At 66.9% G+C, this 56577-nt stretch carries 51 protein-coding genes (2 of these 51 running past the window's edge); 30 read left to right on the top strand and 21 right to left on the bottom strand.

The genetic code is table 11. The features are described 5' to 3' along the window. On the top strand, positions 1 to 265 hold the end of the coding sequence (locus BLU17_RS19975) for an 8-oxoguanine deaminase (protein ID WP_092000173.1). It extends 1136 nt beyond the left edge of the window; 265 of the gene's 1401 nt are visible here — the last part of the coding sequence; its start codon lies beyond the left edge, outside the window; it ends in the stop codon at positions 263 to 265. Positions 266 to 382: 117 nt separating this feature from the next. Here the strand turns inward: BLU17_RS19975 and BLU17_RS19980 are convergent, their stop codons facing one another. Next, positions 383 to 1315, bottom strand: coding sequence for a LysR substrate-binding domain-containing protein (locus tag BLU17_RS19980; protein ID WP_092000175.1), 933 nt, complete (start codon positions 1313 to 1315; stop codon positions 383 to 385). A 265-nt stretch (positions 1316 to 1580) separates the two neighbouring features. Here BLU17_RS19980 and BLU17_RS19985 point away from each other — a divergent pair, with 265 nt between their 5' ends. The 4 genes from BLU17_RS19985 to BLU17_RS20000 all read left to right on the top strand — a co-directional run bounded on the left by BLU17_RS19985 (position 1581) and on the right by BLU17_RS20000 (position 6503). Further along, a complete protein-coding gene (locus BLU17_RS19985; RefSeq protein WP_092000178.1) occupies positions 1581 to 3200 on the top strand; it encodes an ABC transporter ATP-binding protein in 1620 nt (539 codons plus the stop codon). A gap of 55 nt (positions 3201 to 3255) precedes the next feature. Beyond that, positions 3256 to 4362 (top strand): ABC transporter permease, encoded by a 1107-nt coding sequence (locus BLU17_RS19990; protein ID WP_092000373.1) that lies wholly within the window; start codon positions 3256 to 3258, stop codon positions 4360 to 4362. Between the two features lie 46 nt (positions 4363 to 4408). Then, on the top strand, positions 4409 to 5338 hold the full coding sequence (locus BLU17_RS19995) for an ABC transporter permease (protein WP_092000181.1): 930 nt from the start codon (positions 4409 to 4411) through the stop codon (positions 5336 to 5338). Between the two features lie 79 nt (positions 5339 to 5417). Further along, a complete protein-coding gene (locus tag BLU17_RS20000) occupies positions 5418 to 6503 on the top strand; it encodes a BMP family ABC transporter substrate-binding protein (protein WP_092000184.1) in 1086 nt (361 codons plus the stop codon). A gap of 127 nt (positions 6504 to 6630) precedes the next feature. On the opposite strand, the gene BLU17_RS20005 is transcribed toward BLU17_RS20000, so the two are convergent. Beyond that, positions 6631 to 6840 (bottom strand): dodecin, encoded by a 210-nt coding sequence (locus tag BLU17_RS20005; protein WP_092000187.1) that lies wholly within the window; start codon positions 6838 to 6840, stop codon positions 6631 to 6633. 4 nt (positions 6841 to 6844) lie between these two features. Here BLU17_RS20005 and BLU17_RS20010 point away from each other — a divergent pair, with 4 nt between their 5' ends. From BLU17_RS20010 to BLU17_RS20030, 5 genes are all read left to right on the top strand, one after another. Next, positions 6845 to 7954, top strand: a complete 1110-nt coding sequence (locus BLU17_RS20010; protein WP_143189303.1) for an NAD(P)-dependent oxidoreductase — start codon at positions 6845 to 6847, stop codon at positions 7952 to 7954. Positions 7955 to 8174: 220 nt separating this feature from the next. Then, on the top strand, positions 8175 to 9767 hold the full coding sequence (locus BLU17_RS20015) for an ABC-F family ATPase (protein ID WP_092000193.1): 1593 nt from the start codon (positions 8175 to 8177) through the stop codon (positions 9765 to 9767). 191 nt (positions 9768 to 9958) lie between these two features. Further along, entirely contained in the window at positions 9959 to 11392 is a 1434-nt protein-coding gene (locus BLU17_RS20020) for an aldehyde dehydrogenase family protein (RefSeq protein ID WP_092000196.1), read from the top strand. 170 nt (positions 11393 to 11562) lie between these two features. Further along, entirely contained in the window at positions 11563 to 12753 is a 1191-nt protein-coding gene (locus tag BLU17_RS20025; protein ID WP_092000376.1) for an NAD(P)H-dependent flavin oxidoreductase, read from the top strand. A gap of 83 nt (positions 12754 to 12836) precedes the next feature. Next, positions 12837 to 13478, top strand: coding sequence for an OmpW/AlkL family protein (locus BLU17_RS20030; protein WP_092000198.1), 642 nt, complete (start codon positions 12837 to 12839; stop codon positions 13476 to 13478). Between the two features lie 76 nt (positions 13479 to 13554). Here the strand turns inward: BLU17_RS20030 and BLU17_RS20035 are convergent, their stop codons facing one another. Further along, a complete protein-coding gene (locus tag BLU17_RS20035; RefSeq protein ID WP_092000201.1) occupies positions 13555 to 13758 on the bottom strand; it encodes a DUF1289 domain-containing protein in 204 nt (67 codons plus the stop codon). 573 nt (positions 13759 to 14331) lie between these two features. Between BLU17_RS20035 and BLU17_RS20040 the strand changes: the two genes are divergently transcribed. The 4 genes from BLU17_RS20040 to BLU17_RS20055 all read left to right on the top strand — a co-directional run bounded on the left by BLU17_RS20040 (position 14332) and on the right by BLU17_RS20055 (position 18451). Continuing rightward, positions 14332 to 15432, top strand: coding sequence for a polyamine ABC transporter substrate-binding protein (locus tag BLU17_RS20040; protein ID WP_092000204.1), 1101 nt, complete (start codon positions 14332 to 14334; stop codon positions 15430 to 15432). A gap of 114 nt (positions 15433 to 15546) precedes the next feature. Further along, on the top strand, positions 15547 to 16707 hold the full coding sequence (locus BLU17_RS20045) for an ABC transporter ATP-binding protein (RefSeq protein ID WP_092000207.1): 1161 nt from the start codon (positions 15547 to 15549) through the stop codon (positions 16705 to 16707). Further along, complete coding sequence (locus BLU17_RS20050; protein WP_092000210.1) at positions 16704 to 17636, top strand: ABC transporter permease subunit; 933 nt, start codon at positions 16704 to 16706, stop codon at positions 17634 to 17636. Before BLU17_RS20045 ends, BLU17_RS20050 begins: the two co-directional genes overlap by 4 nt. Beyond that, entirely contained in the window at positions 17633 to 18451 is an 819-nt protein-coding gene (locus BLU17_RS20055) for an ABC transporter permease subunit (protein WP_092000212.1), read from the top strand. Before BLU17_RS20050 ends, BLU17_RS20055 begins: the two co-directional genes overlap by 4 nt. Before the next feature lie 91 nt (positions 18452 to 18542). Here BLU17_RS20055 and BLU17_RS20060 read toward each other — a convergent pair whose 3' ends face one another. Next, positions 18543 to 19964, bottom strand: a complete 1422-nt coding sequence (locus tag BLU17_RS20060) for a methyl-accepting chemotaxis protein (RefSeq protein ID WP_092000215.1) — start codon at positions 19962 to 19964, stop codon at positions 18543 to 18545. Between the two features lie 231 nt (positions 19965 to 20195). Between BLU17_RS20060 and BLU17_RS34280 the strand changes: the two genes are divergently transcribed. Next, complete coding sequence (locus BLU17_RS34280) at positions 20196 to 20324, top strand: hypothetical protein (RefSeq protein WP_281247850.1); 129 nt, start codon at positions 20196 to 20198, stop codon at positions 20322 to 20324. A gap of 18 nt (positions 20325 to 20342) precedes the next feature. Continuing rightward, positions 20343 to 21113, top strand: coding sequence for a class I SAM-dependent methyltransferase (locus BLU17_RS20065; protein WP_092000218.1), 771 nt, complete (start codon positions 20343 to 20345; stop codon positions 21111 to 21113). A 15-nt stretch (positions 21114 to 21128) separates the two neighbouring features. Here the strand turns inward: BLU17_RS20065 and BLU17_RS20070 are convergent, their stop codons facing one another. The 4 genes from BLU17_RS20070 to BLU17_RS20085 all read right to left on the bottom strand — a co-directional run bounded on the left by BLU17_RS20070 (position 21129) and on the right by BLU17_RS20085 (position 25833). Continuing rightward, a complete protein-coding gene (locus BLU17_RS20070; RefSeq protein ID WP_092000220.1) occupies positions 21129 to 22619 on the bottom strand; it encodes a flavin-containing monooxygenase in 1491 nt (496 codons plus the stop codon). Between the two features lie 120 nt (positions 22620 to 22739). Then, positions 22740 to 23930 carry a tetratricopeptide repeat protein gene (locus tag BLU17_RS20075; RefSeq protein ID WP_092000222.1) on the bottom strand — a complete coding sequence of 397 codons (1191 nt, stop codon included), beginning with the start codon at positions 23928 to 23930 and terminating at the stop codon, positions 22740 to 22742. 130 nt (positions 23931 to 24060) lie between these two features. Further along, on the bottom strand, positions 24061 to 24741 hold the full coding sequence (locus BLU17_RS20080) for a PspA/IM30 family protein (RefSeq protein ID WP_092000224.1): 681 nt from the start codon (positions 24739 to 24741) through the stop codon (positions 24061 to 24063). Positions 24742 to 25146: 405 nt separating this feature from the next. After that, complete coding sequence (locus tag BLU17_RS20085; RefSeq protein WP_092000226.1) at positions 25147 to 25833, bottom strand: hypothetical protein; 687 nt, start codon at positions 25831 to 25833, stop codon at positions 25147 to 25149. A 606-nt stretch (positions 25834 to 26439) separates the two neighbouring features. On the opposite strand from BLU17_RS20085, the gene BLU17_RS20090 reads away from it, so the two are divergent. Continuing rightward, positions 26440 to 28986, top strand: a complete 2547-nt coding sequence (locus BLU17_RS20090; RefSeq protein ID WP_092000227.1) for a penicillin-binding protein 1A — start codon at positions 26440 to 26442, stop codon at positions 28984 to 28986. Positions 28987 to 29403: 417 nt separating this feature from the next. Here BLU17_RS20090 and BLU17_RS20095 read toward each other — a convergent pair whose 3' ends face one another. The 4 genes from BLU17_RS20095 to BLU17_RS20110 form a co-directional block, all read right to left on the bottom strand. Further along, positions 29404 to 30024, bottom strand: coding sequence for a 2-hydroxychromene-2-carboxylate isomerase (locus BLU17_RS20095; protein WP_092000229.1), 621 nt, complete (start codon positions 30022 to 30024; stop codon positions 29404 to 29406). Between the two features lie 127 nt (positions 30025 to 30151). Then, positions 30152 to 31720: an efflux transporter outer membrane subunit gene (locus tag BLU17_RS20100; protein ID WP_092000230.1), complete on the bottom strand. Its 1569-nt coding sequence runs from the start codon at positions 31718 to 31720 to the stop codon at positions 30152 to 30154. Then, positions 31717 to 34863 (bottom strand): efflux RND transporter permease subunit, encoded by a 3147-nt coding sequence (locus BLU17_RS20105; protein WP_092000232.1) that lies wholly within the window; start codon positions 34861 to 34863, stop codon positions 31717 to 31719. The genes BLU17_RS20100 and BLU17_RS20105 overlap by 4 nt, the downstream gene beginning before the upstream one ends. Further along, complete coding sequence (locus BLU17_RS20110; RefSeq protein WP_245746942.1) at positions 34860 to 35969, bottom strand: efflux RND transporter periplasmic adaptor subunit; 1110 nt, start codon at positions 35967 to 35969, stop codon at positions 34860 to 34862. Before BLU17_RS20110 ends, BLU17_RS20105 begins: the two co-directional genes overlap by 4 nt. Positions 35970 to 36262: 293 nt before the next feature. On the opposite strand from BLU17_RS20110, the gene BLU17_RS20115 reads away from it, so the two are divergent. Next, on the top strand, positions 36263 to 36880 hold the full coding sequence (locus tag BLU17_RS20115; RefSeq protein WP_092000235.1) for a TetR/AcrR family transcriptional regulator: 618 nt from the start codon (positions 36263 to 36265) through the stop codon (positions 36878 to 36880). Positions 36881 to 36905: 25 nt separating this feature from the next. On the opposite strand, the gene BLU17_RS20120 is transcribed toward BLU17_RS20115, so the two are convergent. The 6 genes from BLU17_RS20120 to BLU17_RS20145 form a co-directional block, all read right to left on the bottom strand. Then, positions 36906 to 37136, bottom strand: coding sequence for a DUF2795 domain-containing protein (locus BLU17_RS20120; protein WP_092000237.1), 231 nt, complete (start codon positions 37134 to 37136; stop codon positions 36906 to 36908). Positions 37137 to 37334: 198 nt separating this feature from the next. After that, on the bottom strand, positions 37335 to 37607 hold the full coding sequence (locus BLU17_RS20125) for a hypothetical protein (RefSeq protein WP_092000240.1): 273 nt from the start codon (positions 37605 to 37607) through the stop codon (positions 37335 to 37337). Positions 37608 to 37850: 243 nt separating this feature from the next. Continuing rightward, the gene (locus tag BLU17_RS20130; protein ID WP_092000382.1) at positions 37851 to 39200 is read right to left on the bottom strand and encodes a C45 family autoproteolytic acyltransferase/hydrolase; all 1350 of its coding nucleotides are present in this window, start codon (positions 39198 to 39200) and stop codon (positions 37851 to 37853) included. Between the two features lie 156 nt (positions 39201 to 39356). Further along, the gene (locus BLU17_RS20135) at positions 39357 to 41102 is read right to left on the bottom strand and encodes a ClcB-like voltage-gated chloride channel protein (RefSeq protein ID WP_092000242.1); all 1746 of its coding nucleotides are present in this window, start codon (positions 41100 to 41102) and stop codon (positions 39357 to 39359) included. A gap of 139 nt (positions 41103 to 41241) precedes the next feature. Continuing rightward, on the bottom strand, positions 41242 to 41976 hold the full coding sequence (locus BLU17_RS20140; protein WP_092000245.1) for a glutathione S-transferase: 735 nt from the start codon (positions 41974 to 41976) through the stop codon (positions 41242 to 41244). Between the two features lie 258 nt (positions 41977 to 42234). Then, positions 42235 to 43299, bottom strand: a complete 1065-nt coding sequence (locus BLU17_RS20145; protein ID WP_092000248.1) for a YeiH family protein — start codon at positions 43297 to 43299, stop codon at positions 42235 to 42237. A 156-nt stretch (positions 43300 to 43455) separates the two neighbouring features. On the opposite strand from BLU17_RS20145, the gene BLU17_RS20150 reads away from it, so the two are divergent. The 8 genes from BLU17_RS20150 (at position 43456) to BLU17_RS20185 (ending at position 51247) form a co-directional block, all read left to right on the top strand. Then, positions 43456 to 44403 carry a LysR family transcriptional regulator gene (locus tag BLU17_RS20150; protein WP_092000385.1) on the top strand — a complete coding sequence of 316 codons (948 nt, stop codon included), beginning with the start codon at positions 43456 to 43458 and terminating at the stop codon, positions 44401 to 44403. A 162-nt stretch (positions 44404 to 44565) separates the two neighbouring features. Beyond that, on the top strand, positions 44566 to 45354 hold the full coding sequence (locus BLU17_RS20155) for a TIM barrel protein (protein WP_092000251.1): 789 nt from the start codon (positions 44566 to 44568) through the stop codon (positions 45352 to 45354). Positions 45355 to 45413: 59 nt separating this feature from the next. Beyond that, the gene (locus tag BLU17_RS20160; RefSeq protein WP_092000254.1) at positions 45414 to 46400 is read left to right on the top strand and encodes a sugar kinase; all 987 of its coding nucleotides are present in this window, start codon (positions 45414 to 45416) and stop codon (positions 46398 to 46400) included. 132 nt (positions 46401 to 46532) lie between these two features. Beyond that, positions 46533 to 47816, top strand: coding sequence for an MFS transporter (locus tag BLU17_RS20165; protein WP_092000256.1), 1284 nt, complete (start codon positions 46533 to 46535; stop codon positions 47814 to 47816). 21 nt (positions 47817 to 47837) lie between these two features. Beyond that, positions 47838 to 48803: a 2-hydroxyacid dehydrogenase gene (locus BLU17_RS20170; protein ID WP_092000259.1), complete on the top strand. Its 966-nt coding sequence runs from the start codon at positions 47838 to 47840 to the stop codon at positions 48801 to 48803. Then, positions 48800 to 49891, top strand: coding sequence for a substrate-binding domain-containing protein (locus tag BLU17_RS20175; protein ID WP_425434114.1), 1092 nt, complete (start codon positions 48800 to 48802; stop codon positions 49889 to 49891). The genes BLU17_RS20170 and BLU17_RS20175 overlap by 4 nt, the downstream gene beginning before the upstream one ends. A gap of 146 nt (positions 49892 to 50037) precedes the next feature. Then, on the top strand, positions 50038 to 50847 hold the full coding sequence (locus BLU17_RS20180) for a YhfC family intramembrane metalloprotease (RefSeq protein WP_092000266.1): 810 nt from the start codon (positions 50038 to 50040) through the stop codon (positions 50845 to 50847). Between the two features lie 34 nt (positions 50848 to 50881). Further along, positions 50882 to 51247, top strand: a complete 366-nt coding sequence (locus tag BLU17_RS20185; protein ID WP_092000269.1) for a DUF3022 domain-containing protein — start codon at positions 50882 to 50884, stop codon at positions 51245 to 51247. A 52-nt stretch (positions 51248 to 51299) separates the two neighbouring features. Here the strand turns inward: BLU17_RS20185 and BLU17_RS20190 are convergent, their stop codons facing one another. Together BLU17_RS20190 and BLU17_RS20195 are read right to left on the bottom strand one after the other, a co-directional pair. After that, positions 51300 to 51734, bottom strand: coding sequence for a PGDYG domain-containing protein (locus tag BLU17_RS20190; protein WP_092000272.1), 435 nt, complete (start codon positions 51732 to 51734; stop codon positions 51300 to 51302). A 160-nt stretch (positions 51735 to 51894) separates the two neighbouring features. Continuing rightward, positions 51895 to 52449: a Spy/CpxP family protein refolding chaperone gene (locus tag BLU17_RS20195; RefSeq protein ID WP_092000275.1), complete on the bottom strand. Its 555-nt coding sequence runs from the start codon at positions 52447 to 52449 to the stop codon at positions 51895 to 51897. A gap of 239 nt (positions 52450 to 52688) precedes the next feature. Here BLU17_RS20195 and BLU17_RS20200 point away from each other — a divergent pair, with 239 nt between their 5' ends. Continuing rightward, positions 52689 to 53153 carry an Lrp/AsnC family transcriptional regulator gene (locus BLU17_RS20200; protein WP_092000278.1) on the top strand — a complete coding sequence of 155 codons (465 nt, stop codon included), beginning with the start codon at positions 52689 to 52691 and terminating at the stop codon, positions 53151 to 53153. Positions 53154 to 53358: 205 nt separating this feature from the next. Beyond that, on the top strand, positions 53359 to 54462 hold the full coding sequence (locus BLU17_RS20205) for a saccharopine dehydrogenase family protein (RefSeq protein ID WP_092000281.1): 1104 nt from the start codon (positions 53359 to 53361) through the stop codon (positions 54460 to 54462). Positions 54463 to 54466: 4 nt separating this feature from the next. Here BLU17_RS20205 and BLU17_RS20210 read toward each other — a convergent pair whose 3' ends face one another. Continuing rightward, positions 54467 to 55069: a P-loop nucleotide/nucleoside kinase family protein gene (locus BLU17_RS20210; RefSeq protein WP_092000284.1), complete on the bottom strand. Its 603-nt coding sequence runs from the start codon at positions 55067 to 55069 to the stop codon at positions 54467 to 54469. Positions 55070 to 55271: 202 nt separating this feature from the next. Here BLU17_RS20210 and BLU17_RS20215 point away from each other — a divergent pair, with 202 nt between their 5' ends. Together BLU17_RS20215 and corA are read left to right on the top strand one after the other, a co-directional pair. Then, positions 55272 to 55700, top strand: a complete 429-nt coding sequence (locus BLU17_RS20215) for a hypothetical protein (protein ID WP_092000287.1) — start codon at positions 55272 to 55274, stop codon at positions 55698 to 55700. Positions 55701 to 55901: 201 nt separating this feature from the next. Next, positions 55902 to 56577 carry the 5' portion of a magnesium/cobalt transporter CorA gene (gene corA, locus BLU17_RS20220; protein ID WP_092000290.1) on the top strand. Its footprint extends 302 nt past the window's final position, so 676 of the gene's 978 nt are visible here — the first part of the coding sequence; its start codon is at positions 55902 to 55904; its stop codon lies beyond the right edge, outside the window.

Here is a 56577-nt window from a genome sequence, read left to right on the forward strand (position 1 = left end):
AGTGCTGGGCCGGGACGATATCGGCGCGCTCGCGCCAGGCATGGCGGCCGACTTCGTCGCGTTCGATCTGCGCCAGCCGCTTTTCGCGGGGGCGCTGCACGATCCGGTCGCGGCGCTCGTGTTTTGCGCGCCGTCGCAGGTGGCGTTGAGCGTGATCGACGGGCGCATCGTCGTGAAAGACGGCGTGTTGCTGACGGTGGAACTCGAGCCGGTCATCGAGCGGCACAACCGGCTCGCGGCACAGCTTGCGCAGATGGCGCGCTAAAGCAGGGAGGCGGGAAGCGGCGGTGCCCGAAAGCGCGCGCCGCCTGCTCGCGGAAACGAAGGAAGGGCCGACGAGCCGCGGCGCCGCGCGGCCGCCGGTTCAAGGCGAACGGGGCGCTCAGGGCTTGTCGATCAGCGTCTTCGTCGCTTCGGCCACGAGGCCGCGCAACCAGCGGACTTCGTCCGAATAATGACAGCGCTCGTGCCACAACTGGTAGTACTGCATCGGCGGGAAATCGAGCGGCGCGGGCACGACCGTAAGCGGCAGGAAGCGCGCGTAGTGGTCGGCGAAGAGGCGCGTGGTCGTGAAGATCAGGTCCGACTTGATGAGCACGTAAGGCGCGAGATTGAAGTACGGCAGCGTGACGACCACGTGGCGCTTGAGGCGTTCGCGCGCGAGGTGTACGTCGATGGCGCCGCGCTGGCCCACGGAGTAGGGCGTGGGCGCGAGGTGCGGGGCGTTCAGGTACTGATCGAGCGTGAGGCCGCCCCGCCTCGCGAACGGGTGCGTGTTGCTCATGAGGCAGACGATCTGGTCGACGAACAGATTCGAGAGGTGCAGTTGCTCGGGCGGCTCGGGCCAGTTGCCGATGACGATGTCGAGCTTGCCTTCCTCGAGCGCGAGCTCGTAGTCGAACGCGGGGCCGAGCGAATGGAATTCGAGCGTCGCGTTGGGCGCGGCCTGCCGAAAGCGCTCGACCACGGTCGGCACGAACAGCACGTTCAGGTAATCGGGGCAGCCAATCCGGTAACAGCGGATCGACGTGGCCGGGTCGAAATTGTGCTGCTGGAAGCGGATGCGCTCGATTTCGCGCAGCGCGTTCTGTACGGGTTCGAGCAGGCGCAGGCCGTACTCGGTCGGCACCATGCCGGACTTGCCGCGCACGAGGAGCGGATCGCCGGTGATGTCGCGCAGGCGCCGCAGCGCCGCGCTGATCGCGGGCTGGGACTGATTGAGCTTGACGGCGGCGCGCGTCACGCTGCGCTCCATCAGAAGCGTGTGCAAGACGCGCAAGAGGTAGGTGTCGATCGCCTCGCGTTGCTGACTCATGAACTCTCCGAATTATATGTTCAGGCTGATCGATAGGGCTTATGGGTATATGGTTTTTAATATGGACAAAAAGGGCCGTCAAGCGAGGCTTATCCCGCACGACGTGCAGCGGGGCAACGGTGAATTTTGGCGGCTCGACGTTGGCACGTCCAACAGGTATCGTCACCCCCGCACCGCGGCGCGATTCGGCGGGGCCGCGGCGGCATGCGCCAGACGGCTTTCGGGCAGCAATAAAGCAGCAATAACGGACAACGGCGGAACCTCCATGGGCGATTCTTCTCCACGTCAGGCCAGGGGCGGGCCGGGCGGCAACGACGTGCCCCGCCTTGCCCTCGCCGGCATCACGAAGCAGTACCCGGCGGTCCGGGCCAACGACGACGTCACGCTCTCGGTCGCACGCGGCGAAATCCATGCGTTGCTCGGCGAAAACGGGGCGGGCAAGAGCACGCTCATGAAGATCGTTTATGGCGCGGTGCGTCCGGACGCCGGCGAGATCCGCTGGGAAGGCCAGGCCGTGGAAATCGCGAGCCCGGCCGCGGCGCGCAAGCTCGGCATCGGCATGGTGTTCCAGCATTTTTCGTTGTTCGAAACGCTGACGGTCGGCGAGAACATTGCGCTCTCGCTCGACGAAGCCTTCGATCTGAAAGCGCTCGGCAAACGCATTCGCGAGGTGTCGGCGCAATACGGCCTCGACGTCGATCCGCAGCGGCACGTGCACAGTCTCACGGTAGGCGAGCGCCAGCGCGTGGAGATCGTGCGCTGTCTGTTGCAGAACCCGCGTCTCCTGATCATGGACGAGCCGACTTCGGTGCTCACGCCGCAAGCGGTGCGCAAGCTGTTCGGCACGCTGCGCCGCCTGGCTTCCGAAGGCTGCAGCATTCTCTATATCAGCCACAAGCTCGACGAAATCCAGGCGCTTTGCGACACGGCCACCGTGCTGCGCGGCGGCAAGGTCACGGGCCATGTGATTCCGCGCGAGGAAACGCATGCGTCGCTCGCGCGGCTGATGGTCGGTCGCGAGCTGCCCGACTACACGCGCCGCGCGCACACGCCCGGCGACGTGCTGCTGGAAGCGAAGCATCTGTCGATGCCGAGCGACGACCCGTTCGGCGCCTCGCTCAACGACGTTTCGTTCGGCGTGCATGCGGGTGAAATTCTCGGCATCGCCGGCGTCTCCGGCAATGGTCAGGCGGAGTTGCTCGCGGCGCTCTCGGGCGAGGCGCAGGCGAGCCGTCACGGCGCTCCCGCCGATGCGATCACGATTTGCGGCAAGCCCGCGGGACGTCTTTCGGCCGGCGCGCGGCGCAAGCTCGGTTTCGCGTTCGTGCCCGAGGAGCGGCTTGGGCGCGGCGCGGTGCCGGCCATGTCGCTCGCGGAAAACGCGTTGCTCACGGCCCATCGCGAAGGCATGGTGCGCTCGGGCTGGCTGAAGACAGGCGCGATGCGCGCGTTCGCCGAGCGCTGTATCGGTGCGTTCGACGTGCGCTGCGGCGGCCCCGATGCGCTCGCGCAAAGCCTCTCGGGCGGCAATCTGCAGAAGTACATCGTGGGGCGCGAGATTCTTCAGGCGCCGAAGGTGCTCGTCGTCGCGCAGCCCACGTGGGGTGTGGACGTGGGCGCGGCTGCGTTCATCCGGCAGCAGCTGCTCGACCTTTCGGCGCGCGGCGTGGCGATACTCGTGATCTCGGAGGAACTCGAAGAGCTCTTCGACATCTGCGACCGCATTGCCGTGCTCGCGGGCGGACGTCTCTCGCCCGCGCGTTTGACGGGCGAGACGAACGCCGAGGAAATCGGCCGCTGGATGGCGGGCCTTTTCGGCGAGCGCGCCGAACACGGCGACCAGTCAAACGGCGAGCCGCCCACGCAGACTGTCGCGAATGCCTGAGCGCGCAGCCGCAACAGACGGCGCGCGCATGAAAACCCTCACCGACCTCACCGCCATGATTCTTCCGTACCGACTCGAAGCCCGCACGACGCCGTCGCGCACGGTGCGCATCGCCGTGCCGCTCATTGCGGCGCTGCTGACGCTCGCCATCGGCTTCCTGATCTTCGGCCTCGTGGGCCGCGATCCCGTGCAGGCGATGTACGCGTTCTTCGTCGAGCCGCTTTCGAGCATCAACGGCTGGTCCGAACTGTTGCTCAAGGCCTCGCCGCTGTGCCTGATCGCGCTGGGCCTCGCGGCCGGCTATCGTGCCAATGTGTGGAATATCGGCGCGGAAGGGCAGATGGTACTGGGCGGCATTGCGGCGAGCGGCGTCGCGATCTGTTTCGACCAGTCGACGGGGTGGTGGATCCTGTTTCTGATGATGCTCGCGGGCGTGCTGGGCGGCATGGCCTGGGCGGCGATTCCCGCGTGGCTCAAGAGCCGCTTCAACACCAACGAGATCCTCACGAGCCTGATGCTCACCTATGTCGCCACGCAACTGCTGATCTGGCTCGTGAGCGGCCCGTGGCGCGATCCGAACGGCATGAATTTCCCGCTCTCGGAAATGTTCAGCGGCGACGCGCTCTATCCGACCTTCGGCGGCGACTGGCGCATCCACTGGCTGCGCGGCACGCGCCTGAATGCCTCGATCTTCCTCACGCTCGCGGCCATTCCGCTCATGTGGCTCTTCATGCGCCGCAGCTTCGCGGGCTACCGCATGAGCGTGGGCGGGCTCGCGCCGCTCGCCGCGCGCTATGCGGGCTTCTCGGAGAAAAAGACGATCTGGACTTCGCTGCTGCTCTCGGGCGGCCTCGCGGGGCTCGCGGGCATGGGCGAGATCGCCGGCCCGATCGGCCAGTTGCAGGCGACGTGGTCGCCGGGCTATGGCTTCACGGCGATCATCGTCGTGTTCGTCGGGCGTTTGCATCCGGTCGGCATCGTGCTTGCGAGCCTCCTGATGGCGCTCCTTTATCTGGGCGGCGAAGCCGTGCAAACCTCGCTGCAGTTGCCGCAAGCACTTTCGGGCGTGTTCCAGGGCTTGCTGCTCTTCTGCCTGCTCGGCGCGGACCTTTTCGTGAACTATCGCGTGCGCCGCCGCCAGCCTCTCACAGCGGCGAACTGATCGACGAGACCTCCAGAAAAAACGCATCCGGAACAGGCCACATCACATGGATATCCAGCAAGCCAGTTCGCTCGCATCGAGCGCCGTCACCGCCGCCATTCCGCTCATGTTCGCGGGCGTGGGCGAACTCGTCACCGAAAAGTCGGGCGTGCTCAATCTCGGCGTGGAAGGGATGATGCTGATGGGCGCCGTGACCGGCTACGCCGTCACGGCGATCACGGGCAGTCCGTGGCTCGGCCTGGTCGCGGGCATGGCGGCGGGCGTCGCCATGTCGCTGCTGTTCGGTTTTCTCGTGCTCACGATGCTCGCCAACCAGGTCGCCACGGGACTCTCGCTCACGATCTTCGGCGTCGGGCTTTCGGCATACGTGGGCAAGCCGTATACCTCCGCCGCCACGTCGGCGACCATCGCAGCCTGGCCGATTCCGGGACTGTCGCAACTGCCCGTGGTCGGTCAGGCGTTCTTCAGCCTGACGCCTGTCGATTATCTCGCGTTCGTCATGTTCGCCGTGGTCGGCTGGTTCCTCTATCGCACGCGCGCCGGGCTCGTGTTGCGCTCGGTGGGCGAGTCGCCCCAGGTCGCGCATTCGGTGGGCTTTCCCGTGATCGGCGTGCGCTACGGCGCGACGGCCTTCGGCGGCGCGATGGCCGGCCTCGCGGGCAGCTACTACTCGGTCGTGCAACTGCATTTGTGGCAGGAGCAGATCACGGCGGGGCGCGGCTGGATCGCGCTCGCGCTGGTGGTGTTCGCGACGTGGCGTCCCGGGCGCCTGTTGATCGGCGCGCTGCTGTTCGGCGCGGTCACGGGCGCGCAGTTCTACGCGCAGGCCGTGGGCGTGCCCGTGCCCACGCAGTTCCTCGCCATGCTGCCCTACGTCGCGACGATCGTCGTGCTCGTGCTCATCTCGCGCAACCCGAACACGATACGCCTGAACGCGCCGGCTTCGCTCGGCAAAACTTTCTTTGGTGCCGCATAGGCGGGGTCAATCAGTACGGAATGCCAAACAATACGCATTGAACGCTCGCAGTCATCTCATCCACGACAGGAGATCCACGATGAAAAAAACCATCCTGACCGCCTTTGCCGTCGCCGCGACCTGCGGCACGGCGGCGCTCGCGCCCGCGGCTCAGGCCGCCGACACGCCGGGCGTCGCGTTCGTCTATCTCGGCAATCCGGGCGATGCCGGCTGGACCTTCGCACACGATCAGGGCTCGAAGGCCGCCGAGCAGAAGTTCGGCAACAAGATCAAGATCACGCGCGTGGAGAACGTGCCGGAATCGGCGGACTCGGAACGCGTGTTCCGCGATCTCGCCAGCAAGGGCAACAAGATCATTTTCGGGACGAGCTTCGGTTATCAGGACTTCCAGCTGAAGGTCGCGAAGGACTTTCCGGATGCCGTGTTCCTGCACGCGACGGGCTACAAGAAGGCGCCGAACTTCGGCACGTATGACGTGCGCATGTATCAGGGCGCGTACCTGGCCGGCGTCGCCGCGGGCTATGCGACGAAGACCAACACGCTCGGCTTCGTCGCGTCGGTGCCGATTCCCGAGGTCGTGCGCAACATCAACGCCTATACGCTCGGCGCGCGCTCGGTGAATCCGAAGGTCCACACCAAGGTCATCTGGATCAATAGCTGGTTCGATCCGGGCAAGGAAAAGCAGGCCGCCGAAACGCTGATCGGCCAGGGCGCGGACGTGCTGCTGCAAAACACCGATTCGAGCGCCACGCTCGCCACCGCCGAGGAGAAAAAGGTCCACGCGTTCGGCTGGGATTCGAACATGAAGAAGTTCGGCCCGCACGCGCATCTCGGCTCCGTCGAGGCGAACTGGGGCGTGTACTACGTCGCCGCGATCCAGCAGGTGCTCGACGGCAAGTGGAAGAACGACCCTGTGTGGTGGGGCATTCCGCAGAAGGCCGTCGATCTCGGCGACGTGAACACGTCGGAGCTGTCGGCCGATGCGCAGAAGACCGTCGCCGCGAAGCGCGAACAGATCGCGAGCGGCAAGTGGGATGTCTTCACGGGCCCGATCAAGGATCAGACGGGCGCGGTGAAGGTGCCGGCCGGCAAGACGCTGACCGACCCGGAACTGCAGCGCCTGAACTGGTACGTCGAAGGCGTGGACGGTTCGCTGCCGAAATAAGCGGGAGCGGGGCACAACCGCGCCGTCGGCGCGGCGTGCGCCTTTTCCGTGCGATTTGGGCGGCCGCACGACGGACGGCTGCGCGTGGCCTCGGCGGCTCGCGCAGCCGTTTTACTTTGCCGCCGCGTCAGTCGTCGAGGCGGATGCCGACCTTGATCGTGACCTGCCAGTGCGATATCTGGTCGTTTTCGATCAATCCGCGCGTCTCCACGACCTCGAACCAGTGCAGGTAACGCAGCGTCTTCGAGGCGCGAGCAATGGCGCACCGGATGGCGTCGTCGCTCGATACCTTGGACGAGCCGGTAAGTTCGATCTGCTTGTAGACGTGGTCGCTCATGACAATGTCTCCTCGGAGGCGCGGCGTGGGGTGTCAATCGAGTATAGGCAACGCACGCGCGACGCAGACGCGAACAGGGAACGAGCCCTTGCGCCGGGTATCATGGCGCCTCGCGAGGGAGCGGGCATTGAATGCGCCAACGCGCCAACGCGCCAACGCAGAAAGGCGGCAACGACGGCCGCGAACCAGGCAGGAGACGGAGAAGATGGACGAGCAGGACAAGCAGGTATTGGGCTTTTGCGGACCGGGACTGATGGGCGCGCCGATGATCCGCCATTTGCTGCGCGCGGGGTACGCGGTGCGCGTATGGAACCGCACGCCGGCGAAGGCCGAGGCGCTGGCCGCCGAGGGTGCCCAGGTGGCGGCGACGCCCCGCGAACTCGCCCGCGAGACCGACGTCGTGCTGCTGTGCGTCGCGGATGCGTCGGCCGTCGAGCAGGTGGTGTTCGGCGGTCAGGGGCTTCTGGATGGCGCGCCGGGCGAGGGCATGCGCGTGCGGCGCATCGTCGATCACTCGAGCATCCCGCCCGACGCGACCCAGGCGTTCGCCCGGCGCGCCGCGGCGCACGGCGTGGCCTGGGTCGATGCGCCGGTTTCGGGTGGCGTGGCGGGCGCCCGGAACGGCACGCTCGCGATCATGGCGGGCGGTGCGGCAGCCGAAATTCGAGCCGTCGCACCGATCCTGGCCGCTTACGCGGCGCGCGTCACCCACATGGGCGCGGTGGGCGCGGGCCAGACCACCAAACTGTGCAACCAGGCGATCGTCACGGCGACGGTCGCCGCCATCGCCGAGGCGGTCAGCCTCGCGCGCCGCAGCGGCATCGACGCCGCGAAGCTGCCCGAGGCGCTTGCGGGCGGCTGGGCCGACTCGACGCTGCTGCGCACGTTCGTGCCGCGCATGACGCAGGACGGGCTCGAACCGATCGGCGCGCTGAAAACGTTCCAGAAGGACGTGGACACGATCGCTGCGGCGGCCGCGCAAACGGGCACGCCCATGCCCGTGTCGGGCGCGGTCCAGCAACTACTGCGTCTGGCGGCGGCGATGGGACTCGCGCAGGCGGACCTTTCGGGCTTCATCGAGGTGCTGCAGACGCCGCGTGTCAGCCAGCCTTAGCGCTCAGGCTGGCCCCGCCCCGAAGCGGGCAGGCGACCCCCGCTTTGGCGTTCAGCCCGGCCCCGCGCCGAGGGAGCCGGCCATTTCTTCGTGCCGGTTGCACCTGCGCCCCGCCCCGTTGCCACAAACAGGGCGCGAGCGCCGGCTGGAACTCGCGCGCCAACTGACATAACCTGCTAAAGTTACAGGTTTTTCTCCGATCTACTTTCCGGGACGCGCTGTGCTCTCTACCGCCAACATCACCATGCAATTCGGGCCGAAGCCCTTGTTCGAGAACATCTCGGTCAAATTCGGCGAAGGCAACCGCTATGGCCTGATCGGCGCGAACGGTTGCGGCAAGTCCACGTTCATGAAAATCCTGGGCGGCGACCTCGAGCAAAGCTCGGGCACCGTCATCCTCGAACCGAACGTGCGTCTGGGCAAGCTGCGCCAGGACCAGTTCGCCTACGAAGACGTGCGCGTGCTCGACGTCGTCATGATGGGCCACACCGAAATGTGGGCCGCGATGACCGAGCGCGACGCGATCTACGCGAACCCCGAGGCCACCGACGACGACTACATGAAAGCCGCCGATCTCGAAACGAAGTTCGCCGAATACGACGGCTACACGGCCGAAGCGCGCGCGGGCGAACTGCTGCTCGGCATCGGCATCGGCACGGAATTCCACAACGGCCCGATGAGCGCCGTGGCGCCGGGCTGGAAGCTGCGCGTGCTGCTCGCGCAGGCGCTGTTCTCGAAGCCGGACGTGCTGCTGCTCGACGAACCGACCAACAACCTCGACATCAACTCGATCCGCTGGCTGGAAGATGTTCTGAACGAGTACAACTCGACCATGATCATCATTTCCCACGACCGCCACTTCCTGAACCAGGTCTGCACGCACATGGCGGACATGGACTACGGCACGCTGAAGGTCTGGCCGGGCAACTACGACGACTACATGCTCGCGTCGGCGCAGGCGCGCGAGCGTCAGCAGGCCGCGAACCAGAAGGCCAAGGAGCGCGTGGCCGACCTGCAGGATTTCGTGCGCCGCTTCTCGGCCAACAAGTCGAAGGCGCGCCAGGCCACCAGCCGCCTGAAGATGATCGACAAGATCAAGATCGAGGAATTCAAGCCCTCGTCGCGCCAGAACCCGTTCATCCGCTTCGAGTTCGAGAAGAAGCTGCACAACATCGTCGTGGTCGCGGAAGAGATCACGAAGACCTACGAGCGCCGCATCTTCAACAAGTTCAGCCTCAGCGTGCAGCCGGGCGAGCGCATCGCGATCATCGGCGAGAACGGCGCGGGCAAGACCACGCTGCTGCGCTCGCTGCTCGGCAGCCTGGCCGTCGACGGCGGTTCGGTGAAGTGGGCCGAGAACGCGAACGTCGGCTACATGCCGCAGGACACGTACGAAGAGTTCCCGAACGACGTCACGCTGATGGACTGGATCGACCAGTACCGCCAGGAAGGCGACGACGAGCAGTCGGTGCGCGGCACGCTGGGCCGTCTGCTGTTCAACGCGGACGACATCAGGAAGTCGGTCAAGGTGCTCTCGGGCGGCGAAAAGGGCCGCATGATCTGGGGCAAGCTCATGCTCGGCCGCCACAACGTGCTGCTCATGGACGAGCCCACGAACCACATGGACATGGAATCGATCGAGTCGCTGCAGATCGCGCTCGAAAAGTTCGAAGGCACGCTGATCTTCGTGTCGCACGACCGCGAGTTCGTGAATGGCCTCGCCAACCGCGTGATCGAGGTGAAGACCAACGGCACGATCAACGACTACAGCGGCAACTACGAGGACTTCCTCGCGAGCCAGGGGCTGCATTGAACCTGGGCCGAGCCTGAAGCGGGCCGGTAAATGACAAGGACGGGCGGCGCGGGAGCGTCGCCCGTTTTGTTTTCGGGGTGCGCGGTCCGCGCCGCTCAAGGCTTTACGTAAGCGTCAACCACGCTAGAATGCGGGATCGCCGCGGCGCAGCCGCGATGCCACGCAAACAAACCGGAGACAGGAGCACGCCCATGCACAACTACGATCAGCTCTACATCGGCGGCCAGTGGGTCGCGCCGCGGGGCAAGGGGACGATCGAGGTGATCGATTCCGGCACCGAAGCGGCGATGGGCCGCATTCCCGAGGGCATCGAGGCCGACGCCGAAGCGGCCATTGCCGCCGCGCGCGCCGCCTTCGACGGCTGGGCCGCGACGCCCGCCGCCGCACGCGGCGCGTATCTGCAGAAAATCGCCGACAACCTCAAGGCCCGCACCGACGAACTCGCCCAACTGATCGCGGGCGAGGTGGGTATGCCGCTCAAGCTCGCGCGCGCGATCCAGGTGGGCGGCCCCGTCTACAACTGGGGCGCCTATGCGAAGCTCGCCGGCGAGTTCCCGTACGAGGCGCGCGTGGGCAATTCGCTCGTCGTGCGCGAGCCGGTCGGCGTCGTCGCGGCCATCACGCCGTGGAACTATCCGCTCAACCAGATCACGCTCAAGGTCGCCGCCGCGCTCGCGGCCGGCTGCACCGTCGTGCTCAAGCCTTCGGAAATCGCGCCGCTCAACGCGTTCGTGCTCGCCGAGGCCATCCACGCAGCGGGGCTGCCCGCGGGCGTGTTCAATCTCGTGACCGGTTACGGGCCGGTGGTCGGCGAACTGCTCGCACGCCATCCGGACGTCGACATGGTGTCGTTCACCGGCTCGACCCGCGCGGGCAAGCGGGTGTCCGAAGTGGCGTCGGCGACGGTCAAGCGCGTCGCGCTCGAACTGGGCGGCAAGTCGGCCTCCGTCGTGCTCGACGACGCCGATTTCGCGGCTGCGGTGAAGGGCACGGTGGGTGCGTGCTTCCTGAACTCGGGGCAGACCTGCTCGGCGCACACGCGCATGATCGTGCCGGAGTCGCGTTACGAAGAGGCGCGCGAACTGGCGAAGCAGGCCGCCGAAGCGTTCACGGTGGGCGATCCGCGCGACGAGACGGCGAAGCTCGGGCCGCTCGCCTCGAAGGTGCAGCAGGAGCGCGTGCTGAAGTACATCGGGCGCGGCATCGCGGACGGCGCCGACCTCGTGACGGGCGGCACCGGTATGCCCGCTGGCGTGACGAAGGGCTTCTTCGTGAAGCCGACCGTGTTCGGCCGCGTGCCGCGCGACGCGGCCATCGCGCAGGAGGAGATTTTCGGCCCGGTGCTCACGATCCTCACCGCAAAGGACGAGGACGACGCCGTGGCGATCGCCAACGACTCGCTCTACGGCCTTGGCGGCGCGGTCTGGGCCGGCAGCGACGAGCGCGCGCTGCGCGTGGCGCGGCGCATCCGCACGGGCCAGATCGACATCAATGGCGGCGCGTGGAACATGGCCGCGCCGTTCGGCGGCTTCAAGCAGTCGGGCCACGGTCGCGAGAACGGTGCGTATGGCCTCGAGGAATACCTCGAATACAAGTCGCTGCAATTCAAGGTGCCGAAAGCCTGATGAGGCATGTCGTCGCGCTATCGCAATCTTTTAGTGCGACGTGTTGATGTAAGTCATGAGTGCGGATGCCATTTCTGGCATCCGCGTTTTTGCTTGACGTGTATCAATGTCATATGTGGGGTACGCGCGACCATAGGCGCTTTGTCATCGACACAGCAAAGCGGGTCACCATGTTTCCTACACACTCCTTCGCACCGCTTCAGATTCGCGGCCGTCAACTCCTGCCCATCGTGCAGGGCGGCATGGGCGTCGGCATTTCGGCGCACCGGCTGGCTGGCAGTGTCGCGCGCGAAGGTGCGCTCGGCACCATCGCGAGCATCGACCTGCGCCATCATCACAGCGACCTTATGGAAATGTGTCGCGCCGATCCCCGGCACGAAACGCTCACGCGTGCGAACCTGATCGCGCTGGGCCGCGAGATTGCCGCGGCGCGCAAGCTTGCCGGCGGCAACGGCATGGTTGCCGTGAATGTCATGAAGGCGGTGAACGCGCATGCCGACTACGTACGCGCCGCCTGCGAGCACGGCGCCGACGCCATCGTGATGGGCGCCGGCCTGCCGCTCGACCTGCCCGATCTCACGGCCGGCGTCGACATCGCGCTCGTGCCGATTCTTTCCGACGCGCGCGGCGTCGCGCTCGTGCTCAAGAAGTGGATGAAGAAGGGCCGTCTGCCCGACGCCATCGTGATCGAGCATCCGGCCTATGCGGGCGGCCACCTCGGCGTGACCGACATTACCGACATGGACAACGAACGCTTCGCCTTCGCGAAGGTTTTCGAGGAGCTCGAAGGCGTGTATGCCTCGCTCGGCATCACGCGGCGCGACGTACCGCTCGTCGTGGCGGGCGGCATCAACAGCCACGAGGCCGTGCGCAAGTGGCTCGAGGCCGGCGCGAACGGGGTGCAGGTCGGCACACCGTTCGCCGTGACCGAGGAGGGCGACGCGCACCCCGAATTCAAGCGCGTGCTCGCCGATGCGAAGCCAGAAGACATCGTCGAATTCGTGAGCGTGACGGGCCTGCCTGCGCGCGCGGTGAAAACGCCGTGGCTCGAGCGTTATCTGCGCAACGAGTCGCGTATCCGCGCCAAGATCGGCTCGCTCAAGCTTGCTTGCCCCACTGGGCTCGAATGCCTTACGGCGTGCGGGTTGCGCGACGGCATCGAAAAATTCGGCCACTTCTGCATCGACACGCGGCTCGCCGCGGCGTTGCGCGGCGATGTGGCGAACGGCCTGTTCTTCCGTGGCCGCGAGGCGCTGCCCTTCGGCAACGCGATTCGCAGTGTTCGCGATCTGCTGGAGCTGCTGCTGACCGGTGTTGCGCGACCATCGGTCGCACAACGACCCGCCTTCGCACTGGCTTGACCCGTATCAAGACTGTGCCGCACCTCGTCTCTGACAATTTGTAGGCCTCTACGAGGCTATATCTAAAGACACGGGGAATATCGATGCAAAAAGCAATAAAAAGGACAGCGGCAACCGCTGCCCTTATGGGGGTAGTGTTTTTCGCGACGCCGGCCAGCGCGGCCGGAACGCCCGACACGGGCATCTATGGGGGCGACTGGCTGGTGCGCTTGCGCGCGATCAGCATCATGCCGGACGCGCGCTCGAGCGATACGCTCAACGTGCTCGGCACGAACGTGAACAACGCCATCGTACCCGAACTCGACTTCACCTACATGGCGACCAACAACATCGGCGTCGAGCTGATTCTCGGCACGTCGCGCAACCAGGTGACGTCGAACATCGGCGCGCTCGGCGGTGTGGGCGTGCTGCCGCCTACGCTGCTGCTGCAGTATCACTTCAACAATGCGGGCAAGGTGCGGCCATATGTGGGCGCGGGTATCAACTACACGCTCTTCTACAACAACGGCCTGCATGCGGGCGGACAGTCGGTTGGGATCGAGAACCACAGCTGGGGTCCGGCGCTGCAGTTCGGTATCGACTTCCAGGTGACGAAGAAAATGTTCGTGAACGTGGACGTCAAGAAGATCTGGATGCACACCGACGCAACGCTGGGCGGCACGCCGCTCGGCACGTTGCATATCGATCCGATCATAGTGGGTCTCGGCGTGGGTATGAAGTTCTAACCGCCGCTTCACCGCTTTTCAAACGCCGGCTTGCCCGGCGTTTTTCATTGGCGCTCGGGGCGCTCGGTCGTGCCGCTCAGGCGCGGTCCTTCTGGAAGCGCATGGCGGTGCCTTCGCTTTCAATGCGCGCCCACACGGCGCGCTTTTCCTCGTCGGCCATGAAAACCCAGTTGGCAACTTCCACTGCGGTGCGGCCACAACCTTTGCAGATGTCGTCGAAGAGGGTCGAGCACACGCCGATGCACGGGCTGTCGGGGAGGTCGTGGAGGTTGGATGCCATGGAAGAGCCTTGGGGCGTGGCCGACGCTTCGAGGTCGCCGGCTTCGGTACGAAACGCCGCTATGTTAGCCGATCCCGTGCGAGGCGGCCGTCCACCGTCTCCTGGCCGCGCCACGAGAGCTTTCGATGTGCGATGGATCGCCCCGGCTTGCCGGACGGCTGATCGGCCCATCCATCGATTGTCGGACGCAACTGCAAGGAGATAGCAAGGCGGCGTACGCACGCGCCTTAAGACGCGTGCGGGTACGCGAGAGGGGCAGCCTTCCCGCATCCCCTCGATGGCAGGCCGCGGCGGGCAGTGCCCGGGAGCGCACGCGGCGTCGTATGCATGTGTGCCCGAAGCGGTTTTTTATGGACACGGCCCGTGAAACGGCTAAAATTGCGCGCGATTTACCGTCCGCGCGCAAACCGCCATGCTTCTCACGGCCCATGTTCCGTTTGCGCGACACGCCGGCGTTTTTTTTGTCGCCTGGCATGTTTGATGGTAGGTTCGGTAAAGTCAGGGGAGCCGCGCAGCGCGCGGCGCGATGCGAGGCAGGCAGCCGGCAGGAACCGGCCAGGATCGGAGAACGGGATGAAGAAAGGAGTTGTGGCGCAACTGGCCGCGCTCGCGCTGTGCGCGGCGCCGTGGATGACGTCCGTGGCGAAGGACACGCAGTTGAACGTGTACAACTGGTCCGATTACATCGCCAAGGACACGATTCCGAACTTCACGAAGCAGACCGGCATCCAGGTCAAATACGACAACTACGACAGCGACGACACGCTTCAGGCCAAGCTGCTCGCCGGCAATTCCGGTTACGACATCGTCGTGCCGACCAGCAACTACGCGGGCAAGCAGATCGCCGCCGGCATCTTCGCGCCGCTCGACAAATCGAAGATCCCCAACCTCAAGTATCTCGATCCGCAACTGATGGCGCTCGTCGCCGGCGCGGATCCGGGCAACAAGTACGCGGTGCCCTGGGCGTACGGCACGACCGGTCTCGCCTACAACGTCACGAAGGCGCAGCAGATCCTCGGCAAGAACGTGCCGCTCGACAACTGGGACATCCTCTTCAAGCCCGAGAACATCTCGAAGCTGAAGGCCTGCGGCGTATCCGTGCTCGACGCGCCGGACCAGATGTTCGCGGCCGCGCTGCACTACATCGGCAAGGACCCGCTTTCGACGAACCCGGACGACTATCGCGCCGCGCTCGCGATGATGAAGAAGATCCGTCCGTACATCACGCAGTTCAACTCGTCGGGCTACATCAACGACCTCGTGGGCGGCGATATCTGCTTCGCTTACGGCTGGTCGGGCGACGTCGTGATCGCCAAGCATCGCGCCGTCGACGCGAAAAAGCCTTACAAGATCGAGTACTACATTCCGAAGGGCGGCGCGCCGATCTGGTTTGACGTGATGACCATCCCGAAGGATGCGCAGCACAAGGAAGCCGCGCACGAGTGGATCAACTACATCGAGACGCCGCAGGTCCACGCGGCCATCACGAACGCGGTCTACTATCCGAGCGCGAACGCGGAAGCGCGCAAGTATGTGAACAAGGACATCGCGGACGACCCGGCCGTGTACCCGCCGCCCGAAGTCCTCAAGACGCTGTTCCTGCTCAAGCCGTTGCCGCCTGAGATCCAGCGCCTGCAAACGCGTCTGTGGACCGAATTCAAGTCGGGCCGCTGACGCGGTCGGCGCGGTAGTCCGAAGTTTTACCCCGAGCCCTCGGTACGATGCCGGGGGCTTTGTTCGTCAACCCCGTCCAGTATCCAGGCAGAACCAGGCAGGGCAGAGAGAATCATGAGTGACCAGTCGAGCGCGCCGGCAGCCGCCGGTACGCTGCCTTCGGGCTTCGCCGCGGCAGATCCGGCCGCGGACAACTTCGTGCAGATCGTCGATGTCGTCAAGAAGTTCGGCGAGACGACAGCCGTCAAGGGCGTCAATCTGTCGGTGAAGAAGGGCGAGCTGTTCGCGCTGCTCGGCAGTTCGGGCTGCGGCAAGTCCACCTTGCTGCGCATGCTTGCGGGTCTGGAGACCGTCACGTCGGGCAAGATCCTGATCGACGGCGAGGATCTCGCGCCGCTCCCGCCGTACCGCCGGCCCGTCAACATGATGTTCCAGTCGTATGCGCTCTTTCCGCACATGACGGTCGAGTCGAACGTCGGCTTCGGGCTGCGCCAGGAAGGCGTGAAGAAGGGCGAACTCAAGGATCGCGTGGCGGCCGCGCTCGAACTCGTGCAGATGTCGCGGTTCGCGAAGCGCAAGCCGCACCAGCTCTCGGGCGGCCAGCAGCAGCGCGTGGCGCTCGCACGCTCGCTCGTGAAGCGCCCCAAGCTGCTCTTGCTCGACGAGCCGATGTCGGCGCTCGACAAGCAGATTCGCCAGCGCACGCAGATCGAGCTCGTCAACATTCTCGACAAGGTCGGCGTCACCTGCATCATGGTCACGCACGACCAGGAAGAAGCGATGACGATGGCGAACCGCCTCGCGGTGATGAGCGAAGGCGAGATCGTCCAGCTCGGCACGCCCAACGAAGTCTACGAATTCCCGAACAGCCGTTTCTCGGCGGAGTTCATCGGCTCGACCAATCTCTTCGACGGCAACGTGGTCGAGGACGAGCCCGACCACGTGTTCGTCGAGTGCGCGGCGCTGCCGGTGCGCCTTTATGTGAATCACGGCATTACCGGGCCGCTCGGCATGCCCGTGACGATCTCGGTGCGCCCCGAGCGCATCGCGCTCACGCGCAAGCCGCCCGAGGGCGTGTTCAACTGGGGGCGCGGCGTCGTGAAGAACATCGCGTACATGGGCGGCTACTCGCTTTATCACGTGAAGCTCGACTCGGGCAAGACCGTGGTCGCGAACATGTCGAGCCTCGCGCTCTCCGAGATCGACTCGCCGACGTGGGAAGACGAGGTCTACGTGCGCTGGAGCGCTTCGGCCGGTGTGGTGCTGACGTCATGACGGGCACGCTCAAGAGCATCCTCTACTGGCCGGTCAGGCGCTTTAACCTGACCGGCCGCACGGCCGTGGTGGCGGGCCCGTTCTTCTGGCTGCTGCTGTTCTTCCTCGTGCCGTTCGTCCTGGTCGTGAAGATCAGCTTCGCCGACCAGCAGCTCGGCATCCCGCCGTACACGGAACTCACGTCGTTCGCCGACGGCGTCTGGCACATCGCGCTCGACTTCTCGCACTACGCGTTCCTGTTCCAGGACACGCTGTACTTCGCGACCTACGTGAATTCGGTGGTCGTGGCGGCGATTTCGACGCTGCTATGCCTGCTGATCGGCTATCCGATGGCGTACTACATCGCGCGCTCGAATCCGGCCTCGCGCAACATCCTCATGATGGCCGTGATGCTGCCGTTCTGGACGTCGTTCCTGATTCGCGTGTACGCGTGGATCGGCATCCTGAAGAACAACGGGCTGCTGAACAATTTCCTGATCTCGGCCGGCATCATTCACTCGCCGATCGAGCTCTATCACACGAACACGGCCGTCTATATCGGCATGGTGTACTCGTACCTGCCGTTTCTCGTGATGCCGCTCTACGCGCACCTGGTGAAGATGGACCTCACGCTGCTCGAAGCCGCTTACGACCTCGGCGCAAAGCCATGGCGCGCGTTCGTGGAGATCACGCTGCCGCTCTCGAAGAACGGCATCATCGCGGGCTGCCTGCTGGTGTTCATTCCGGCGGTGGGCGAGTACGTGATTCCCGAGCTGCTCGGCGGCGCGAATACGCTGATGATCGGCCGCGTCATGTGGAACGAGTTCTTCGACAATGCCGACTGGCCGATGGCCTCCGCCGTGACCTGCGCGATGGTGCTGCTGCTGCTCGTGCCGATGGCGCTGTTCCAGCACTACCAGGCGAAGGAACTGGAGGGCCGCGGCAAATGAAACCGAATCGCGTTTTGCAGTTCATCGCGCTCGGCCTCGGCTTTGCGTTCCTCTATATCCCGATCCTTAGCCTGATCGTCTACTCGTTCAACGAATCGCAGCTCGTGACGGTCTGGACGCATTTTTCGACGCGCTGGTATCAGGCGCTCGTGACCGACGGCGAACTCATCACCGCAGCCTGGCTTTCGCTGCGCATCGCGCTGATGACGGCGTTCGCCTCGGTATTCATCGGCACGTGGGCGGGCTTCGTGCTTGCGCGCATGGGGAGCTTTCGCGGTTTCACGCTCTTCTCGGGCATGATCAACGCGCCGCTCGTGATTCCCGAAGTGATCCAGGGCATTTCGCTGCTGCTGCTCTTCGTGGAAATGGGCAAGCTGATCGGCTGGCCCGCGGGGCGCGGCGTGTTTACGATCTGGATCGGTCACGTGATGCTGTGCATTTCGTACGTCGCGATCATCGTGCAGTCGCGCGTGCGCGAGCTCAATCCGTCGCTGGAGGAGGCCGCGCTCGACCTCGGCGCGACGCCGTTCAAGGTGTTTTTCCAGATTACGCTGCCGCTCATTTCCCAGGCGCTCGCCGCGGGCTGGCTGCTCTCGTTCACGCTCTCGATCGACGACCTGGTGCTCTCGGCATTCCTTTCGGGCCCGGGCTCGACCACGCTGCCGCTCGTCGTCTTCTCGCGCGTGCGCCTCGGCCTGAACCCGGAGATGAACGCGCTTGCCACGCTGTTCATCGCGGTCGTGACGGCGGGTGTGATTGTCGGCAACTACTTCATGCAACGCGCGGAGCGCAGGCGCATGGCAATGGCGGTCTGATTTTCGCGGCGCCACGACGCGCCACGCAGCGCGATGCGAAGCGGCGCGGACAGCCATGTCCGCGCCGTTTGCGTTGGGACGGCGCAACCGCTTACAGCCGATACCCCATGCGGAACCCTCCCCAATGCCGCCCATTCACGAAGATCGGCGCGGAGGCGTCCTTCATCATCACGAATGTGCCGCCGCCCATGTCGCGCCGATAGGTCTGCAGCAGGAAGGGCTTGGTGTGGGAGCCGGCCGCGCGCCCCGCCCGGTCGTTGAAGATGCGGTGATTGCGGCAGTTCGCCGCATTCCACACAGGATCGGCGCCTTGCGGATGCGAGAACTTGCGATTGTGAGTCGGGATGTAGCCGCGCGGATCGATCGCCACGCAGAAGGCGACGCGTTCGTCGAACGTCAGCAGCGGTTCGAGGATGGAGGGCAGCACGCGGTCGGTGAACGCGGTGAAGCGCGTAAGGTGCTGCAGCGGATTCGTGTCCGGCACCGGCGCATAGACGCTGTCGAACAGATCCGCCTCGCCGATTTCGCCGCGTGCGAGCGCGCCCTCGAACAGCTTGCCGACCTGGGCGGCCGCGCGCTGCACGGCCTCGATGAAACGCGTGTCGTCGGTCTCCACGCCCGTGGCCGCCGAAAGCTCGATGAGTGTTTCCGAGACATCGAGCAGCTTGCCGAGCTGATCCTTGGCGTGCACGAAGTTGCGGCTCGAGTCCTCGACTCCGCTGACCATCTCGCTCACCTGGCTTTCCAGCCCGTCACACTTCGTTTCGATCTCGCCCGTGAGCTGCGCGATCTGGCCGGCGTGCTCGTCGAGCTGCACGATCGCCTCGCCGGTGCTCTGCACGGCCTCGCCGATGGTGTGCGTGCCCTCGCGCACGCGATGCGCGCGTTCGGTGTTCGCCGTGCCCTCGGCGATAAGCTGTTCGGTCTGCTGCGTGAGTTGCCCGAGCGTTTGCTCGATCTGCCCGGTGGCCTGCGCGGTCTTGGCCGAGAGATTCTTCACCTCGGCCGCGACCACGGCGAAGCTCTTGCCGGACTCCCCCGCGCGTGCGGCCTCGATGGCGGCGTTGAGCGCGAGCAGCTGGGTCTGACGCGCGATCAGCGAGATTTCCTCGGAAACCTTCGACACATGCGCAAGCGCGCTCTTGAGCGCGCGGATCTGCGTCTCGATGACGGTGACGCCTTCGACGAGGCCATGAATGTCGGCGAGCGAGTCCTCGATGGTCTGCTGCGATTGCTGCACGGTGGCGGTGGTGCCGGTGCTCAGCTCGCGCATGGCGCGCGCCGCCGTGGCGATCTGATGATTGCCGGCGAGCGTGTGGGCCGCCGACTCGCGCAGCGCGTGGCAAACGGCGGTCTGGCGCTGCACGCGGGCGGCGACTTCGTCGACGTGGCCGGCCACGTCGCAGATCTCGATGCCGAGCCGGCCGGCTTGCGCAGCGATGTCGCCGACGATACCGGCGGATTTTCCCGCGCGGTGGCGACCGCGCAGGCCCAGCAAACGCAAATTTGTCATCGGGAGTCTCCTTGCCCGGTGCGAACGAAAAACCGTGGGCCCGTTCGTGTGCAGGTTCGATCGCCGGGCCTTCTGAACGTGTTAACGGCGCGCGGCGCGGGGACTTGAGCGCAGGACAGTCGCCTGGCGCTATGATCGGGAACTCGCTCGCTCCCGGCCGGGCGGCGAAAGCCGGCGACAAAGCGCACAAGGGGCGACAAAGCGCACAAAGGGCGTCGCGACAGGAGCAAGATGATCGAGGCGATATTCGGCGGGGGCGCGCCGCTCGCGCTCTGGCAGCAGTTGATCCAGCTCTGGGAGCTGATCGTGATGGTGTTGCGCTTCCTCTGGGGGCTGTTGAAGCTCCTCGGCGGCGTTTGAACGACAAGAGGGCAGACGATGATCGACGATTCCACCCGGCGCTTCACCGACCGGGTCGCAGACTACGTGAAGTTCCGGCCTACCTATCCGCGCGAAGTGGTGACTTTCGTGCACGTGGAGTGCGGCGTCGCGCCAGGCTCGCCCGTGGCCGACATCGGCGCCGGCACGGGCCTCTCCACAAAGCTCTTTCTCGACGCGGGCCACCCCGTCACGGCCGTCGAGCCGAATGCGGCGATGCGCGCGGCAGCGGACGAACTGCTGGCCGGCTACAAGGGCTACCGCAGCGTCGCGGGCACGGCGGAGGCGACGACGCTCGAATCCGCGAGCGTGGATCTCGTGAGCGCCGCGCAGGCGTTCCACTGGTTCCACAAGACGGACGCGCAGCGCGAGTTCGCGCGCATCCTGAAGCCGCGCGGCAAGATCGTGCTGTTCTGGAATCGTCGCCCGCTCGGGGGTTCGGCGTTTCTGGAAGGCTACGAGGCGCTGCTGCAGCGCTTTTGCCCCGACTACGCGCGTGTGGCGCAAACCTGGCCCGACTCGGCCGCGATGGCCGACTGGTTCGGCGACGGCTTCGAGCACCAGACGGTGTTTCCCAATGCGCAATGGCTCGATTTCGAGGGGTTGCGCGGGCGGTTGATGTCGTCGTCATATGCGCCGCTGGCCGGCGACGAGCGCCACGAGCCCATGCTCGCGGCGCTGCGCGAGCTGTTCGACGCCACGCAAAAGGACGGCCGCGTGAATTTCGCGTACGAGACGCGCGTGTACGCCGGACGGCCGCTGCGCGGCTAACGCGTTCGCAAGCCGCTAGCGGACGAAGTCGTAGTCCGCGGTGCGCACGCGGCGCGTCTTGTGGCGGAAGATGAAAGTGAAGCCCGGCCACAGCGAAGTGTTCTTGCCCGCCTGCGTGAGGTAGTAGCTGTGACAGCCGGACTGCCACACGGTGCGCGCGAAGCGCGCCTGCAGGCGCACGTTCCACGCGCGCTGCGCCTCGGCGCGAACGTCCATCGTGCGCGCGCCCGCGCGTTGCAGCGTGCGGATACAGCCCGCGATATAGCGGATGTGCGACTCGATCATGTAGATCATCGAGTTGTGGCCCAGTCCCGTGTTCGGACCGATCACGAAGAAAAGATTCGGGAAGCCCGCGACGCTCGCGCCGAGGTACGCTTCGGGGCCGTCGCGCCGCCACGTCTCGCCGAGATCCCGGCCGCCCACGCCGGTCACCTGGAAGGGCGCATCGACGTCGTTGACCTGAAAACCCGTGCCGCAGACGATCGCGTCGAAACGACGATGCCTGCCGCCGGCGGTCACGATGCCATCGGCGACGACCTCGCGGATGGCGTCCGTCACCAGTTCGACGTTGGGCTGCGCGAGCGCCGGATAGTAGTCGCTCGAAAGCAGCACGCGCTTGCAGCCGAGCAGATAGTCGGGCGTGAGACGCGCGCGCAATTCGGGGTCCTTGACCTTGTGCGCGAGATAGCTGCGTGCGAACTTCGTCGGCGCTTTGAGCAGGCGCGGCTCGACAGAGAAGCCGAGCGCGCGCGATTCGTGCTGCCAGTAAATGGCGGCGCGCGCCACGCGCTGCGCGAGCGGCACGTGGCGATAAATCCAGCGCCAACGCTCGCCGATGACGCGGTCGCGCCGCGGCATGATCCATGGCGGCGTGCGCTGAAACACGGCGAGCTGCGCGACGCGCGGCTGGATCTGCGGCACGAACTGGATCGCGCTCGCGCCCGTGCCGATCACGGCGACGCGCTTGCCTTCGAGCGGATAGTCGTGGTCCCAGCGCGCCGAGTGAAAGAGTGCGCCCTCGAAGCGCTCGATGCCCGCGATGTTCGGCAGCGAAGGACGCGAGAGCGGACCGTTCGCGGCGATCACGATATCGGCTTCGATCGTTCTGAGCGCGCCGTCTCGCGCGATCTCGACTTGCCAGACGCCGTGCCCCTGCTCGAAGCGGGCGGCACGCACCTGCGAGCCGTATTCGATGAAGCGCTCGACGTCGTACTTGCGCGCGCAATGGCGCAGGTAGTCGAGGATCTCGCGCTGCGGCGCGTAGGTGCGCGTCCAGGCCGGATTCGGCTCGAACGAAAACGAGTAGAGGTGTGAAGGGATGTCGCAGGCGGCGCCCGGGTAGGCGTTGTCGCGCCAGGTGCCGCCGAGACTTTCGGCCGCCTCGTAGATCGTGAACGAATCGATGCCCATGCGGCGAAGCCGGATCGCCATGCCGAGTCCGGAAAAGCCGCCGCCGATGATGGCGATGCGCAACGCCGGCCCGTTGCCGGGCGTTTCAGTGGCCATGTGAGCGTCTGCCGTGTGGGTTGAGGTCGTTTGTGCGCGCCGATGCAAAACGGGCTCCGCGAGGGAGCCCGTCGTCGCTTTGTCGTTTCTTTGCGGCGGTCCGCGCCGGGGGCTGGGCGCTCAGGAGTTGTTCCAGTCGTCCGAGCTGTCGTTGCTGCCCATATCGACACCGCCGCCGCCCGAGCCGTCGTCCCAATCGTTCGAGCCCTGGCCGAAGTCGAGTCCGCCGCCGTTGCTGTTGCCGTCGCGGGAAACACGGCGGCCTTCGTCGTCGACCAGGACGTCGCGCTCGATCACGCGGTCGCGCCCGTGGTTGAGCGCTTCGCCAAGCAGCACGCCGGTGAGCAGGCCACCCATGCCGCCCATGCCGCCGCCTTGCTGGACGATGACCTGCGGCGGTTGCTGCGGCGGCTGCGCCGGCGGATATTGCGGCTGCCGCCCGAATGCGGCGTCGGCTTCGCGCGCGTAGGCGGAATCGCTGCCGTAGTTGGGCGCCGGCTGAGCCGGCTGCGCGTTCGGGTCGGGACGGCCTTCGGCGCGCGCCTTGAGGCTCTCGAACTGGTGCTCGAGGTCCTCGATCTCATACGGTGGCCGCGGATTCGCGCTGTTCGAGAGCGTTTCGACGAGACTGCGCAACTGCGCTTCGAGACCCTCGACTTCCTTTTCGAGCGCTTCGTGACCGGGCGCCGTCGAGAGCTTCACGTCGAGCTTGAGCGAGCGCACGCCATTGAGCAGCTCGGTAGCGCGCTTGAGCTGGTCGCGGCGCTCGTCGCCGGCTTTCGCGTCTTCGGTGGACTTCGCGCGGCGCAGCGTCCAGCGCAGCACGAGCGCAATGCCGATCAGCACGATGGCGATGCCGATCCACATGCCCATGCCGGGACCGTGGCGTTGGGGCACGGCGGCGGGCGTGGGCGCTGCGGACTGCTGGGCGAACGGGTTGTCGGCGCGGTTCGTCGTGGTCGTGGCGGCGCCGGCGCGCGTGGCGTCGGCGCGGAGCCTGGCTTCGACCTGCGCGAAACGCTGCGGCTGGGTGAAGCGGATCTGCGGATCGAGCGACTTCGCCTGCTCGACCTGGGCGAGCGCGTCGGCGTAACGGCCTTCGCGGTCGAGCACCTGGGCATAGAGGTAATGCGCGCGGGCGTTGTCCGGATGCGCCTGAAGGACTTCGGTGAGGCCGGAGCCGGCGCGCTGCCAGTCCCCTTGGGACATCGCGGATTCGATCTGCTGCACGCTCGGCACGGCGAACGCCACGCCGCTCGTGAAGACGAGCGAAGCGCACGCGATGCTGGCAGCGGCAAGAAACTTTTTCATGTTGCAGGCCGGGCGGATTGACGCCCGTCTCCATGGCATTCGATACGGGGATGCGGCGCCAGATGGCGTCGGCTGCCTGTTTCGGCAGCACGGACCATGCCGCGCCGCATCCGGCACGCCGGTGCGTGCGTTACTGCGCCGGCGTGTTCAGCTGTTTTTTGAGCGCTTCGAGGCGCTCGTCGACCGACGGCCCCTTGTTGAGCGCGGCGAGCTTCTCGTCGAGCGCCTTGCCGCTCGACTGGTCGGCCGAATTCAGGCGGGCGTCCGAGCGTGCGTTCGAGAGCGCGACCTTGTCTTCCAGCTTCTGGAAGTCGGCGTCGAGATTCTTGCCGCCGATGCCGCCCAGCGCCGTGGCCGCGACATCCTTCGCCTGCGCGATCTGCTGCTTCGCCTGAAGGATGTTCGAGCGCGAGTTCAGGTCGTTGCGGCGCGCGCGCATGTCGCCGATCTGCTGCTTCAGTTGATCGACCGACGGCTCGAGCTTCGCCAGTTCCGCGGCGAGCGCATCGCGTTCGGCCTCGGCGGTTTGCTGCGCGCCGAGCGCTTCGCGCGCAAGCGCTTCGTCGCCCGATTGCAGCGCGCGCTTCGCGCCGTCTTCGTATTTTTTCGCCTTGTCGGCGGCCACGTCGCGCTTGCTTTGCTGGGTCGCGACCTGTGCCTGGATCTCGACCAGCGAGTTCTCGGCGCGGCCGATGCTGTCGTCGAGCTCACGCACGATCTGACGCGCGTCGCGCGACGGATCCTGCACCGAGTCGGCCGCATCGTTGAGCAGGCCCTTGACGGTGCGGGAGATGGAGTCGAAAAGCGACATGAATTCCTCCAGTGAAATGAGATCGGCCGTTTGGGGCCGAGGTGCGTGCATGAGGTTTGCGCTTCGCGGCATTGGCTCGCGTTGACGATCGGGCGGGGGGACGTCTTGCGCCGGCCCCGCCGGCGATCGTCAGTCCGTCTGCCAGCTTACGCCGCTTTGCGCACGCCGCGCATGCTGCGCGCAAATCGGGGCGAGTGCGGCGATTGCAATAGAGCCATCGCGTTTTCGTGCATTCGTGCGTTCCTTACGACGGGCTTTGCCGCGCGGGCAGGGCGCCATCGATCGCGGATATTACACCACGGCCCGTCTTAAAAGGGACTTAAAGGATAGGGCCCGCCCCGGCGTTCCCAAACGCGTTGCGGGTATGGCGCGGCCGTCCATCGCGCCGGTGGATGGCGGCCAGCGTCAGGCGAACTTGCCGCCTTCGGGCGCGGCGTCGTCGCTGTGTGCGTCATCGTGCGAATCGGTCGCGCTGCGCAGCGAGCGCGCGAACGGCGCGGAGCTCAGCGATTGCAGCGGCTCGTCGTCGCGCGATTGCGTGGCGGTGGCGTCGAGCGCCTCGCTTTCTGCGGCGGCAGCCGCTTCGGCGCTCAGGCGGACGACGGCCTGAGCAATTTCGCGCGCGGCGTGGCTCACGTCCGGCTCGGCGGTATGGGCCGCGGGGAGGGGGGCGATATGCGCGTGAGGCGCTTCTTCGGGGATGCCCTCGACGTCGCGAGCGGCCGCCGGCGCTTCACTGTCCGCGAGCGCGTCATCCGTGTGCGTGGCCGGGACCGCGCCGTTCGCGCCGCCGTTCACACCGTTGGGCGCCGCCTCACCCGCCGCGAAGGGCCGCTGCGTGCCCGCACGGCCGGCGCGCAGCGGCTTCGCCGCCTTTTGCAGCACCTGGGCGAGCGCGTCGGGCCGGCGTGGCGCGTTCAGGCGGTCGACGATGCTCGCGGCCTTCACCTGGTCGCTCGTCGCGCTGAACGCGATCACAGCGCGGCGCATGAGCTCGCTGATACTGATGCCGAGTTCGTCGGCGGTAGCGGAGATCGCGCGTTTCTGCGCGGCGGTGACGAAGACGACGATGCGTTCGCTAGGCTTGTTCATGATCGGCGGGCCGTTGAACCGGCTTCGTATGGCGTCATTCCTGTTCGCGCAGCAGCATTTTGAGGGCAGCTTATGGGCATATCCGGGCGCAAACGGGGGCGTGTAGCAGATCTTTCATCATAAGACGAGCGCGCCGATGCGCAATCGGAAGGTGTGCGGGTGGGGCAGGCCATGCTCGCAAGAATATGCCGCCGATATGCGGATGAACCCGTTTCCCGCGCGGCTTGTCCGCTTGTTACGAAACTTTTCTCGCATAAAGCGGCGATCAGCGCAAGTCGCCGCCAATGCCTTCAAAAAATCGGGCGCGAAGGTTTCCCCAAGAAACTCTTACAAAAAAAGCGCGACTCGCCGCTCGCGATTTCTTTAGAATGCGCTGTTACATTTCGCGAATAGCGCCCGAACAGGCGTGCTTTCGCCTGTGGCGTGCCGTAGCGCGCGCCGCGCGGCCGGACGGGGGCGTTGCCGGTCGCGCCGCGTTGCCGGGATTGAGTCGGCGACGTCGGATGCCGCATTGGCGTCATTTGGCGCCATTGACGCCGTGGTCGAGATCCATGCGCGCGAATCGCGCGCAGCCGGCGCGCGCGAGCCGCGCCCATCATTCCAGTCATGCCTATCATCAAACGACCGCCTTCACCGCAGTACCCGAACGAAGATCGGGAACCCTCTTTCAACAACGGACGCCAGCCGCCGCGCCGCCCGGACGCGGGCGGCAACGGTTCGCGCGACGAACGCCCGGGGCGCGATAGCCCGGGGCGCGGCGGACCGCGTCGGCGTTCGATCGGCGCCTCGATCGCGCTCTGGTTCGCCGGCCTCGTGGCCACGCTCTGCGTGGTGGGCGCGCTGCTCGTCGGTTATGCGCTCGTCGTGATGGAGCCGCAACTGCCTTCGCTCGACGCGCTCACCAACTATCAGCCCAAGGTGCCCCTGCGCATCTACACCGCCGACCACGTGCTGATCGGCGAGTTTGGCGAAGAGCGGCGTCAGCTCGTGCGCTTCCAGGACATTCCGGACATCCAGAAGAAGGCGGTGCTCGCCATCGAGGACTACCGCTTCTACGAGCACGGCGGCGTGGACTTCGTCGGCATCCTGCGCGCGGGCGTGGCGGACCTCATGCGCGGCGGCGCCTCGCAGGGCGCGAGCACGATCACGATGCAGGTCGCGCGCAACTTCTTCCTCTCGAGCGAAAAGACCTATACGCGCAAGGTCTACGAGATGCTGCTCGCCTACAAGATCGAGCGCGCGCTCACGAAGGACCAGATCCTCGAGCTGTACATGAACCAGATCTATCTGGGGCAGCGCGCCTATGGCTTTTCGGCGGCGGCGCGCGTGTACTTCGGCAAGGACCTCAAGGACATTACGCTCGCGCAGGCCGCGATGCTCGCGGGCCTGCCGAAGGCGCCGTCGGCGTATAACCCGATCGTCAATCCGCATCGCGCGAAGATTCGCCAGGAGTACATCCTCAAGCGCATGCTCGACCTCGGCTACATCACCGAGGCGCAGTACGGCGAGGCGATCAAGGAACCGCTGCAGACGAAGACGGCCGGCACCGAGTACAGCGTGCACGCCGAATACGTCGCGGAAATGGTGCGTCAGATGATGTACGCGCAATACAAGGACGAAACCTACACGCGCGGCCTTACGGTTACGACGACGATCGACTCCGCCGACCAGGATGCCGCCTACGCGGCCGTGCGCAAGGGCGTGATGGATTACGAGCGCCGCCACGGCTATCGCGGTCCGGAAGGCTTCGTCCAGTTGCCGGCTGACGGCGACGACCGCGAGCAGGCCATCGAAGACGCGCTCACCGATCACCCCGACAACGGCGATCTCGTCTCGGCGGTGGTGACCGACGCGAGCCCGAAATCGGTGACGGCGCAACAACTCGACGGCACCTCGGTGACGGTGACCGGCGACGGCCTGCGCTTCGTGGCGGCCGCGCTCTCTCCGCGCGCCTCGCAGGCGCTGCGCATTCGCCCGGGTTCGATCGTGCGCCTGATGGCCGACGCGAAAGGCAACTGGCAGATCACGCAGTTGCCGCAGGTGGAAGGCGCGCTCGTCTCGCTCACGCCGCAGGACGGCGCGATTCGCGCGCTGATCGGCGGCTTCGACTTCAACAAGAACAAGTTCAACCACATCACGCAGGCGTGGCGCCAGCCGGGCTCGAGCTTCAAGCCGTTCATCTACTCGGCTTCGCTCGAAAAGGGGCTCGGGCCGGCGACGATCATCAACGACGCGCCGCTGTACTTTCCGCCCAGCACGCCTGGCGGCGACGCCTGGGAGCCGAAGGACGACGACCAGCCCGAAGGCCCGATGCCGATGCGCCTCGCGCTGCAGAAATCGAAGAACCTCGTGTCGATCCGTATCCTCTCGTACATCGGCACGAAGTACGCGCAGGACTACGTGACCCAACGTTTCGGCTTCGACGCGGACAAGACCCCGCCGTACCTGCCGATGGCGCTGGGCGCGGGTCTCGTCACGCCGCTCCAGTCGGCCGGTGCGTATAGCGTTTTCGCGAACGGCGGCTATCGCATCAACCCGTACCTGATCGCGGAAGTAGACGACGCGCACGGCCAGCCGATCCTGCGCGCGCAGCCGCTCGTCGCGGGCAGCAACGCGCCGCAAACGCTCTCGCCGCGCAACGCCTTCGTGATGAACAGCCTGCTGCATTCGGTGGCGACGGCGGGCACGGGCGCGGGCACCAACGTGCTCCACCGCGACGACCTGCAAGGCAAGACGGGTACGACCAACGACGCCAAGGACGGCTGGTTCGCGGGCTATCAGCGTACGCTGGTCGCCGTGGCGTGGATGGGTTACGACCAGCCGAAGAGCCTCGGCAGTCGCGAATTCGGCGCGCAGCTCGCGTTGCCGATCTGGGTGGAGTACATGCAGCGCGCGCTGCGCGGCGTGCCCCAGGAAGAGCCGGCGATGCCCGACGGCGTCACGACGATCAACGGCGACTTGTACTTCTCCGACATGACGCCGGGCAGCGGCTTCGTGTCGAGCATCGGCCTCGACGCGGCGAATCCGGCCGGTGCGGCTAGCGATGCGAGCGGCGCGACCGGCAGCATGGGCCCGGGCGGCATGACGCCGCCCAACGTGACCACGACAGAGAAGCAGCAGATCATGGACCTGTTCGAGTCGAACAAGCCTTGAAGCGGCTCTGCGCAAGAACGGTCAGCTCCGCGAAATGAACACGGCGCGTCGGCAACGGCGCGCCGTGTTTTGTTTGATGCACAGAATTTCCTTGCGAAGCAAAGGGTTGACTAAGCTGTCCAGGGATTTTCCACAGGGCTGCCAACAAAAACTGTGGGTAACTCCGGCTTTTACTTTTCCACAGTTTTTGTTGAAGCCCCTGTTCATAACCCTGGGATATCGAACCTAACTGCCTGACGCCAAAGGCATTGCACGCCGACGCGCTGTCCCGGGCAACGATCGGCCCGAACGACTTCGCCGTCACGTCGCGATAGGCAGGAATACGGACGAATGCGAGGCGCCGTCAATCGGGAGAGCCCGGCCTTCGGTGCAAAATCCTGGCAGAACAGAGGAAGGGTTCCGCGCGCCGGGCGGACGCTAGTCGCCGCCCGAAGCCTGGCGCGCCGTGAGCGCCGCGTCGAGCGCGTCTTCGAGCCGGTCGTTGCCCCAGAACATTTCCTCGCCGGCGAAGAAAGTCGGCGCCCCGAAGATGCCCAGATCGCGCGCCGCCTGAGTGCGCTCGCGCAGCCGCAGCCGGTTCGCGTCGCTACCGGCTTCGTCGACGATCTGCCGAGCCGGAAGACCCAGGGCCGTCAGTATTTGTGCGACCGCTTCGGGCGAATCGACCTCGCGGTCGTCGCCGTAGTTGCGCGTCATCACCGCACGGCACCATGCGGGCAGCCACGGCTCGTCGGCGGCGAGCACGGCAACGCGTGTGGCCAGCACGGCGCGGCGGGGAAATTCGCTGGGTTGCCGCCATGGCAGCCCGTATTTGCGGCACAGGCGACGCATGTCCTGCCACACATATGCACCTTTCTCCTTCTGCACGACGAAGGGCGGACCTTCCCAGCCGAGCGTGTCGAGAATGGGACCCAGCAGGAAGGGGCGCCAGCGCACGGTCACGCCGGCTTGCGCCGCGCGTGTTTCGATGCGCATCACGCTCAGATAGCTGTAGTTGCTGGCGAGGTCGAACCAGAAGTCGAGCGACGGCGAGGGCATGGGGTTGTCTCCGGGCGAATTTGCGCCGTCTCGCGCGGCGCGTTGGCGCCCATGGTACCGCGCGCGAGGCGCCCGGCCCCGATCGCCGGGTTCCGGTTTCCGTTGCGTGGCCGCCGAGCCGCGCGCGTTACTTGCCCCGCGCGGCCGAGGCGGCGGTGTCGGACGAATGCCCGTTTCCGAGCATCGCCGGGTTCACGGGCGGGTTGCCCATCGACTGGAACAGCGCGGCCGTGTCCGAGAGCCGCATGCCGCGATAGCGGATTTCGTCGAGCCGCGCGTTGCGCCACTGCTGCTCGCTTTGGCGCACCGCGTACCACGGCACCGCGCCGAGCCTGTAGCGCGCACCCGTATCTTCGTACACACCTTGGGCCGCGCGTGCCGAGATACTGGTCGCGTCGAGGGCCTGGGCGTCGTGGTCGAGCGCGGCAAGGCGATCGGCGACGTCCTGGAATGCCGTAAGCACCGTCTGCCGATACGTGTCGTTGGCGGCCTCGTACGACTGCAAGGCCGCCCGCCGCTGGGCGATGAGTGCGCCGCCGTGGAAGATCGGCTGGGTGAGCGACGCGCCGATCGCCCAGAGCGCGCCCGCGCCCGACGTCGCGACGGGCCAGCTGAAGCCGCCTTGGCCGAGCGCCGCCGATAGCGTGATACTCGGGAACAATTGCGCCGTCGCCGCGCCGACCTCGGCGGCGGCGGCCTTGAGCATGGCTTCGGCTGCTTCGATGTCGGGACGGGTCCTCAGGAGTTCCGACGGTACGACCACGGGCACCGCGGCGGGCAAACTCAGGCTCGCGAGATCGAGGTCGGGCGGCGCCTCGTCGGGCGTGCGGCCCAGCAGCACGGCGAGCGCATGGCGCGTCGCGGTCCATTGCTGGCGCAGTCCCGGCAGATTCGCCGCGAGCGAGGCGGCGCTTTGCTGTGCGCCGAGCAAATCGGCGCGCGAGGCGGAGCCAAGCGCCAGGCGCTTTTGTACGTCGTCGGCCTGGGCGTTCGCGAGCGCGATCAGTTGCTCCGTCGTGTCGATCTGGGCGTGCAGCGTCGCTGCGGCGAGCGCGCTCGCCACGATGTTCGCCGCAAGCGCGCGGCGGGCCGCTTCGAGCTGGAACGCCTGCACATTCACGCGCGAGGCGAGCGCCGCGTTGTTCAGGCGCGTCGCGCCGAAGACGTCGAACGTATAGCGCACGTCGATGAGGCCCGCGAAGATCTCGTATTGCAGATTGTCGATGCCGAACTGCGGGATCGCGGGCGCCCGCTGGCGTTGCGCGAAGCCGAGCGCGTCGACGGTTGGCCACAGCGAACCGCCGATCTGGCCGCGCAATTGTTCGCGCGCGGCCTGGAGGCTGTGATCGGCGGCCGCGAGGTTCGGACTGTTGGCGAGGCCTTCGCTCACGAGCGCGTCGAGCGCTTCGGAGCCGTAGAGCGTCCACCATTGCGGCACCGGCTCCGCGCCGGTCACGAACTGCTGCGAGACGCCCTGAGCCGCGACTGTTTGCGCCGGCTGCGGGTCGATGCCGTAGTGCGCGGGCTGCGGCATGGCGGGCGGCTCGCCGCTCGGGCCCATGGCGCAGCCGGCGAGCGCGAGCGCGGCACATGCGGCGAGCGGGCCGAGAGTCCGCGTAAAAGGCGGCGTAAAAGACGGCGCCGATGCGCGCGCTGCTTTGCGCGCAAACGCGTAGATCAACGAACGAATCTTCATGATGCCTGTCCCGGCGTCTTGCCGGGCTCGTCAGTCTCGCTGCTGCGCACGCCGAACGCGGCGGCGTAGGCTGCGGGCAGGAAGAACAGCGTGAGCACGGTCGCAATCGTGATGCCGCCCATCAGCGCTGTCGCCATGGGGCCGAAGAAGTTCGAGCGCAAGAGCGGAATGAGCGCGAGCACCGCGGCCGCGGCGGTCAGCATGATCGGCCGGAAGCGGCGCACCGTTGCGCCCACCACGGCGTCGAAGCGCTTGTGTCCCGCGCGGATGTCGGTCTCGATCTGGTCCATGAGAATCACCGAGTTGCGCATGATGATGCCGAACATCGCGATCACGCCGAGCATGGCCACAAAGCCGAACGGCTGCCGGAACACGAGCAGGGCGGCCACGACGCCGATCAGCCCGAGCGGCGCGGTCAGCACGACCATCATCACGCGCGCCAGGCTTTGCAACTGGATCATGAGCAGCGTGAGCACGACGATGGCGAGCACCGGCAACTGCGCGAAGATGGACGCCTGCCCCTTCGCGCTTTCCTCGACGGAGCCGCCCACTTCGACGCGATAGCCGGGCGGCAGCGCACGCCTGAGGGCAGCGAGTTTCCCGTCGAGCGCATGTGTGACGTCGATGCCTTGCGCACCCGCGCGCACATCCGCCTGCACCGTGATGGTGGGCTGACGGTCGCGCGACCAGATTACGCCGTACTCCAGATCATTGGCGAGATAGCCGAGCGCGCCAAGCGGCACCGGCCCGTTGGGTGTGGGCATCGCGAGCGTGAGCAGGTGCGCGGGATCGACGCGTTCGGCAACGGGGGCGCGCAAATCGACGCTGATGAGCTTGTCGCGCTCGCGAAACTGCGTGACGGTGTATCCCGAGTAGGTCATCTGCAGGAAGCTGGCGATGTCCTGCGTCGAGACGTTGAGCGCACGCGCCTTCTGCTGGTCGATCTGAAAGTGCAGCGAGCGTCCCGCGGGCTCGTCCCAGTCGAAGCTGACGTTGTCGGTGCGCGGATCGGCGCGCATCGTCGTCGCCACCTTGCTGGCGATGTCGCGCACGGTCGGGATGTCGTCGCCGCTCACGCGAAACTGCACCGGATAGCCGACCGGCGGCCCGTTTTCGAGCCGCGAGAGACGTGTGCGGATGGCCGGGAAGTCGTTGCGCAGCATCGGTTCGAGCCAGCCCGCGAGCTTTTCGCGATCGTCGACCGACTTCGCCGTGACCACGAACTGCGCGAAGTTGGGCTGCTGCAGTTGCTGGTCGAGCGGCAGATAAAAGCGCGGCGCGCCCGTGCCGACGAAATCGATGAAATGGTCGATCTCCGGGCGCCCCTCGAGCGCCGCTTCGAGGCGCTTCGTCTGACGCAGCGTCGCGTCGAACGAAGCGCTCTCCGGCAGGCGCACGTCCACGAGCAACTCGGGCCGGTCGGAACTCGGGAAGAACTGCTGCGGCACGAGCGTGAAGCCCGCGAGCGCGGCCACGAAGAGCACAAGGGTGAGCGCGAGCACCACGAAATTCCGCTCGATGCACCAGCCGACCCAGCCGCGCAGGCGCCGATAGAAACGCGTGTCGTAGATCTCGTGCTCGTGGTCCTCGCCGTGGGCGGCGTCCGGATCGGACTTGCGCTCCGGCAGCAGCCGGTAGCCGAGCAGCGGAATCAGCACCACGGCCGCGAACCACGAGGCGACCAGTGCGATGGCGGAGACCTGGAAGATCGAGCGCGTGTACTCGCCGGTGCTCGACCTCGCGAGCACGATCGGCAAAAAGCCCGAGACGGTAACGAGCGTGCCGGTGAGCATCGGGAACGCGGTGCTCGTGTAGGCGAACGCGGCGGCACGCGCGCGGTTCCAGCCCTGCGCGAGCTTCACGGCCATCATCTCGACGGAAATGATGGCGTCGTCCACGAGCAGGCCGAGCGCGAGCACGAGCGTGCCGAGCGAGACCTTGTGCAGGCCGATGCCGAACAGGTACATCGCGAGCGAGGTGACGGCGAGCACGACAGGAATCGTGATTACGACCACCATGCCCGTGCGCACGCCGAGCGAGACGAGGCTCACGAGCAGCACGATGCCCACGGCTTCCGCCACGGCTTCGACGAAGTCGTCCACCGAGCGGGAGACGGCGTCGGGCATGCTCGACACCTCCACGAGTTTCAGGCCCGCGGGCAGTTGCGCGCGCAACTGCACGACGCGCGCATCGAGCGCCTTGCCGAGGCGGATCACGTCGCCGCCCGTCTGCATCGTGATGCCGATGCCGAGCACCGCCTGGTTCTGGAAGCGCATCTGCGTGGCGGGCGGCTCGTCGTAGCCGCGCCGGATCGTGGCGATGTCGCCGAGACGAAACGTGCGCCCGTTCACGCGAATCAGCGTGTTCGCGATCGCGTCGAGGTCCTCGTACTGGCCGCTCGGGCGCACGAACACGCGGTCGTCGGCGGTCGTGAGCGTGCCCGCGGGCGAGACGCTGTTCTGCGCGCCGATCACCTGGCCGAGCTGCGTGGGCGAGATGCCGAGGCGCGTCAACTGCGTGTTCGGAATCTCGATGTAGATGCGCTGCTGCGGATCGCCAAAATAGTCGACCTTGCCGACGTCGGCTACGCGCAGCAGTTGCTCGCGCAGCTTGTCCGCGTAGTCATGCAGTTGCGCGGGCGAAAAGCCGTCGCCTTCGAGCGCGTAGATGTTGGTGTAGACGTCGCCGAACTCGTCGTTGAAGAACGGCCCCTGCACGCCCTCGGGCAGCGTCGAGGCGATGTCGCCCACCTTCTTGCGCACCTGGTACCAGGTCTCGCGCACCTCGCTCACGGGCGCGGAGTCCTTCATCGTGAAGAACACGAGCGACTCGCCGGGCCGCGAATAGCTGCGCAGGAAGTCGATATAGGGCGTTTCCTGAAGCTTGCGGCCGATGCGGTTCGTCACCTGGTCCTCGACCTGGCGCGCGGTGGCGCCGGGCCAGAAGGTCTGGATCACCATCACGCGGAACGTGAAGGGCGGGTCTTCCGACTGCGCGAGGCGCGTGTAGGCGAGCGCACCGAAGATCGTGGCGAGCACGACGACAAACGTGACCAGCGCCCGATGCCGAAGCGCCCACGCCGACAGATTGAAGCGCCCCCCTTCGTTGCCGGAGCCCGGTTTCGAGCCTGTCACCTCGCTCATGACGCGAAGTCCTCGGGATGCAGCGGCGCGACCGGGCGCACCTGCTCGCCCGCATGGACCGTGTGGACGCCTTGCAGCACGATGCGCTCGCCGTCCTGCAGTCCGGCCGCCACGGTGATGGTGCGCGCCGCGTAGCGCGTGACGCTCACGCGCCGCAACTGCAGGACGTTGTCGGGCGCGTGCACGACCCAAAGGGCGGGTGCCTCGCCGTCGTGGAAGAGCGCGGTGGCCGGCACGGTAAACACCGTGGGCGCGTTCGCCTCGCCCGGCGCCGCGAACGCCACATTGGCGGTCATGCCGAGACGCACGTCGGCGTCGGGGTGTTCGAGCGTGAGCTTCGCGCGCCACGTGCGGCTTTGCGGGTCGGCCGCGGCGGCGAGCTCGCGCAGGCGTGCCGTGTAGCGACGTCCGGGCAGGGCGCCGAGCGTGACCTGGGCGGCGTCGCCCGTGTGCAGGGCTGCGACGGCGCGCTCGGGCAGATCGCACACCACGTCGACGTCGCCGGTCCACGCGAGCTGATAGACGGGCTGGCCGGCCTGCACGTTCTGGCCGGTGTCGGCGTTCTCGGCTGTGATGACGCCGGCATGGTCGGCGACGATCTGCGTGTAGCGCAACTGGTTCTTCGCGAGCGCAAGCTGCTGCTGCGCCTCGTCGCGCTGGGCCGCCGCCGACGCATACGCGTCCTGCGTCTGTTCGAGCTGCGCGCGGGCGATGAGGTTGGCTTCGGACTGGGCCGTATCGCGATCGAGCTGCTGCTTCGCGAAGACGAAACGGTGCTGCGCGGCGTCGAGTTGCGCCTGCGCGCTCGCGGCGTTCTTTTCGAAATCGGCCGGGTCGAGCCGCGCGAGCGTCTGACCGGGCTTCACGCTGTCGCCAAGGCGCACGCTGCGCTCGATGATCTTGCCGTTCACGCGGAATGACAGCGGCGTCGCATTGCGCGCCTCGATGTCGCCGGGATAGCTGGTGCGCACCCCGCCGCCGTCGGGATGCACGGTCATCGAGACGACCGGGCGAGGCTGAGGCGGCGCTTGCTTTTGCTTGCCGCACGCCCCAAGCGTCGCGACGCCGAGCACGAGAAGAATAGTCGCGGTGCGCCGCCATGGCACGACAACGCGCGCGCTGCTGAACTCACCGGAACTACTGCGCACCCCGCTCGATGCGCCACGACCGCGACGATTCACTTGAACCTCGATACGCCTTGCGCGCACGCTGACCTTAAAACCGCGCGGCCGGTTGCGCTGCCGTTGAGCCGCAGGTGCGGCTGTTCGCACATGCACCTGGACTTGGGATGATGAGCCGGATTCTAATACAACGTTGTATCTGGATGCGAAATCGAATCTGAAGAATGTTTCAGTGCTAGACTCCCGCCAATCCACGAGACATATCGACGCCCCACGCCATGAAGCGCATCCGACTCACCCGTGAACAAAGCCGCGACCAGACGCGCGAGCGCCTGCTCGACGCCGCGCAGGCCATGTTCATGAAAAAAGGGTTCGTGGGCGCGAGCGTCGAGGACATCGCACACGCGGCGGGGTATACGCGCGGGGCGTTCTACTCGAACTTTTCGGGCAAGTCGGATTTGCTCGTGGAGTTGCTGCGGCGCGATCACGAGGCCATGCAAACGGACTTGCGCGCCATCTTCGAGACCGAGGTTTCGCGCGAGCAGATGGAGGCGCGCGTGCTCGCCTACTACAGCCGCATGCCGCAGGACAACAAGGTCTTTCTGCTGTGGGTGGAAGCCAAGCTGCTGGCCGCGCGCGATGCGCGCTTTCGCGTGCGCTTCAACGCCTTCATGAAGGAAAAGCGCGAGAGCCTTGCCGCCTATATCGAGGAATTTGCGGCGCGCGTGGGCACGCCGGTGCCGCTCGAACCGGAGTTGCTCTCGGTTGGGCTGATGGGGTTGTGCGACGGCGTGCAGTTTCTCGCCACGGCCGATCCGCAGCATGTCACGCCGTCTGTCGTCGAAGCCGTGCTGGCGAGTTTTTTCGCGCGCGTCGTGTTCGGGCGGGACGCCTGAGCCGGGCACCCGCGACGCGTACGGCTCAGGCGCCGAGGCCAGGGCCGTAGTTGCTGCCGATCAGCCGCGTGACGGACGCGACGTCCTGATAATCCTGCTCGGGTATGCCGTCGAGGATCGCGAGCACTTCGTTGCTCGCGCCGGCCGCGCGCGCGGCGTCCACGAGTTCGTCCTTGTTGGCCGGCCAGCGTACTTCGCGCAGCACGTCGGCGAATTGGAGGTCGATCGGCTCGTCGGGAATGCGGGGGGCTGACATGCGTGGCGTCCTTTGCGCGGGCGGCCGACGGTGGCGGTCCGCGTCGTCGTCTCGTTCGTTGTGGGGGAGGGCGGCGCATCGGTGGCATCGCGCCGCCGGCATCGCGGTTCAAGCATACACAATCCTCCTCGCAGATCGCCGCCGCGCGTGCATGCGCCGCACTGATTCCCTGCTTTTCGTGCCGCGCCGGGCGGGCGATCAGGTCTGTTGATGCAGGTCCGGGCTCAGCGTCTTGTCGAGGCGATGCGACCTGGGCAGCGAGAGGTACTCCCAGTGCTGCGGACCGTCCGTGCCGGTGATGGGCACATTGGGGGCGGGAGGCGCCACGGGGGCGTCGTCGGCGGGGGACCCGCTCTGGAGCGGGATGCGCGCGCTGGCCTGGTCGATGGGTGAGTCCTGCGCGGTGCGTACCGGTGCGGCAAAGCAAGAGGCCGACAACAGCACGGTGGTCATCAGTGTCGAGGTTTTCATCGCTCGACCTCCTTTCTCATGCGGCCCACTGGTCGCAGCAAGCGCCGTACCGCGTTCGCCACCGTGGCGAGGCGCAGGCAGCCGCGCCGGCCGGGGCGGCCCGGCGCGCCGCCACGCCTCGCGTGCACGAGCTGCTTTGACGGCCCGCGTAGGCGACGCGTACGGATAATTCCATCATGGCAGGAAATGCGTCGAGGCGTCTCGAACGCACGTGCTTTTCCATCGGCCAAGAGAGCGGCAAGCTTACGGCGGGGGCTGGCGCAGCGCTTCGAAGCGTGCCCAGGGCCACGACGGCCGGTCGCGCATATAACCGTTGAGCCAGTTCCACTGAGGATGGCGCTGCATGAACGCCTGGGCGTCGAACGGGCGGCCGCACGGATGGCCCCAGCGCGCCCAGAACGCCAGATCGCGCGCCATTTCGCTGTCGGCCACCTTGCCGTCGTTCGCGCCCCAAGGGTTGAACGGCCCGTGGTCGGCGCCGCCGAAGCGCGCGTCGTCGAGTTCGAGATGCCCGCAAATCGTGCGCGAACACGGGTTGTCGCTGCGTTCGAGGTAGACGTCGTGATGGTCCGCGATCATCGCCTTGGCGAGTTCGACGTCGATGGCGCCGCGATGCTCCTGCGCAAGCTGCATGAAACGCAGACGGCGGGCGCCGTTGCGGCGCACGTCGGTGTAGTCGTCGGCTTCGCCGGTACATTCCTGGTTGCGGATCCTGAGGTCCGTGGCCGCGTTGAAGCCGCTGTAAAAGCCGTCTTTCGTGCTCTCGAAGCCCGCATGCCGCAGGCCCAGTTCGTAGCGCGCGATCTCGCCCGTTTTCGTGTCGCCGAGCAGCCAGCTATTGACGTAGCCGGCGTTGTTCGCCTGCGCGAACATCTCGCACCATTCGCCGATGCCCGATGCGTACTGCGTCGCGCGCCGCGATCGATAGAACTCGGGTGCGCCGCTCGCGCGGTAGCCGACAAAGTTCGAAATGGTCGTCTCGGTCACCATGAGGCCCGCGCCGTTGATCCAGAAGTCGGTGAGGCTCGAAATGCAGCCGGGCAGGCCTTGCATGAGGATGCGGTGCCCCGAGTCGGGCACGATGTCGAACACGATGTTGAAGGCGTCGCCGGCGGCGTACCGGTCCCATGAGTTGTGCGCCATGACGATGCGACCGTCGCGCGTCGCGCTGCCCGTGGCGATGAACGCGCTGCAGTGATGGCCGCGCCGCCCGCGCCACGGCCGCACGGCCGGCTGCCCCTGCTGCGCGGCCACGTGGACGGGCCACCAGCTTTGCAGCAGGTCCATATAGCCGTTCCAGGCGAGCACGTCGGCGAACTTCAGGCCGGCGCCGTCGGCGATCCCCTGGATCTCGTCGGCAAATTCGGTGTCGATGCGTGGGGCGAACTGAGCGATCGCGGCGTTGACGAAGATGTCGAAGTCCTCGCCCGTGTCCCATTTCGCGAGATAACGCGCGGTGCGGATCGCGTTGCGTATCTCGTTGGCGAGCAGTTTGCCATGCTGCTCGCCCCGGTCGTAGGGCTCGCCCTGCAAGTGCACGAATATCCAGCCCGCATGGTCGCGGCGTACGGCTTCGAGTGAGGGGTCGCTCATCTTCGCTCCGGTCATCCCCGCATCGATCGTGGCTTCTTCGTGCGCGGGCGTCCGTGCGCAGGCGCACGGCGCCGGCCGCGAAGCGCGGTCGTTCCGAATCCCTGAATTCTAGAAAATCCCTCGGGCTTTGCCACGCGCCGCGTGTGCCGGGCGTGCCTACCGGTCCGCGTTCATGCGCTGATACGCATCGAGGAGCGACGTCTTGTACACCACACCCGCGAGCGTGGGTTCGCGCATGCTCTCCACCACGGGCAGGCGCTCGCCCTGGAACGACATGAAGTGCTGCAGGCCGACGGCGAGCGGCATGTCGGGCGTGAGCACGTCGAACGTCGGTTTCAGGTAGTCGCGGGCGTGCCTGTTCGACGTATCGCGCTTTTGCAGCAGGTCGGACGTGATGTCGGCCAGCGCGACCGCGCCGAGAAAGCGCCCCGTTTCGTCGGTCACGTAGAGATACTTCACTGGATACTCGAGGAACACGCGCGTCATTTCCTGCACCGTCGCGTCGGCGCGCACGACCGTCTGCGCGGGGCGGACCAGCTCGCGCATCTGCGTCATGCGCAGGCGCAGGCGCTCGGCCTCCTCTCGGTTGCGATAGAGCGTGATTTCGTACATCGACGCCTTGCCGATCGCGCGCGCGACGAAATACGCAACGACGCACGACAGCATGAGCGGCAGTACCACCTGATAGCTGAGCGTCATCTCGAAGATCATCAGGATCGCCATGAGCGGCGCTTGCGTCGCGCCCGCGAGGAACGCGCCCATGCCCACCATCGCGTAGGCGTACGACGCGGAGGTGCCGTCCGGCCAGAGCGCGTGCATGCCCTGGCCGAACAGGCAGCCGAGCACGGCGCCCATGAAGAGCGTCGGCGTGAACACGCCGCCCACGGCGCCGGAGCCGACGGTCGCAGCCGTCGCGATGAGCTTGAAAACCAGCACGGTGGCGAGCGCGGTCCAGGTCCACGGCGAGTGCAGGATCGAGTTCACGACGCTGTAGCCGTTGCCCCACACCTCGGGCGTCCAGACGGAAAGGACGCCGACCACGAGACCGCCGAGCGCGAGCCTCACGGGCAGCGGCGCGTTGAGGCGGCCGAAGCCTTTTTTCGCGGTGGACATCATCACGAGAAACTGCGGCGCAAGCGCGCCGCACAACAGGCCGAGCGCCACGAACAGCAGCACCTCGACGCCCGTCACCGGCGGGAACACGGGCATCTCGTACGGCGGCTTGTAGCCCGCGAATTCGCGCATGGTGATGTTGGCGACCACGGAAGCGACGACGATCGGCCCGAAGCTTTCCATGACGATCGAGCCAAGCACGATCTCGGTCACGAAGAAGGCGCCCGCGATGGGCGCGTTGTACGCCGAGGTGATGCCGGCCGCCGCGCCGCACGCGACGAGCAGACGCAGCCGCGACGGATCGAAGTGGACCCAGCGTCCGATCAGCGAGGCGGCGAGCGCGGCGAGCTGCACCATCGGTCCCTCGCGGCCGATCGAGCCGCCGCTCGCAATCGTGAAGAGCGAGGAGAGGCTGCGCCACACGCTCGTGCCGACCGGCATGACGCCTTCCCCGATCGCCACGGCCTCGATGTAGTCGGTGTGCGTCGCCTTGTTGCCGTTGGCGGGCGCCTTGCGCCTCGCGAGCAGCAGCAGGCACCCCGCGACGAAGCCGCCCGCGGCGGGCAGCCAGATGCGCCGTTGCCACGGCAGGTGCCGCGCCATCTCGACGAGACTGCCTTCGTTGCCGATGAGGAGCACCTGCACATACTGGATGCCTTCGCGGAAGACCACGGTCGCGAATGCGCCCGCCACGCCGACGATGACCGACCAGATGAGCATCGTGTGGGCGTCGGACAGGCGAAAGAGATCGCGGGCGCGAGTGCGCAGCTTCAGCAGGAATGACAGCACGGCGGGCGGGTCAGATGACGGGTGAAAGAAAATCGCGCGTGCGCAGGGCGCGACGCGCGACAGGAATCATAGCGGGTGCGCCGCCGCGCGTGCGCAGCGCATGCGGCATGGGCGGACGCATCCGGCTGCACATGCGCGCTCAGCGCACGGCCTTGTCGAGTTCGGGATAGTGCCGGAATATGCCGGTCTCGTTGAACGGCAGCCGCCGCTCCGAGGCGAGATAGGCGGCGATGTTCGGGCGCTTCGCCACCGCGTCGCGCAGTGCGACGACATGCGGATAGTGCTCCGCGAAGTGCTTCGTCGCTTTCGGGAACGCGTAGCGCAGCCCTTCGACGATCTGAAAGATCGAAAGATCGACGTAGGTGAGCGCCTTGCCGACCATGTGGCGCGGGCCATCCGGGTTGTGCGCGAGCACGCGCTCGAAGTAGCTCATGAACTTTGGAATGCGATGCGCGATGAAGTCGCCCGCGCGCGCCTTCGCCGCGTCCTTCTGGTCCTCGTAGTAAAGGCTGCCCGCGATCGGATGATGCGTGTCGTGCGCCTCGGTCACGAGGTCCGCGATCGTCAACTGCAGGCCGTTCGCGACGATGCGCAGGTCCTCGTCGTGCGGCGCCAGCTTGAGCTTCGGGCCGAGGTAGAAAAGGATGTTGGCCGTCTGCGGGACGATGAGGTCGCCGTCCTTGAGAAAGGGCGGCGCGTAGGGCGGATACGGGCCGTCGCTCTCCAGTTCGTTCATCATCGCGCCGATGCCGAGGCCGTCCTTCTTCTCGCCGCGCGCCACATCCACATAAGGTGCCTGCGCCTCTTCCAGCGCGAGCCGCACGAATTCGCCCCGGCCTTGCAGGCCGTCCCAGTAATAGAGCTCGTATGCCATCGGTCGTCCCCTTGCGTCGGTTGCCGTGCCCGCCACGGCTTGCGTGGCCGCTGTCCGTGCAATGGACAGCAGCGCACAGTATCGCTCGCAACCGTCGCGCCTGGCTCGCGGGTGCCGCGCGCCGGGCAGACGCCGCGAAAACGGCGCGCGCAGAAACGGAAAAAGCCCCGTCGCGGACGGGGCAAGCGGCGGGGCGAGTCGGCCCGGGGCGGAGCAGGGCGGATGGCACGGGGTTTTGCGCGGCCTGTCGGCGCACTGTCATCCGAACAGGCGCTCGACGCCCCAGGTGATCGCGAGACCGCCGCCGACCAGCCAGAGATAGATGAGGAAACCGGCGGTGAGCGCCCGCGGGCCAGCCTGGCGGATCTGCGAGACGCGCGTTTCGATGCCGAGGGCCGTCATCGCCATGGTGAGCGCGAACGTGTCGAGCGTGTTGACCGCGTGGGTGGCCGTTTCGGGAAGCATGCGAAGCGAGTTCACGATCACGAGCGCGAGAAAGCCGAGCGCGAACCAGGGCACCGCGAGTTTGCGCGCGCCGTTGTGACCGGCGTGCTGCGCCGTGCCGCGCGCCGCGCGGTTGAGCCACACGCCGAGCACGAGCAGCACCGGCACGAGCAGCATGACGCGCGTCATCTTGACGATGGTGGCGATATGCGTGGCTTCCGGGCTCACGTTGCTCGCCGCGCCGACGACCTGGGCGACTTCGTGAATCGTGCCGCCGAAGAAAAGTCCGGCGCCGAGCGTATCGAGATGCAGCCAGCCCGCGCGGAAGAGGACCGGGTAAAGAAACATCGAAAGCGTGCCGAACAGCACGACGCTGCCGACGGCCATGGCGCTCTTGTGCGGCTTGGACTGCAACGTGGATTCGAAGGCGAGCACGGCCGCCGCGCCGCAAATCGCGCTGCCCGCCGCCGTGAGGATGGCGGTATCGCGGTCGAGTTTCAGGAGCTTCATGCCGACCCAGGTACCGATCGCGAGCGTACTGACGACGATCACCGCCGATTCGACGAGCCCGGCCACGCCGACCTGGGCGATTTCCTGCAGGCTCACGCGCAATCCGAAGAACGCCACGGCGATGCGCAGCAGCTTGCGCGCGGAGAAGTTGACGCCAGCGGCCCAGCTTTCGGGCATGCCGTCGCGCAGCGCATTGCCGTAGACCGCGCCCGCGACGATGCCGACGATAAGCGGGCTCAGGCCGAGTCCGGCAATGGCGGGCAGCGACGCGATGCTGGTGACGGCTGCCGCGAAGAGCGCGACGAACAGCACGCCGTTGAGCTGCCCCCGTGTGGAAGGCAGCGAATGCGCAAGGGTGGGTGAAGACATTTGGGCCTCTTTCTCGAGCGGGCACCGGGCGATACCGATGCCGAACGGGGTAGCGAACAGATTGCTATCGAATGGCCTAATCCTAATTTGAATATATCAATATGAAAAATCGTGATTTGCGAAGTAATATATAGCTTGGCGCTATATTTCACCATCATGACCCCGGAACAACTGATAACGTTCGCGGCAGTCGCCGAGCATCTCAACATCAGCCGAGCGGCGCTGGCCCTGCATTTGTCGCAGCCCGCCGTGTCGGGCCAGTTGCGGCTCTTGCAGGAGGAATTCGGCGAGCCGCTTTACCAGCGTGACGGCCGGGGCGTGCGCCTCACGCCGGCGGGCGAACAGCTCGCGGGCTATGCGAGGCGGCTGCGCGACACCTGGCGCGACGCGCTTGCCTACCGCGACGCGCTGCGCGGCCTCGAGCGCGGCACGCTGCGGATCGGCGCGACCACGACGCCCGCGAGCTACCGGCTGCCGTATCTCGTCGCGCAGTTCCATGAGCGCTATCCGCAGGTCAAGCTCGAAACGTCGAGCGGAAATACGACCGATATCGTGACCATGCTTGGGGCGGTCGATATCGCGCTGATCGAGGGGCCGGTGGGCGAGCAGTTGCCGCCGGATACGGGCGTGTATCCCTGGCACGAAGACGAAATCGTCGCCATCGTGCCGCGCGGACACGCGCTGGCGCCGCAGTTGCCCGCGCAGTTACCCACGCAGTTGCCACCAGCGCCGGGCAACGCCGCGGAACCCATGCCCTCCGTCACCATGGAAGCGCTCGCCGCCTGGCCGCTGGTCCTGCGCGAAGATGGCTCGGGGGTGCGCCAGGTCGTCGAGCGCGCATTCGCGCGCGCGGGCGTGCCCATGCGCGTGGCGCTGGAGATCGCGGGGGTAGAGGGCGTGAAGGAGGCCGTACGGGCGGGCATGGGCATCGGCTTCGTCTCGGCCATGTCGATGCGGCACGAAAACGGCGCCTTGCGGCAGATCCGCCTCGGGCCCGAACCGCTCGCACGGCGTTTCTCGATTCTCGTGCCGCATGCGGGCGCGGCCTCGCGCGTCGCGCAGCGCTTTCTGGAGCTGTGCCTCGCCGATCTTCCCGGCGCCTGACCACCGGCCCAGGGCATACCAGAATGGCGCCGCACGCCGCGAGCGCGCACTATTCGCTTTAATCAACCGGCGCGCAGGCGCTTTTTTTCGGCCAGAATTTGGAACCGGTTCCAAAAAGTGGCGCGGAGAGCGTGGCGGCAGGCAACAACTGGGAAGAGGGCGATGGCGGAAGTAGCAATCGTGGCGAGCGCGTTCGGCGCGCAGGCGATCTGGCGCGACGGACACGCGGCATGGAGCGCGTCGGCGCGCCGCGCGGGTGCGCAGGCGTTCGAAGTGCGGCGCGAACTGATGAGCGATGCCGAGGCGCAACCCGAGGCGCTGCGCGCGCTCGGTACGACGCTTGCGGCGGCGGGGCTGTGGCGCGTCTGGTCCACGCCGGACGCGCTCTATCGCGAAGATGGCGCGCTCGACGATGCGGCGCTGTGCGCCGCTGTCGCGGCGGGCCGCGCGCTCGGGGCGCGCTTCGTCAAGCTGCAGTTGGGCGGCTTCTCCGGCAACGCCTGCGCGGCGCGTCTCGCGGACCTGCTCGGCGCACTCGGCGCGCGTACCGGCGAAGCGGGCAGCGGCCCGCGAGTCGTCGTCGAAAATGGCCAGCTCGAGCAAGGCGGCAAGCTCGCCCAGTTCGTCGGTCTCTTCAACGCGCTGCGCGACGCCGGCGTGCCGGGCGTGATCGGCATGACCTTCGACATCGGCAACTGGCAATGGCCGGGCGAGCCGCCGCTGCTCGCGGCCGCCGCGCTGGCGCCGCACGTCGAGTACATCCACTGCAAGGCCGTGACCGGCGAGGGCGCGCGCCGCTTCGCCGCCGCGCCCGCGGACGACGACGCCTTCTGCCGCGCCGCGCTCGCGCTGCTGCCGACCCATGTGCCTCGCGGCATCGAATTTCCGTTCGATCCGGCGCGCCTCGCCGCCGATGCCGCGCATTACGTCGGATGGCTCGCGGCCGCCTGAGCAGCGGCGGCTTCGCGCCCGGTTCCCCTAGATTTGCCCGGATTCAGGAATTGCATCACATGACCGACACACTCGATGTCATCACCTACGGCGAAGCGATGGCGATGTTCGTCGCCACCGAGCCGGGGCCGCTTGCCCAGGTCGGGCGCTTCACGAAGCGCGCGGCGGGCGCGGAACTCAATGTCGCCACCGGTCTCGCGCGCCTGGGCTTCAAGGTGGGCTGGATGAGCCGCGTCGGCGCCGACTCGTTCGGCCAGTTCGTGCGCGACGTGCTCGCGCACGAAGGCATCGATGCGCGCTGCGTGAGCACCGATTCGCGCTATCCGACGGGCTTCCAGCTCAAGTCGAAAAACGACGACGGGAGCGACCCGGCCGTCGAATATTTCCGCCGCGGCTCGGCGGCCAGCAAGCTTTCGACCTATGACTACCAGGCCGACTACGCGCTCGGCGCGCGCCATCTGCACCTGAGCGGCGTCGCGCCCGCTATCTCGTCGTCGTCGCGGGAACTCGGGTTCAAGCTCGCGCGCGAGATGCGCGGCGCGGGCCGCACGATTTCGTTCGATCCGAACCTGCGCCCGACGCTCTGGGGCTCCGAAGCGGAGATGGTCGCCACGCTCAACGAACTGGCGAGCTTCGCGGACTGGGTGCTGCCGGGTGTGGGCGAAGGCCGCGTGCTGACGGGTTCGGACGACCCCGAAGCCATCGCGCGCTTCTATCTTTCGCGCGGCGCCCGCGGCGTGATCGTCAAGCTGGGCGCAGAGGGCGCGTACTATGCCACGGCCGCGGGCGAGCAAGGTCGCGTCGCGGCGCAACGCGTGGAGCGTGTGGTCGACACCGTCGGCGCCGGCGACGGCTTCGCCGTGGGCGTGGTGAGCGCGCTGCTCGAAGGGCGGCCGCCTTGCGCGGCCGTCGCGCGCGGCAACCGCATCGGCGCGCTGGCCGTGCAGGTGATCGGCGACTCGGAAGGCTTGCCGACGCGGGCGCAGCTCGATGCGCTCGAAGGCGCGCAGACGCAGGCGGGCGCCCCGGCTGCGTCTGCAGCGTAGCAGGAACCGGCAGAAACGGGTAATACACGGCGCCACGCGCAGCGAGTTCGCAGACGGCGCGCCGAACGACAGCTTTGCATGGCACTGGGGCACGCGCCAACGCACCCGCTCCAGTCGACAAAGGAGACACCGATGACCTCAACCTCGCTCGCACCGCGCCGCTGGTGGGCAATCATGCCGATCGTGTTCATCACGTACAGCCTCGCCTACCTCGACCGCGCCAACTACGGCTTCGCCTCGGCGGCCGGCATCAACCGTGATCTGGGCATCAGCCCCGCGCTTTCCTCGCTGATCGGCGCGCTGTTCTTCCTCGGCTACTTCTTCTTCCAGTTGCCGGGCGCCGTGTACGCCGAGCGCCGCAGCGTGCGCACGCTCGTGTTCGCGAGCCTCGTGCTCTGGGGCGGCTGCGCCGCGCTCACGGGCGTCGTCACGAACATTCCGTCGCTCATGGCGATCCGCTTCGTGCTCGGCGTGGTCGAGGCGGCCGTGATGCCCGCCATGCTCATCTTCATCAGCAACTGGTTCACGAAGTCCGAGCGCTCGCGCGCCAATACCTTCCTGATTCTCGGCAATCCAGTCACGGTGCTCTGGATGTCGGTCGTCTCCGGCTATCTCGTGCATGCGTTCGGCTGGCGCCACATGTTCATTGCGGAAGGCGCGCCGGCGGTCATCTGGGCAGTATGCTGGTGGTGTCTCGTGCGCGACAAGCCGGCGCAGGCGAGCTGGCTTTCCGACGAGGAAAAGCGCGCGCTCGACGCCGCGATGCGCGCCGAGCAGGCCGCCATCAAGCCGGTGCGCAACTATGCCGAGGCGTTTCGCACGCCCGCCGTGATGCTGCTCTCCGCGCAGTATTTTTGCTGGAGCATCGGCGTGTACGGCTTCGTGCTGTGGCTGCCCTCGATCGTGAAGAACGGCTCGTCGCTCGGCATGGTCGAGACGGGCTGGCTCTCCGCGCTGCCGTATCTCGCGGCGACCATCGCGATGCTCGCGGCCTCGTGGGCCTCGGACAAGCTCGACAATCGCCGCGCCTTCGTGTGGCCGTTCCTGCTGGTCGGCGCGCTTGCGTTCGCCGGCTCCTACGCGCTCGGCTCGACGCATTTCTGGTTCTCGTACGCGTTGCTCGTGGTGGCAGGGGCGGCGATGTACGCGCCCTACGGCCCGTTCTTCGCCATCGTGCCCGAGCTGTTGCCGAAGAACGTGGCGGGCGGCGCGATGGCGCTCATCAACAGCATGGGCGCGCTCGGCTCGTTTGTCGGCTCGTACGTGGTCGGCTATCTGAATGGCGCGACGGGCTCGCCTGCGGCATCCTATGCGTTCATGAGCGCGGCGCTCGTCGTCTCGGTCGCGCTCACGCTCGCGGTCAAGCCGCCGCGCGAAGCGACCCCTGCCTATGCCACGCCGATTCATGGAAAATAACGAACCTTTCCGAGCGCACCTATGAAGCACAAAATCGTTGCCTACAAGGCCTTGCCCGCCGACGTCGCCGACTACCTGCGCGAGCACGCCGAAGTCGTGACCGTCGACGCAGACGAGCCGGGCGCGCTTGGCGCCGCGCTCAAAAATGCCGACGGCGCGATCGGCGCAAGCGTGAAGATCACGCCAGCGATGCTGGACGGCTCGCGCGTGAAGGCGCTCTCGACGATCTCGGTCGGCTACGACCAGTTCGACGTGCCCGATCTCACGAAGCGCGGCATCGTGCTCGCGCACACGCCCGACGTGTTGACCGAATCGACGGCCGACACCGTGTTTTCGCTCATTCTCGCGAGCGCCCGCCGCGTGGTCGAACTCGCCGACTGGGTCAAGGCGGGCCACTGGAAGGCCAGCATCGGGCCCGCGCAATATGGCGTGGACGTGCAGGGCAAGACGCTCGGCATCGTGGGGCTCGGGCGCATCGGCGGCGCGGTCGCGCGGCGCGCGGCGCTCGGTTTCAACATGAAGGTGCTCTACACGAATCGCAGTCCGAACGAAACGGCCGAGCGCGAGTACGGCGCGCGCCGCGTCGCGCTCGACGACCTGCTCTCCGGCTCCGACTTCGTGTGCCTGCAGGTGCCGCTCACCGAGGCCACGCGCCACCTGATCGGCGCCGAACAACTGCGCAAGATGAAGAAGAGCGCGATTCTCATCAACGCTTCGCGCGGCGCGACCGTCGACGAGCAGGCGCTGATCGCGGCGCTCGAAGCGGGCACGATCCACGGCGCGGGACTCGACGTGTTCGAGCGCGAGCCGGTCGATTCCGCTTCTCCGCTCCTGCGCATGCCGAACGTGGTGGCGCTGCCGCACATCGGTTCGGCCACGCACGAGACGCGTCATGCCATGGCGCGCTGCGCGGCGGAGAATCTCGTCGCGGCGCTCGCGGGCACGCTCGACGTGAACGTCGTCAACCGCGAGGTGCTCGCGCGATGAGCATGGCACCGGGCAGCACGGACAGCGCGGAAAACGGCGGAGGCGGTCCCACCTTGGCCCGCGCGCCGCGGCGCGCGACGATCAGCGACGTGGCGCGCGAGGCGGGCACCGGCAAGACGAGCATTTCGCGCTATCTGAACGGCGAACTGGGGGTGCTCTCGCCCGATCTGCGCGCGCGTATCGAGGCGGCGATCGAGCGGCTCGACTATCGCCCCAACCAGATGGCGCGCGGACTCAAGCGCGGGCGCAACCGCCTGCTCGGCCTTTTGCTCGCGGACCTCGCCAATCCCTATTCGGTGGAAGTGCTGCAGGGCGTGGAGGCCGCGTGCCATGCGCTCGGCTACATGCCGCTCATCTGCCATGCGGCGAACGAAGTCGAAATGGAGCGGCGATACCTGCAACTGCTCACCACGTATCGCGTGGAGGGCGTGATCGTCAACGCGCTCGGCGTGCGCGAATCGATGTTGAAGCCCGTGGGCAGCGGCGGCATTCCCGCCGTGCTGATCGACCGCACCGTCGACGGGCTCGAAGCCGACGTAGTCGGCCTCGACAATCCGGCGGCCGTGCGCCTCGGGACGGAGCATCTGCTCGCGCGAGGCTACGACGACATCGTGTTCGTCGTGCAGCCGTTCGAGCACGTGAGCTCGCGGCGCGAGCGCGAGGCGGCGTTTCGCGCATCGATGCAGGCGACGAAGGGGGCGGCGTGCGGCATGACGCAGGTGCTCGACCTGCACGACGACGCGGCCGCCGAGGCCGCGCTCGCGGCGCTCGATGCGCACGTGGCCCGTGCCGCCGCACGCGGGGCGCGCTGCGCGCTCTTCGCCGCGAACGCGCCGGTGGCGCTGCGGCTCGCGCTGCATCTGAAGTCGGCGCTCGGTGCGCAGTGGCAGCAGCGCGTGGCGCTGATCGCCATCGACGACCCCGAGTGGGCCGAGCTTGCGGGCATCACCACGATACGCCAGCCGACGCGCGAAATCGGCTATCGCGCGGTGGAGTTTCTGCACGAGCGCATCGAGGGCGCGGCGCCGGCCGCGCGCGCGGCGGCGTTCGAGGGCGAACTGGTGGCGCGGGCGTCGACGCTGGGATGAATGCCGCGCCTTCCCGTGCATGGGGCGCGGGCTGACGGCGCTTTGCGCGCGTGGACGCACGGCCGGGGCTGCGCGCCGCCCCCGATATCTGCGATGATTCGGGCTGCGGCGCGCGTCCACGCGCGTCGACCGTCACAAGGAAGCCCATGTCCGTAGCCCCGATCACGCTCGTTTGCCTCTCGCTCGCGACGCTGTTCGTCGCCGCTTTGCCCGTGTCGCTCTATCGCCGCCTGCGCGTGCCGTTTGCACTCGACTGGCGCGATACGATCGCGGGCGTCGCCGTCTTCGCATTCTTCGCGACCGTGCTCGAGCGCGCGCTCAACGACTACGTGCTCCACGGCAACGCCGCGGCCGCGCGGGTGATGGCGAATCCGGCATTCTTCGTGCTGTACGGCGCGCTCGCTGCGGGCGTCTGCGAGGAGGTCGGGCGCTACATCGCCTTGCGGCTCATCGAGCGCCGCGGCGCCCGCAAGCCCACTGCCCCCGCGGACGGCGCGGCGCTCGGCTACGGCATCGGGCATGCGGGCGCGGAGGCGTGGTTCGTCGGCGTGCTCGTGCAACTGCAATGGATCGTGTTCGCGGTGCTCGCGAACCGCGGCGATCTCGACGAGCATCTGTCCAATCTCACGCTGGATTCGGTGTTGCGCGTGCATCTGATACTCGCGAGCCTCTCGCCGCTTTTCGCGGGCGTGTTCGCGATCGAGCGCACGGCGGCGTTCGTGTTTCAGATCGCTTTCTCGGTGCTGATGTGGCGCGGCGTGCGGGCGGGATGGACGGGTATTTTGCCGCTCGCAATCGTGGTGCACGCGCTCATCGACGTGCCCGCCGCGATGTATCAGGCCGGTCTCGCGCCGCTCGCGGCGGTGGACGGTTTCTATGCGGTGGCGGCCGTCGTGGTCGCAATCGTGCTTTTCAGGACGTGCCGCCGCGAGCGGCGCGGCGTGAGCGTGGCTTGAGCACGCGCGTTTCATCACTCTTTTTCTGGCGTCAATGGAAGCCTATCTGTTTGAATGTGCGAGCCCCGAGTTCGACGAACTCGCCCGCGTGATCGCCGACATCTTTCCCGAGCAGACGCGCTTCGCCGAAGAACCCGGCGAGAACGGCGTGCCGCAACTGGTGGTGCACTGGGTCGCGATGCGCTTCGGCGCGAAGGCGCGCCGCATGGCGCTCACGATCGCGCTCGCGCCGGCCGCGCTCGCGCGCTATCGCGCGCTGCCGCCGCGGTTGCGCGGCCGCAGCTTCGCGGTGTTGCGGGCCTACGTGGAGGCGACGATCGAATCGCTCGAGGAACAGCACGCGAAGGGCGAAGACGTGCCGCGCGACGTGACGATCGCGCTCGACGAAGAATTTGCTTGATTTGCGTAATGCGATGAACGGACTGTCGCGTGTCTGACGCCCGCTTCGAGGCTCAGTCGGCGAGCCGATAGACCTTGGCGAAACGCGCGGCCTGCACGACGCCGTAGTCGCCGGGCGCATATTGCATGACCCAGTCGCCGGACACGCCGCTCAGGCGGTCGCCGCCAGCCGAGCGCACGAGCGTGAACGGTTCGTCCATGCGCTTTGCGAGCACCACGACCTGGCGGTTGCGATAAGCGCCTGCCTCGCCGTGGGCGAGGGCGGCACTGGCCGGCAGGTACTTCGCGTCGAAGCGATCGCGCGAGACCACCCAGCGATCGCCGGTCGAGCCCGTGACGATCGCGTCGCCTTGCGCGTAGCGGTTGGGGCCTTCCAGGCTCATCAGCTCGCCGGCTTGCGCCGCGAACTCGACGCTCACGGTTTCGTCCTTGACGACGCGCTGCGCAGCGGGATCGACGCGCAGGTCGAGTTGGGTCAATTCAATCATGGTGGCGGCAGCGGACCTGCCTCGCAAAAGTCGTGTTTCCAATGTAACGACGGCCGGGCGTGAGTGCCCGGCCGTCGCGCGGTCCGCAAGGGTACCCTGGATCGGGCCGCCGCGCACACATGGCAGTGCGGCGCGCGACTCGATCGACGGGTGTCGCGCCTTACTGCGCGGCCGGCGTGCTGGCCGGCGCGGCGTCGCTCGCAGCAGCGCCCGCGGACGGCTTCGCCTTGCCCTTGTGCTTCTTCGGATGCGCCGGCTTGCCCGCAGGCCCATGCTCGTGGCCATGGCGGAAGGTCTGGTCGGCGAGCGCCTTCTGTTCGGGCGAGAAGCTGTTGTAGAGCGGCTCGAACGCCGTGACGAGCTTCTGCATGTCGTCGGCATGCGCCTGCGAAATTTGCGCGTACTGCTTCATGTCGTCGAGCGCGTTGCGCGTGTTCTCGCTTTCGAGGCGCTGCTTGTAGAGATCGGCCATGGTCTGGCCGTTGCCGCGCATGACGTCGGCGAAAGTCTTCCACTGCGCTTCTTGCTCCGACGTGATCTTGAGCTGCGTATGCAGCCACGTGATGCGCTCCTCGACACGCTGCTGATGCTGCGCGGCGCGCACGTCGGCGCCTGACGCAGCTGTGGCCGCGGCGGTGGCGGCCGGCGCGGCGGTTTGCGCGAACGCGCCGCTCATCGAGAGCGTGACGGCAAGGATGGCGATGGCTTTCTTCATTGTGACTCCTCGAATCGTTGCGTAGCGGGTAGCACGGCCAGAACGGCTGCAACCGTTATTAGTACCACGTTATCGCGTCACGAAGCCCGCGCTGCGACACTTGCTTACAAACGAAACGCGTGGAAATACCCGTCGGGCATCGGTCGCGCCGCAAGCCAGCCGCCTGCGCGTGCGCCCCGGCGCTCCGTGCCGCGCGCGATAATGGCGGCGTCCCAACCCGCCATGACGATACCCGCCCGATGAGACCGCCGCGCCTCGATCAACTCGACGACCTCGACCGCAGCCTCGTCGCGCTGCTGCAGGAAAACGCCCGCGAGAGCGTCGCGAATCTCGCGCGAAGGCTGGGCGTTGCGCGCACCACGGTGCTCGCGCGCATCGCGCGCCTCGAGCGCACACAGGTGATCGCCGGCTACGGCGTGCGGCTCGGGCAGGACGTGCTCGATGCGAGCCTGCAGGCGTGGGTCGGCCTCATCATCGCGCCGCGCCACGGGCCTGATGTGCAAAAGCGCCTCGGCAAGATGCCAGAAGTGCAGTTGCTATGCGCGGTGAGCGGCGAGTACGACTACGTTGCCTGGCTGCGCGCCGATTCGCCCGATCGCCTCAACGACCTGCTCGACCAGATCGGCGGCATACCGGGCGTTGAGCGCACGACCACGTCCATCGTGCTCGCGCGCAAGGTCGATCGCGGCTCGGTGGCGGGCTGAACGCGGCCGAACCTGGCCGAATGCCGGGCCGGATTTCATAGAAATCGGGCGCTCTCGACATTTCGACGAAATCCATGGTCGAAATGACGAAATCCTTGGTCGAAGCGCATCATTTTGTGTCTATGATCCGGTTTTGCCTCTCCCTAGACTGTGCTTGAGCGGGCTCTGCCCATCCGCCGGCATAGAAAACCAAAGGAGATGACAAATGAAAGTTGCGATTGCAGGCGCCGGTTTGATCGGCCACACCATTGCCCACATGCTGCGTGAAAGCGGCGACTACGAAGTGGCAGCATTCGACCGCGATGCGAAGGCACTGGAGCCGCTCGCGGCGCAGGGCATTCCGACCGCGCGCGTCGATTCCGGCGACGCCGCCGCGCTGCGCGGCGCGCTCGACGGCTATGACGTGCTCGTCAACGCGCTGCCGTATTACCTGGCGGTGAATGTCGCTTCGGCGGCGAAGGGCGCGGGCGTCCATTACTTCGACCTCACCGAGGACGTACGCGCCACCCACGCGATCCGCGCACTGGCCGAGGGCGCCGATCACGCGTTCATGCCGCAATGCGGCCTCGCGCCCGGCTTCATCGGCATCGCCGCGCATGCGCTCGCGAGCCGTTTCACGGAAATCCGCGACGTCAAGATGCGTGTGGGCGCGCTGCCGCAATTCCCCACCAATGCGCTCAAGTACAACCTCACGTGGAGCGTGGACGGTCTCATCAACGAGTATTGCCAGCCGTGCGAGGCGATTCGCGAGGGCCGCACGCAGTGGGTGCAGCCGCTCGAAGGCCTCGAGCATTTTTCGCTCGACGGCGTCGAGTACGAGGCCTTCAATACGTCGGGCGGTCTGGGCACGCTGTGCGAGACGCTCTCGGGGAAAGTGGAGTCGCTCGATTACAAGTCGGTGCGCTATCCCGGCCATCGCGCGCTCATGCAGTTCCTGCTCGAAGACCTGCGTCTGTCCAGCGACCGCGACACGCTCAAGTCCATCATGCGCCGTTCGGTGCCGGCCACCGAGCAGGACGTCGTGCTCATTTTCATGACCGTCACCGGCATGCGTAACGGCCAGCTCGTACAGGAAGTGTTCACGCGCAAGATCTTCGCGAAGACGGTGTGCGGCGTGCCCATGAGCGCGATCCAGATCACCACTGCGGGCGCGATGTGCGCGGTGCTCGATCTGTTCCGCGAGAAGCATCTGCCGCAAGCCGGATTCGTGCGCCAGGAGCAGGTGCAGCTCCAGCAGTTCCTCGCGAACCGCTTCGGCCAGGTGTACGAAGGCGCGACGCTCGACAGCCGCGCGAAGGTCCCTGCCTGAGCGTTCACGCCGCCGAAGCCGGCTTGCCCGCCGCCACGATGCGTTGCAGCAGGGCGGCGTAGTCGGCCTCGGCGGGCGCGGTGTTGTCGAACAGGATGAGGCCTTCGAGCTGCGCGCCCGAAGGCATGAAGCGCCGCTGCCGGTATTCGTCCCAATGAGCGAGCTTGTAGGCGTCGATGGGGTGCGCGCGCGCGACGATGCGCGCGTGCGCCGTTTCCTCGCTCGTATGCACCCAGACCACGCTGAGCGCCACTTCGGGCCCCACGCCGAGCCAGGCGCGATCGAACAGCTTGCGATCGCGCACCTCGCGCGAAAGCGGGCCGACCACGAGCGCGCTCACGCCGAGCTCGAGATTCTCGCGCGCGGTGTCGATGAGCCCCTGGTACTCGGGGTCGCGCAGATGCCGCAGGAACAGCGGGCTGTCGCGGTCGTTCGGGTCCTGCGTGAGCGCCCCCATCGCCGCCGCGCTATAGCGGCCGTAAAGCGTGTCCTTGTCCAGCAGGCAGAATGGTTCGCCGGTCGCGTGCGCGAGCGGGGTGAAGAGCCGTTTGGCCAGCGACGTCTTGCCGGTACCGGCGTGGCCGCAGAAAAACACCAGATGCGTCACGGGCGGCGAGCCTCGCCGTCGCTACGCAGACCCTGCGGGAAGTGCCGCATCGCCGTCGTCTCCTCTTCGTGATGGTTACGCGCGCTGCCGCGCATTGCGCAAAGCATATAACATCGATCATCGTATGGCGCCCCTGTCTCCGCCGCGGGCGCGAACGGGCTCGAGGCCCGGAACGACGCGAAACAACGAGGGGAAAGCGCTCATGCCATTGCGCATGTTGACTGCGTGCATCGCCGCCATCGCCGCGGCGCTCGCGCTCGGCGGCTGCGCCGAGGAAGCCGCGCAGCCGGTGGCGTTCAAGACCGTGCCGGCGGAGCGCATCCTGAGGCCGGGCTATACGGAGCCGGGCGAGGGCCTCGTCGCGGTGGACGTGCGCCGCGAGCGAACGCGCAACGTCATCGTCAAATTTCGCGACGCGCCGGTCTACCTCGATGGCGAGCCGGTCACCGATCTCATGGACGGCGAGCACGTCACGTTCTATCTCAAGCCCGGCCTGCACCGCATCGGCGTGACGACACAGTTCGATCCCGTGGTGGAGCTTCGCTTCCTCGTAGACCCGCGCTACACGAACCGCGCGAGCGTCACCTTCGACAAGGATCATCGCATCGGCATCCGCCGCGTCGCGCAGTAGGCCGCCACGCGCTTGCGGCCGGCATGGCCGGTGCGTGCGCGCCGGTCCGGCAGGCGGGGCGCAATCGAACCGGAGGCAAACCGTAAGCGAATCCCACGGCAACCTCACCCGACGACGCTCGCGAACGGAACGCCTTAAACTTGGCAACCGGTGCAACTCGAAGCGGCGCGGGCGCGACCCGCCGCCGGAAAGAAAGGAAACATGCTCATCAACTGCGTCGCGTATCAAGGCGGCAAGAAACTGGCCGACGTCTCCGTCGAGGCCATCAGCGACTATCTGGCGAAGCCCGAATGCTTCGTCTGGGTGGCGCTCAAGGACCCCGACGCCGGCGAAATGGCGGCGATGAAGGAGGAGTTCGATCTGCACGAGCTCGCGATCGAAGACGTGATGAACGGCAACCAGCGGCCGAAGATCGAGGAATACGGCGACACGCTCTTCTGCGTGATGCATACGCTCGAACTCGACGACGACGGCGAAGTCATCGCGGGCCAGGTGAACGTGTTCGCCGGCCCCAATTTCGTGCTCTCGGTGCGCCACCGCGCGCAGCAGGGCTTCACCGACGTGCGCGCGCGCTGCGAGCGCGAGCCCGAGCTGCTGCGCGAAGGCTCGGGCTTCGTGCTCTATGCGCTCATGGACAGCGTGGTCGACCGCTATGCGCCGGTGCTCGAAACGCTCTCCAGCGAGATCGAGGAACTGGAGGACCGCATCTTCGAGAAGCACGACCTCGCGGGCTCCCGCGCGATCATCGAGGATCTCTATTCGCTCAAGCGCCGCCTCGTGATCATCGCGCATCACGTCACGCCGCTCGTCGATACCGTCGGCAAGCTCGTGGGCGGGCGCATTCCGCAGATCTGCATGGGCATGCAGGCCTATTACC

The organism is Paraburkholderia lycopersici, from assembly GCF_900096975.1.
Classification (GTDB): domain Bacteria; phylum Pseudomonadota; class Gammaproteobacteria; order Burkholderiales; family Burkholderiaceae; genus Paraburkholderia; species Paraburkholderia lycopersici.

Excerpts from the sequence above, each read along its gene's own strand:
- BLU17_RS19980 (WP_092000175.1), bottom strand. The coding sequence starts at position 1,315 with ATGAGTCAGCAACGCGAGGCGATCGACACCTACCTCTTGCGCGTCTTG.
- BLU17_RS19985 (WP_092000178.1), top strand. The coding sequence starts at position 1,581 with ATGGGCGATTCTTCTCCACGTCAGGCCAGGGGCGGGCCGGGCGGCAAC.
- BLU17_RS19990 (WP_092000373.1), top strand. The coding sequence starts at position 3,256 with ATGATTCTTCCGTACCGACTCGAAGCCCGCACGACGCCGTCGCGCACG.
- BLU17_RS19995 (WP_092000181.1), top strand. The coding sequence starts at position 4,409 with ATGGATATCCAGCAAGCCAGTTCGCTCGCATCGAGCGCCGTCACCGCC.
- BLU17_RS20000 (WP_092000184.1), top strand. The coding sequence starts at position 5,418 with ATGAAAAAAACCATCCTGACCGCCTTTGCCGTCGCCGCGACCTGCGGC.
- BLU17_RS20005 (WP_092000187.1), bottom strand. The coding sequence starts at position 6,840 with ATGAGCGACCACGTCTACAAGCAGATCGAACTTACCGGCTCGTCCAAG.
- BLU17_RS20010 (WP_143189303.1), top strand. The coding sequence starts at position 6,845 with ATGTCTCCTCGGAGGCGCGGCGTGGGGTGTCAATCGAGTATAGGCAAC.
- BLU17_RS20020 (WP_092000196.1), top strand. The coding sequence starts at position 9,959 with ATGCACAACTACGATCAGCTCTACATCGGCGGCCAGTGGGTCGCGCCG.
- BLU17_RS20025 (WP_092000376.1), top strand. The coding sequence starts at position 11,563 with ATGTTTCCTACACACTCCTTCGCACCGCTTCAGATTCGCGGCCGTCAA.
- BLU17_RS20030 (WP_092000198.1), top strand. The coding sequence starts at position 12,837 with ATGCAAAAAGCAATAAAAAGGACAGCGGCAACCGCTGCCCTTATGGGG.
- BLU17_RS20035 (WP_092000201.1), bottom strand. The coding sequence starts at position 13,758 with ATGGCATCCAACCTCCACGACCTCCCCGACAGCCCGTGCATCGGCGTG.
- BLU17_RS20040 (WP_092000204.1), top strand. The coding sequence starts at position 14,332 with ATGAAGAAAGGAGTTGTGGCGCAACTGGCCGCGCTCGCGCTGTGCGCG.
- BLU17_RS20045 (WP_092000207.1), top strand. The coding sequence starts at position 15,547 with ATGAGTGACCAGTCGAGCGCGCCGGCAGCCGCCGGTACGCTGCCTTCG.
- BLU17_RS20050 (WP_092000210.1), top strand. The coding sequence starts at position 16,704 with ATGACGGGCACGCTCAAGAGCATCCTCTACTGGCCGGTCAGGCGCTTT.
- BLU17_RS20055 (WP_092000212.1), top strand. The coding sequence starts at position 17,633 with ATGAAACCGAATCGCGTTTTGCAGTTCATCGCGCTCGGCCTCGGCTTT.
- BLU17_RS20060 (WP_092000215.1), bottom strand. The coding sequence starts at position 19,964 with ATGACAAATTTGCGTTTGCTGGGCCTGCGCGGTCGCCACCGCGCGGGA.
- BLU17_RS34280 (WP_281247850.1), top strand. The coding sequence starts at position 20,196 with ATGATCGAGGCGATATTCGGCGGGGGCGCGCCGCTCGCGCTCTGGCAG.
- BLU17_RS20065 (WP_092000218.1), top strand. The coding sequence starts at position 20,343 with ATGATCGACGATTCCACCCGGCGCTTCACCGACCGGGTCGCAGACTAC.
- BLU17_RS20070 (WP_092000220.1), bottom strand. The coding sequence starts at position 22,619 with ATGGCCACTGAAACGCCCGGCAACGGGCCGGCGTTGCGCATCGCCATC.
- BLU17_RS20075 (WP_092000222.1), bottom strand. The coding sequence starts at position 23,930 with ATGAAAAAGTTTCTTGCCGCTGCCAGCATCGCGTGCGCTTCGCTCGTC.
- BLU17_RS20080 (WP_092000224.1), bottom strand. The coding sequence starts at position 24,741 with ATGTCGCTTTTCGACTCCATCTCCCGCACCGTCAAGGGCCTGCTCAAC.
- BLU17_RS20085 (WP_092000226.1), bottom strand. The coding sequence starts at position 25,833 with ATGAACAAGCCTAGCGAACGCATCGTCGTCTTCGTCACCGCCGCGCAG.
- BLU17_RS20090 (WP_092000227.1), top strand. The coding sequence starts at position 26,440 with ATGCCTATCATCAAACGACCGCCTTCACCGCAGTACCCGAACGAAGAT.
- BLU17_RS20095 (WP_092000229.1), bottom strand. The coding sequence starts at position 30,024 with ATGCCCTCGCCGTCGCTCGACTTCTGGTTCGACCTCGCCAGCAACTAC.
- BLU17_RS20100 (WP_092000230.1), bottom strand. The coding sequence starts at position 31,720 with ATGAAGATTCGTTCGTTGATCTACGCGTTTGCGCGCAAAGCAGCGCGC.
- BLU17_RS20105 (WP_092000232.1), bottom strand. The coding sequence starts at position 34,863 with ATGAGCGAGGTGACAGGCTCGAAACCGGGCTCCGGCAACGAAGGGGGG.
- BLU17_RS20115 (WP_092000235.1), top strand. The coding sequence starts at position 36,263 with ATGAAGCGCATCCGACTCACCCGTGAACAAAGCCGCGACCAGACGCGC.
- BLU17_RS20120 (WP_092000237.1), bottom strand. The coding sequence starts at position 37,136 with ATGTCAGCCCCCCGCATTCCCGACGAGCCGATCGACCTCCAATTCGCC.
- BLU17_RS20125 (WP_092000240.1), bottom strand. The coding sequence starts at position 37,607 with ATGAAAACCTCGACACTGATGACCACCGTGCTGTTGTCGGCCTCTTGC.
- BLU17_RS20130 (WP_092000382.1), bottom strand. The coding sequence starts at position 39,200 with ATGAGCGACCCCTCACTCGAAGCCGTACGCCGCGACCATGCGGGCTGG.
- BLU17_RS20140 (WP_092000245.1), bottom strand. The coding sequence starts at position 41,976 with ATGGCATACGAGCTCTATTACTGGGACGGCCTGCAAGGCCGGGGCGAA.
- BLU17_RS20145 (WP_092000248.1), bottom strand. The coding sequence starts at position 43,299 with ATGTCTTCACCCACCCTTGCGCATTCGCTGCCTTCCACACGGGGGCAG.
- BLU17_RS20150 (WP_092000385.1), top strand. The coding sequence starts at position 43,456 with ATGACCCCGGAACAACTGATAACGTTCGCGGCAGTCGCCGAGCATCTC.
- BLU17_RS20155 (WP_092000251.1), top strand. The coding sequence starts at position 44,566 with ATGGCGGAAGTAGCAATCGTGGCGAGCGCGTTCGGCGCGCAGGCGATC.
- BLU17_RS20160 (WP_092000254.1), top strand. The coding sequence starts at position 45,414 with ATGACCGACACACTCGATGTCATCACCTACGGCGAAGCGATGGCGATG.
- BLU17_RS20165 (WP_092000256.1), top strand. The coding sequence starts at position 46,533 with ATGACCTCAACCTCGCTCGCACCGCGCCGCTGGTGGGCAATCATGCCG.
- BLU17_RS20170 (WP_092000259.1), top strand. The coding sequence starts at position 47,838 with ATGAAGCACAAAATCGTTGCCTACAAGGCCTTGCCCGCCGACGTCGCC.
- BLU17_RS20175 (WP_425434114.1), top strand. The coding sequence starts at position 48,800 with ATGAGCATGGCACCGGGCAGCACGGACAGCGCGGAAAACGGCGGAGGC.
- BLU17_RS20180 (WP_092000266.1), top strand. The coding sequence starts at position 50,038 with ATGTCCGTAGCCCCGATCACGCTCGTTTGCCTCTCGCTCGCGACGCTG.
- BLU17_RS20185 (WP_092000269.1), top strand. The coding sequence starts at position 50,882 with ATGGAAGCCTATCTGTTTGAATGTGCGAGCCCCGAGTTCGACGAACTC.
- BLU17_RS20190 (WP_092000272.1), bottom strand. The coding sequence starts at position 51,734 with ATGATTGAATTGACCCAACTCGACCTGCGCGTCGATCCCGCTGCGCAG.
- BLU17_RS20195 (WP_092000275.1), bottom strand. The coding sequence starts at position 52,449 with ATGAAGAAAGCCATCGCCATCCTTGCCGTCACGCTCTCGATGAGCGGC.
- BLU17_RS20200 (WP_092000278.1), top strand. The coding sequence starts at position 52,689 with ATGAGACCGCCGCGCCTCGATCAACTCGACGACCTCGACCGCAGCCTC.
- BLU17_RS20205 (WP_092000281.1), top strand. The coding sequence starts at position 53,359 with ATGAAAGTTGCGATTGCAGGCGCCGGTTTGATCGGCCACACCATTGCC.
- BLU17_RS20215 (WP_092000287.1), top strand. The coding sequence starts at position 55,272 with ATGCCATTGCGCATGTTGACTGCGTGCATCGCCGCCATCGCCGCGGCG.